The following is a 56,753-nucleotide window of genomic DNA, read 5'->3' on the forward strand; positions in this document are numbered from 1 at the left end:
GTGAACCGAGGTCTCCGGTGGCGACAAACTCGATATATCCCCATCTGCCATCCTTGCGCTCGAAAATGCCGCGGAGCCATTCACCACAGGGGCGATTGAGGTAAGCCTTGATGGTGCCGACATTTCCGTAGTCACCATAGACCGTGTCGCCATCTTCGATGAGCCGAAGCTGGCCATAGGTCGTATCCCAGCTTCCTGTCCAGTATGGATCACAGGACTTGTCCTGCGCGCTTGCAAAGCCACCGCTCAGGATGGTCAGCAACATAGCGATGCTCAGACATCCGGGTTTTATTGGCATGTTTCTCTCCCGTTGGTTCAATTAACCTACGGCATGGAGGAGAAAAACCGGACAGAAATTTCCCAGTTACCTGACGCCTGCTACGGGCTGATGTGTTCAGCCTAAGGCGTTCCGATATGCGTATCGACGAAGTTGATGATGGCCTTCATGGCATCGACCCGCGCGTTCCGCGTTGACAGGCTATGGTCCTGATCTTTCATGATGATGAGCTCGACGTCCTTGCCTGCGGCCTCAAGCGCGTCACGCATGCGTGTGCTCTGAGCGATCGGAACCGCGACGTCATCGCGGCCATGAATCAGGAGGACAGGCGCTGTGAACGCGTCCGCCTGATAGGCAGGCGAAACCGCTTCGAGGGCGCTTCGATCTGTCTTACGATTTCCGATCTGGCGTTCCCAGTAGGACATCACCCAGCTTTCCTCGCCAGCGGCCCATCTTTCATCAAACAGCATTTTGGGCAGGTCGCTCACGCCGGCAATGGACACAACACATTGATAGCTGTCAGGCGTTTTCGCGCCGCCTGACAGTGCTGAAAATCCGCCATAGCTCCAGCCGACAATGCAGACCCGTTCCGGATCGGCCCAGCCAATCTGTGCCAGCGCGTTCATGCCGTCGGTCACGTCATCCTGCATGGCTTTTCCCCATTCCCCGTATCCAGCTTCGAGGAATGACAGGCCGAAACCGGTGGAGCCGCGAAAGTTTGGCTGCAGCACCATATAGCCGCGGCTGGCAAAAAACTGTGCCATCCAGTCAAACCCAATCTGGTCATGACTTTCCGGGCCACCATGCGGCATAACAATCATGGGCAGATTGACCTGCTCTTCCTGTGTGGTGCCGAGTGGAAAGGTCACCAGTGCGGGTATCATCAGCCCGTCGCGGGCCGGGTATTCAATTGAGATAACTTCGGCTGTTTCAGCGCTGGAAATACCGGGGCGACTGCGCGCGACCAGCTCCGTTTTGCCGGTGGTCCGATCCAGTATCGCAAAGTGTCCTGAATACGGGGCGCCTGTCAGATGGAAAAGCAGTTTGGAATAATCGTCACTCCAGGAGGTGAGTTCGACATTGACCGAAGGCAGGGACTCCAGAAAAGCCTGAACATCCGCATTCAGTGCCTCATCCAGCAAAAAATAGCCAGGTGTCACTCCAGCCAGTCTCACCCCGATGACGACGCGGTTTCGGTCCAGCAGGATGCCTTCCATGTCGCTTTCGACAGGGAAGAGGGCCGGTCCGATATCTCCTGTTTCAAGATTGATCGGATAGAGGCCAGCCGGATTGCTTTCATGTTTACCGTCTTCCGAGACAATGACGGATTTTCCGTCGGCTGTGAGCCCGACCAGACTTTTCGTGCTGATTTCAACCTGTTCCTCGATGACGGTTTTCCACCCTCGACCGTCACGAATATCGAGTGTGTAGAGATCCTTCTCATCGTCCATGCTTTCCCGCGCGAGGACGTCCCCGGAAGGCGCAATGATCCAGTCTTTCGTGTTTGATGTGCCGCGCATGATCTGGCGACCCGATCCGGAGTTCGTCCGGACTTCGTAAATGTCATATGTAAAGGTGCGGCCACGCTGTGTGAAAGCCGGCATGAACACTTTGTCACCGTCTTCATGGACGCCGATCACCCGCCCCAGACCTTGCGGCATGACATCGTCGAGCCTTTGTGGAAGCTGCTCAATCGCTCCGGTTGCTAGATCAACCGAGAACGCAGCGGTGAACTCAAACTCATTGATGAAATAGTCCGTTTCAAGTGTCCGGGCTGATGTGCGCAGGATGACGTGATCCTTGCCGGCAAAGTACAGGCTTCGTGGTTTGAGGTCGGTGACCTCTGCATAGCAGGTCTGAGCCTTCAGACTGAGGTCATATGAGCAGAGCAGTTCACGCTCACTATCTGAACGGATCCAGGCGATTTTCGTGCCGTCACCGGACAGGGATGCGTTTCGGATTTCCGGAGGAGCCGCATAGTCCTCGAGGCTTGGCGCGGCGTGCAGAGATGATGTCGCGCTCAGGGCAGCCAGTGTCGGAAGCAACAGATTTCGAACGATTTCCAACATGTCCCAAACTCCCGGTTTCAACGTTCCGAGAAGAGCTCAAGCATGAGGGAATGCAACTATAAATAACTGAAAACTGCGGAAAAAATGAATGTGATTAAAAGAAAACCGGCAGCCTCGCGGCTGCCGGTTCGGGCGGTCTTCCCTAAGAAACTGTGGCGATGCGTCTTATGACGTCTGTTCCACGATTGGCGTCAGTGTGATTTCGACGCGGCGGTTCGCACCCGATTCCGGAGCGACACCTGGCAGAAGCTGGGTTTCACCCATGCCATACGCCTGAATACGAACCGGGCGGACGCCCTGCGTACCCAGATAGTTCAGGACAGAGTTTGCACGGCGCTCGGAAAGCTGCTGGTTATAGTCTGCAGGACCATCCGCGCTGGCGTGACCAACAATATCAACGGCCGTGGACGGGAATTCCTTCAGGGTCATCGCAACGTCGTTGAGGACAGGGTAAAAGCTTGGTGAGATATCTGCGCTGTTCAGCGCAAATGTGATGTCGGATGGTGCAACCAGCTGAATCTGATCACCCTGGCGAACCACTTCGATACCTGTGCCGGCAGTACGTTGTTTCAGAGCGCGCTCCTGGCGGTCCATATAGTCACCAACGGCAGCGCCTGCGAGTGCGCCAACGGCTGCGCCAATCGCAGCATTGCGGCCGTCATTACCGCCTGCGAGTGTGCCAAGGCCAGCGCCTGTTGCAGCGCCAATGCCTGCACCTGTCCATACCCGGCGGCTTGGGCCTTCAGTCGCGCAAGCCGAAACCAAAAGGGCTGCAGCGGACAGGCCAATAAGACTTTTTTTCATTGAGAACTCCTCTCCCAGTTACAGCGTCTAAACGCCATGGCGCTGCATGTGTTCCAGAATTACGGCGATTTTAGGAATGACAAGCACGCTTGACAGACAAGTAAGCTTGTCATAATGTCGTGCTTACAAGACAAAAAGGAAATGTCGCATGTCTAAGTTCACGTTCGAGCAAGCCAAAAGTCGCTATCGACGCCTCTTTTTTCCGGCCATGGTCGTCTACACGGCGGCCTGTATTGGTGGCGCTCTGGTGCTCGCGCCTATGGAAAATCCGCCGCTCTGGTTGCCGGTTCTGATTGCCATCCTGACGATCGCGCCGATCCTGATCGCGTTTTGGCTGATCTGGCGTTATGTGCAGGAAACGGATGAATATGAGCGGATGCGTCAGCTGGAATCGCTTGCGATAGCAGGGATCGTCACGGCATCAGCGGCAGGCGCGATTGGCTTTCTGCAGCTCTATGAAGCGCTTCCGAACTTTCCGGTGTTTCTGCTTCTGCCATTTTTCTTCCTGACCTACGGCATTGCAAAATGGGTTCGTCAGGGGAGTTGTGCCTGATGGAAAATCGATTGCGCGTCCTACGTGCCGAACGAAAATGGAGTCAGGCGTATCTGGCTGAACAGTTGGGCGTATCGCGTCAGTCTGTGAATGCGATCGAGACCGGAAAGTATGATCCATCCCTGCCGCTCGCCTTTGCGATCGCCAGATTGTTCGATGCTCCGATCGAAGCCATCTTCATGGATGATCAGGCGCCGTCTCAGCAGGCGGCCGAGTGATCGGTCTCAGTCCACCGCCAGATTGGCAATCTGTTCGGATAAAACGCCATCGACAGCGGGGGCGATCTGATCAAGCTTCTGGAATGACGCCCCGGTGACGGAATATTGGAAGGAAACCACACTCTCTTCTGGTGTGGTTTCATCTGTGTCAGGTGTGATGGTGACGGTCAGCACAGCGCTGACGCCCATAGCCTGCAGTGGGCCGAGCGGAGCCTCAAACCTCAGCATATGCTCTTCGCCATTGATGGTCCGCGCAATGACGCGACCATGTTCAACCCGGCCATCCGACCAGTCTTCCAGCCAAACCCCGCCCGGATCCAGCTTGGTGATGTAGAGATTTTCAGCCGCACCGGAATAGGTGTGAGGCGCAGACCACCACTCACTGATCTCACCAACGCGGTCGTAAAGCTCCGCCGGTGCCAGAAGCGAGGTCCTCTCGAGTTTCAGTTCAAAGCCATCCGGCGCAGAGGCGGTGATCTCTGCCTTCGCGGCAGCCATAGACATCAGCGCAAGCGCCAGAAGGCCTGTCAGTTTGTATTTCATCGCTGATCCCCGGGTTAAAACCGGAAAGCAGTCTGTCTTTAATTTTTGAAATAGGGAAGGGCGAACAGAGCTCGGACTTACGCCGCAGCTGTATCGCTTTTCTGGGCTGCAGCCTGACGGGCTTTTTTGTGCTTGGCGATTGTGAACGCAATCGTTTCAAACAGGGCGCGGATCTCGATCGGCTTGATCAGAAATTCGTCCGCACCATTGTCGAGACACTCACCGCGCAGATCCATCGCCGTGTCAGCCGTAACAACAATAATAGGAACGTGACGTTTTTCGTCCGTGCGTTTCCGAATGCGACGAATGGCTTCCATGCCATCCATGCCAGGCATGCGCAGGTCCATGAGGATCATGTCAAAATCATCCTCATCGATCATTCTCAGACCGGTCAGTGCGTCTTCGGCTTCATGCATATCAATATGGGCCGCAGACAGCATCTCGCCGACTACGCGTCTGTTCATTGCATCATCTTCTACGAACAGGATTTTCATTCCAAGCCTAAAACGTAAACACCGACGACCATACTGTTAATAACATACCATTTCCATCCGATTAATACAGTTGGAAACTATACACCTAAATAGTGAGTTAATTCGTCGGTTTCTCGAGAATTGGGCGCAACCGAACGTTTAATATGCAGCCTTAACGCATCAAGGATCGCTTCAGGTGTGAAATCAGCGGCAATACACGAGTGTGTTTCTGCACTTTTTTCTGTGGCGTCCGATGGAGCTTTGAAGAGGAAATAATGGCTCTTCCCGGCGAGTTCTGTATTGGTGAAATCTGTGACCAGGGCGTCAGCATATTCAGCAATGGCGAAATCGAAACGTGAACTTTCGACGGCGTCTTTCAGCACCGCAGTTGAATCGACGATTTCAACGTCAGCGACCTCATCCGCGAAAAAGGCCTTGAAGATCATGCCTTCCATAAAGTCAGGCTGCAGGATCACGATCCGTGCCTGGGTGATCTCAGTCACCTGGCCCCGACCTTCAGCGCTGCTGTCCTCTGTCTGAGCGCCTGGCTCTGCAGGCTTCAGAATGTGCAGCGGGATGGTGACGACAAAGTGTGAGCCTTTGTCGATTTCACTTTCCACCTTAATGCTGCCGCCCATGGCCTCGGCAAAGCTCTGGCAGATGGAGAGGCCCAGACCCGTGCCTGCGTACTGACGTGTCTTCGCGCCATCGACCTGGTGGAAAGGTTTGAAAATGTTTTCAAGCTCGGTCGGGGGAATGCCTATGCCTGTGTCACGTACGTCCAGCTGAAGCAGGTCGCCCTCTGGGGTCGAGCGCGTCTCAGCCTTCAGATAGACTTCACCTGATGAGGTAAATTTGACCGCATTTGAGAGCAGGTTGAACGCAATTTGCCGGATACGTTGACCGTCGGCCTCAACACGCGTTGCGCAGTTTTCATAATCACAATTGAAGGTCAGGCCTTTTTCGTCGGCCGTTTCCGTCCAGAGCAGGCACACATCTTCGAAGACTTTGTGGAGGTCCGTCTCGCTGGTTTCAATCGTCACGCGGCCGGTTTCGATTTTTCCGACGTCGAGCAGGTCGTCGACAATCGCCTTCATGGAATTACCGGCCGACAATACGACACGCAGTTTGTCTTTCAGCGTGTCTGAAAGCGTCTGATCCTGCAGAATAACCTGAGACATGCCCAGAATACCGTTCAATGGCGTCCGGATTTCGTGGCTGGTCGTCGCAAGAAATTCTGATTTTGCCCGGTTGGCACGTTCCAGCTGCGTGTTTGTCTCATGCAGCTTGTCGTTCACAGAGCGGATTGTGTCGCGGCTGCGGCGAACCGAGATATATCCGGCGGTCATGAAGCCGAAGACGATCAGGCCGCCGCCAATGATGAAACCGAAAATCAGATTGCGCTGACGGCTTTTGACATTGGCAATCTCAATGGTTCGCTCCGCCTCATCGCGGCGTAACTGTTCGATACGAAGTCTTTGCGTTGCGAAATCAAATTGCGATGCCATGAGGGCGAGGTTCGCGGAACTGGCAATACTCAGAGACTCATCTTCCAGGCGCTTGAAAGCAGCCAGATGCTGGAGCGCCAGGTCATACCGCTCGAGGCGCCGGTAAATGTCATAGGCGGTTTCATGCATGTCGCGAAATGGCATGCTCGTTTGTTCGAGATCCTGACCGGCAAATGTACGCGAGATCAGCGCTTCCGCCTGTTCAACATCGCCGCGTGCCAGCGCGACCTGCGCCTTCACCCCCCAGAGAAAGGGCGCCCACTCGTTGTTGGAACTTTCCGGCAATTGCGCGAGGCCGCGATCCGCCGCATCGAGGGCGGCGTCCAGATCGCCATTCTGAAATTTCGTCTGGGCCAGATTGTTCAGGATGCGTGCGTTCAAGAGAGGTGAGTTGAACTGCTTCGCAATCTCCAGCGCATCATTATAGTGTTCAATGGCTTCATCAAATCGCTTCAGGCCACGCAGGGCGTTCGCGCGATTGTTATGTGTGACCATGCTGAAGCTCGGGTCTTCATCATAGGTCGATAATGCTTCGTCATAATAGGAAATGGCGCGTTCATTATCACGCGCATCATTATAGATGCCGCCAATTTCCTGGAGCGTGATTGCCTGATAACGGGCGGAGCCGACTTCACGGAAGACGGCGTGTGCGGCCTGATAGTTTTCCAGCGCGCCCTGTACGTTTCCGAGGGTCTGGTCAATACGACCTGCGGCGAGCAGAAGATCTCCGAGGATCTTTTCGTTGGTTTCCACGGTTTCAAGCGCAAGCAGGGCGGCTTCGACAATCGGTTTGGCCTTGTCGGCATGATTGGTGCGGTTCAGCGCCTCGGACTGAAGCCAGAGCGCGGTCGCGTAGGCGATTGTTTTCTCGCGGGATTCGGGCAGGTCCTGGATCAGCGCTTCGGCTTGCTCAGCCTGAGCGAGTGCGTCTGAAGGCGATCCCATCATGGCGGCTTTTGAGGCCGCGAAGGCAGCATCAATCTCGCGCATGGCCGGGTCGGATACTTGCGAAGTATCCGAGGTCGCGTCTTGCGCGAAAACCTCGCCTGATATGGCGGGGCTTAGACCCATGATGACGGCAAAGATCAGCGATCTTGAGGGCAATCGCATCCTGCCTCCTTTCCGGCTTGACTGCCAAGAATACAAGAACAGGTCTAAGAAATCCTTTAGATGATTGATTTGTATTGGGACGAATGACTAACAAAAGATAACGGCCGCTCCAGAAAGAGCGGCCGTTTACTATTTCTAGCTTTGTCGGTTCAGAAGAAAACTTCTGGCTGGTTAGTATCGAATACGGATCTGAGCGCCGAAAGAGAATTCATTCTCATCTGTGAAGCGCTGATCTGCAATCGTGGAACCGGAGCGCGTGAAGGCTGTGAAATCACCCATGCCGTCGAACATTGGGACAGCATAAATCGCTTCCAGCATCAGATTGCGATCCGACTGATCAACCGCCCAGACCTGTGTTACCTGGCCCAGTTCACCCGTCTCGCGATCAACGACTTCGAGGGCCGTGAATTCCAGAGCACCATTCTCCAGCTGCAGAGGCTGTGCGATCGAGAAGCGGATCTGATCTGACTTCGAGAACAGACCGGATTTGTGCAGGCCGATCGCAAATGCGGAAGACTGCAGTCCCTCTTCAGAGATGGCGAGGAAATCGCCATCAAAGCGCGTTGCCCGCGTTTTGCCGAGCGTTGCCGAACCAGCCAGTGTGAAGCGGGCAGGCAGGTCAAACTCTGTTCCGAACGTGACCGCATCGGTGACCGAACCACCTTCCATCGCAAGAAGGCCCGTGCCCTGATCGCCGAGCAGGCTGTCTGCTTCCTGGAGCTGGGTGTAGTCCAGATTGAAGCGTAGCTTTTCGTTCGCCTGATAGTTCAGGGAAACACTCGCAGCCTGCGCTGAGTAATCCGCCATGTCACGGCCATCATCAATCCGAAGCTGTGTCAGCGGATCCAGATATGTGTGGTCATAGCTGGTTTCAGAAATCGAAGCAGACAGAGACAGGTTTTCACGAAGCGGCATACGCGCTGAGGCATATGATCCACCGGAGGCCAGGCCCAGCAGCGGGTTCACACCGCCCGATTCAATGTCGAAGTCGGAATAGAAGCCAAAGACATTGCTGCTGACGAGGCGTGATGCACCGTCGCCATAGCCCATACGCAGTTCCGTACCTGTGGCGGGTTCAGCCAGCACAACGTCGGTCTGGAATGGCAGATCACCGTCCCGGATGTCTGTACCCGGTGCGTACTGACGCGCGGTCATGGACATGGTCCAGTCACCGTTCAGACCAAGCGGAGCCGAGAAGCCCTGCGTGTCGCCGAACGAGCTTCCACCGGTCGCCCAATCCACAAAACGCTGATGAAGGTGACGCTGGAAGCGGCGTTCACGCGCCAGACCATCGGCATCATTCGTCGCGCCGTAAAGCTGGGTCGACAGTGGAATACGGAAGTCACGATATGTGCCGCCGACCCGCTCAATCGCAACAATATAGGCGCCGCGGTTTTCCATGCTCAGAACATTGGAACGCATGTAAGCATTCTGGATCCAGCGCGATGACTTGCCATTTGACAGGCGACCGTCTTCTGTTCGCGCGTGGTAGAAACGCAGATTATCCCAGGAGAGCGGAGAGAGCGCGCCTTCGACATTCAGCATGCCCCAGCCATACACGTCGTCCACGCCTTCTTCGCCGAGGTCCGTCGCAGACTGAAGGATCACATCGACGGTTTCTTCGCCATGCTGTTTCCACCAAGGCCATGCGCCATGGATCAGGGCAGCTGTGCCTGAGACAAGCGGCGCTGCGAAGCTCGTGCCGGACACGCGTGTCACACCACCTTCGCCGTCAGCAACGAGCATGAATTCGCCTGGTGCCACGAGGAAGTAATTCTTCAGCTTGTTTGCATCATCACAAACGCCGCCAATCACTGCACAGGCTTCGCCCGGTGTGTTCGACCAGCTGGCAATTTCGCCGTCCAGGCCCGTCGCGCCGACAAGGATGAGGCGCTCAAGCGCAGCTTCGTCATCCCAGTTGATATTGTTCAGCTGGACAACGCCGTCATTGCCTGCGGCTTTGACGAAAATCGTGCCTTCACTGCTTGGGTCATTGACCACGTCGCTGAGAATGGACGACCAGTCTTCCGTCAGAACGTTTTCCGGAACACCGAGCGACATGTTGATGATGCGGGCGCCATTGTCGATGAGTTCGTAAATGCCGGTCTCAACATCTTCGAAGCCAGCAGATTTCGTTTCATCGAATGGATTGTAGGCCGCCACGCTTGCATTCGGTGCAATGCCCATCAGGCCCTTGCCATCATGCGGCGCGATCATCAGTGAAATAACCGCTGAGCCGTGGAAATCGCCAGCCTCTGTCTCATAGCCACCTGTATAGATGATGTCCTGAGACAACAGCGTTTCGTCGGTGATGCCGAAGTCGAGCAGACCGATAACAGCTTCTGTGTTGTAGTCGTGATCCTGTGTCAGAGCAGGAGACCAGCTGACATCATTCATCCAGTGATCGACACGATCGACACCGGAGAATTGCATCAGGCCGTCATACCAGTCGACAAAGAACTTGGCGCGATCCACGGAATCCAGATCGGCCAGCGATGACGGGTCTGATGGGTCGATGCCGTATTTGTCGAAGACGTCCTTGGCGAACCCTTGCCAGAAATCCTGGCCGGTCAGCATCGCAACAGGCACGCCAAACTTTTCCTGGCTCAGATTGTAGAACGTGCCGAGGTCAGAAAGAACCTGCTCATATTCTGCTTCTGTTGTCGGACCGAACGTATCGAGGTCACCCCAGAACGTATCCAGATCACCCCAGAAGGTATCGAGGTCACCCCAGAATGTATCGAGATCGCCCCAGAAGGTATCCAGGTCGCCCCAGAAAACCTGGAAATTGCCCCAGAATGTGTCGAGGTCGCCCCAGGAGCTGTCCAGATTACCGTTAAAGGTATCGAGATCGCCCCAGAAGGTGTCGAGATCGCCGTAAGAGGCGTCGAGCGGTCCCTGAAATGTGTCGAGGTCACCCCAGAAGGTATCCAGGTCACCCCACAGGATGAACAGGCTGCCCATGAAGGTATCGAGGTCGCCCCATTGAGCATCGATATTGTTCTCGAACGTGTCGAGGTCGCCCCAGAATGTGTCAAGGTCCCCCCAGAACGTATCCAGGTCTCCCCAGAAGGTGTCGAGATCACCCCAGAATGTATCAAGGTCGCCCCACTGGGCGCTGGTGCCGCCTTCGAATGTGTCCAGATCGCCCCAGAACGTGTCGAGGTCGCCCCAGCGCGCATAGGAACCCGTGCCGCTGAATGTGTCGAGATCTCCCCAGAATGTATCCAGGTCGCCCCAGAAGGCGCTATTCATACCTTCGAATGTATCGAGATCGCCCCAGAAGGTATCCAGGTCGCCCCAGAATGTGTCGAGATCACCCCAGGAGGCACCATTCTGCCCTTCGAATGTGTCGAGGTCTCCCCAGAAGGTGTCCAGATCACCCCAGAATGTATCGAGGTCACCCCATTGTGCCTGGAGTTCGCCTCGCTGAACGGTCAGCGCGCGCTCGGCCTGAACAGGCAGCGCGGATTCGCGACGTTCAAACATCTGGTTTGCTGAGTCTGCAAATGCAGACTGTCCAAATGCCAGACCCGCAATAATAGCCGCAGAAGTTAGCAGTTTGGTTTTCATAACCCTCACCCTTTGCGTCCGGAATTGACGCGAATAATCCGCTGATGCTCGCAAACCGAGTGAATGCAATTTATCGGCGAACCTGTGACATAGTAAACAAAATTTTAATGTGAAGGATAAGTAACCCAGAAAAAACGTGTGGAAAAGTACATCTGTGCTCAAAACTACGCGTATTTGGCGAAAAGTGGCGAAAATGATTGATTTTTTTATCTCGTTTAACGCGTTTTAAGTATACTAAACACGTTAATGGGAAAGAGTTAATATTAACACTTGCCAAGTTAACTTTTTAATTTCGGTAATTTCAAAGGAAAGCGGGCTTTCAAACAGCTTCCCGAAAGGCGTTAACGAGTACGTATTTTAAGAGATGCTCAAGTAACGCGCTTGCGCGGGTCTGGTTTGACAAGCAGAGCAACAGGCTGGAAACAGACGGACGAAGGACATTGAAGAGGTTTTTATGCGCGTTCTGATTGTTGTGCCGGCCCGATACGGTTCGACCCGATTTCCTGGCAAGCCACTTCAACTCATCGCTGGCCGTAGCATGGTCTCCCGCGTTGCGGACGTCGCCAGAGACGCCGCCCGACAGATGAACGGGGCTGACTATGTGGTAGCGACCGATGATGAGCGCATTCTGACCCATTGTGAGCAGGAAGGTCTGAAGGCGGTTCTGACGCCGGAAAATGTTGCCACAGGCACAGACCGTGCACTCGCCGCCGTTCAGGCCTTAAACGTTCGTCCGGACGTTGTAATCAATCTGCAAGGTGATGCGCCCTTTACGCCCGCGGCTATGGTCGCAGCGATCGGGAAGGCGGCGGCTGAAGGAGATGAAGACGTTGCCACGCCAGTTGTGCAGCTGAGCTGGGAGGCGCTCGACGATATGCGCGAGCATAAGAAGCTGGCACCCTTCAGCGGCACCACATGTATCCGCGCTAAAAATGGTCGCGCGCTCTGGTTCTCCAAGAACATTCTCCCGGCGATGCGCAAAGAGGACAAATTGCGACAGTCAGACGCGCTGTCACCCGTTCTGCGCCATATTGGACTATATGCCTATCGGCTTGAGGCCCTGGAGCAATTCGCCCGACTGCCCGAAGCGCATTATGAGGCGCTCGAGGGATTGGAGCAGCTTCGTATGCTGGAAAACGGCATGACCATTCGCGCCGTCCTGGTGGATGAGCCTGAGATCAGTATTGGGGGCGTCGATACGCCCGAAGACCTGGCCCTGGCAGAGCGGCTCCTGAAGGCACGCGGCCTGGCCTAGTGCCTCTTCGAAACCTTGTTCAGGAGCAGAACTGGAATGAGCCCGATCACCACAAGGGCGAGCGCTGCGGTTGACGCTTCAGCCAGGCGTTCATCCGATGCCAGGCGATAGACACGCGTGGCCAGTGTTTCGAAATTGAAGGGACGCAACAGCAATGTGGCGGGCAGTTCGCGCATGGTATCGATAAAGACCAGCAGAGCGGCTGAATAAAGGGCAGGCCTCAATCCCGGAAAATGCACTTTCGAAACAATGCGCCAGGTTCGCGAGCCCAGCGTGCGGGCTGCTTCGTCCATGGATGTGGGGATTGCGCCAACAGCTGGCTCGACGGTGTTATAGGCGACCGTGAGAAAGCGGATCACATAGGCATAGATCAGGGCAAACACCGAGCCCGTCAGAATGAGGCCAAGCCCCAGTCCGAACTGGTTTTCCACCCAGCTCGACAGGATTTTGTCGAAACTCGTGAGCGGCAGCAAAAGACCAACCGCCAGCAGCGTGCCGGGCAGGGCATAGCCCAGTGTTGCAAGGCGCGTCGCGGCGACGCTGACAGGCAGTCTGTCTGCGCGTGTCCGGCTGCGTTGGGCATAGGCCAGAAACAGAGCGAGCAGCAGCGCGATCAGCGCCGTTCCGATGGAAAGGCTGAAGCTGTTTCGCGCAAAGATGACGAACTGCGATACGGACCGTACGCCATCTGCTTCAAGCGCGAGCCAGATCAGTCGCAAAACCGGGATGAGAAAGCCGAACAAAATCGGGATGGCGCAGCCAATCATGGCGCCGATGCTCAACACCGGGCCCAGCTTCATGGGCGGGCTGAGACTGTCTCGGGCAATGGCGGGCGCGTCACTGTCATTGCGCGCGGCGCGTTCGATCATCAGCAGAATGGCGACAATCACCAGAAGCAGGCCTGCGAGCCGAAGGGAGGAGACCGGATCACCCAGTCCATACCAGGCACGATAAATGCCTGTCGAAAATGTGGTGACGCCAAAATAGTCCGCGACGCCAAAATCCGCGGCTGTTTCCATCATTGCCAGCGCCATACCGCCGAGGATCGCAGCCTTGGCTGAGGGCAGAGCCACACGCCAGAACGCGCGCAAGGGAGATGCACCAAGGCTTCGGGCGGCCGCAAATCGCGTGCGTGACTGGTTCAGAAAAGATGATCGCGCCAGCAGATAGACATAAGGGTAAAGCACGAGTGCGAGCATCACCCCGGCCCCGGGGAGAGATCTTATGGGTGGAAACCAGTAATCTGAAGCGCCCCAGCCGGTAACGTCGCGGATCCATGTCTGAACCGGACCTGCAAATTCCAGAAGGTCGGTATAGACATAGGCGATGATGTAGGCGGGCGCTGCAACCGGAAGCACCAGCAGCCACTCAAAAATCCTGCGGCCCGGAAAATCGGTCACCGCAACCAGCCAGGCAGCGCCTGTGCCCATCGTGCTCGTCAGAACAGCCACGATCAGCAGCAGCCCGAGCGTGTTCAGCACATAATCCCAGAGTACGGTTGAGACGAGGTGATCCCAGCTGCCTTCGCTCGGGGCCATCGATCCGAACAGAATGCCAAGAATTGGAATAATCAGGAAAATACAGAGTGCAATAATACCAATAGCGTGCCATTCGACGCGCAAAGGTCTTGGCGTTTCGCTTTCAGCTCTTGTAGGGAGGGCATTCAACACACTCATGAGCATGCTCTAGACCTAAGGGCGTGTTCAGTCAAAGTATTGCTTATGACACTCATTCTCGAGAATCTGACTCACGCTTACGGACAAACAAAAACCCTTCAGGGTGTCAGCCTGAATGTGGAAAAGGGAGAGGTTGTCTCACTTCTTGGTCCGTCGGGATGCGGGAAAACGACGCTGCTCCGTCTGGTGGCAGGCCTTGAGCATTTGAAAAGTGGTCGGATCGAGCTGGATGGCCAGCTTCTGGCGACGGAAGGCCATCACCCACCGCCTGAAACGCGCCCCGTTGGGCTGGTCTTTCAGGAGCATGCGCTCTTTCCCGGCATGAATGTTGCCGAAAACATCATGTTCGGTCTGAAAAAGCTGCCCGCAGCGAAACGTCAGGAACGATGCCGCGAACTTCTGAATATGGTTGGCCTGGCGGGATTTGAACGTCGAAAGCCTGGTGCCTTGTCTGGTGGCCAGCAGCAAAGGGTGGCTCTGGCACGCGCGCTCGCGCCAGCGCCATCGGTCATGTTGCTTGACGAACCTTATGCCAGCGTCGATGTGATGCTGAAGCGTGAAATGCGCGAAGCTGCGCGTCTCTTGCTGAAACAGGCTGGCAGCGCGTCCATTCTGGTGACGCATGATCCGGAAGAAGCGCTGGAAATGTCAGACCGGATCGCCATCATGTCGGATGGCAGGATTTTGCAGGTTGGCACCCCGGAAGACATTATCGAGCAGCCGCTTGCGCCAGAAGTTGCGCACCTGTTCGGTGAGGCGCAGATGCTCGATGGTGAGATTGATGGCGATTTCCTGAACACGCCCATCGGTCGTTTCCGGATCCCCGGCGGTTCGTCAGAGTCGATGAAGGGCAAGCTTTATGACCTTGTGGTGCGGCCGACCGGGCTGTCCTATCACGCCGATCCGGACGGTGAATGGATTGTCCGCGACCTGCGCTACAGCAGCACTGGGCGTATTCTCTATCTGACAGGCGCCAACACAGACTCGCTATCCGTTGTGCGTGTCAGCACGGGGTTCGGCGCACCACCGGTTGTTGGCGAACGTGGGCATATCGATCTGCTGGATCGTCATGCCTTCCTTTTTGCAAAAAAGTCGCACTAGCACGCCTTGTCGTGAGGGGAGTGCGGGGCTAGGTAAGAATAGTTCTCAAGAAGGATTGTTCATGACCCGCTTTACGACATTCGCTATTGCCGCCAGTGTTTTACTCGCTTCCTGTGGGGGAGAGAGCTCGCCTCCTGCTGAAACGTCAGCCGAAGCGCCAGCGTCCTCGGGCAGCACATCTGCTGCGACCGAAGCGAAAAAACAGAATGCGGGCGTGGTGAATGTTTATTCGGCTCGCCACTATGACAGTGACCTGGCCCTCTACAAGCAGTTTACCGAAGAGACGGGCATCAAGGTGAACCTGCTTGAAGGTGAGAGTGACCAGCTCATTCAGCGCATGGTCAATGAAGCTGAGTTTTCACCGGCTGACGTTCTGATCACAGTCGATGCCGGACGGCTCTGGCGCGGTGTGGATCGGGGCGTCTTCCAGCCGCTCGAGGATCAGAGCATTCTGAACCGCATTCCGGAGCATTTCAAAAATCCTGACAATTACTGGGTGGCGCTGACCAAGCGTGCACGCGTGATCGTCTATAACAAGGAAGATGGCGCACCTGAGGGCCTGACTGAATATGCTGACCTCGCAGATCCTGCCTATGAAGGTGAGATCTGCATGCGCACATCCACCAACATTTATAACCTGTCGCTGATCGCCTCTTTTGTCTCCCGGCAAGGCGAAGAGGGCGCTGAAGAATGGGCGCGCGGTGTGGTGTCCAACTTTGCCCGGTCTCCGCAGGGCAATGATATTTCCATTCTGAAATCCATTGCGGCTGGTGAGTGCGGCCTGACCGTCGCCAATACATATTATATCGCGCGTCTCGGCGTTTCGGAAAATGAAGCCGACCGCGAGGTCTATAACAAGCTTGGCATTATCTTCCCGAACCAGGAAACGACCGGTACGCATGTGAACGTGTCCGGTATTGGTCTGGCGAAATACACCAAGAACAAGGAAAATGCGCTTGCGCTGATTGAATTCCTGACACGCCCGGACATCCAGCACGAATTCTCTTCAGGCAATAACGAATATCCGGCGGTAGCAGACGCAGAGACGGCTCCGCAGGTTATCGCGCTTGGTGACTTTGTCGCGGATGATCTGAATGTCAGCGAACTCGGTCGCAATCAGGCTGCAGCTGTCCGGGTGCTCGACCGCGCTGGCTGGAACTAAAGGACAAGGCGTTCGACGCGACTATTTTAGCATTTGTGCAAAAAAGTCGCGTTGACGCATAGGCCCAGCTCCGCCACATGGCTGGCATGACCAAAGTTTCTCCGATCTCAGCAGGCCTGCAGGGGCGCTGCCCAACCTGTGGCCAGGGCCGCGTCTGGCGCGGTTATCTGAAATTCAAGCCAGCCTGTGAGGCATGTGGGCAGGATTTCACCCAGGCCGATACCGCCGATGGCCCAGCCTTTTTTGTCGGTTTTTTCGTGCTGATCATTCTCGCACCCTTCGGCTTCATCATTCCAATGGCCGATCAGCCGATCTGGTGGAAAATTCTGCTGATGGTGATTCTTGCGATTATTACGATTGTGGTCAGCCTGATCCTTCTGCCGATTGCGAAATCGCTTCTGATGGCGCTTCAGATCGCCAACAAGGCGGAACAGGCGCGTTTCGAGGACTAGGCTTTAGTCCTCGAGGCGAAAGGCGCGATCCGTCAACTGCCACGCACCGGTAATATGCGTCGTGGCTTTGCCATCTGGCCGGTAGATATGCGTGTCGATGATGGCACTGCGTGACGCGCGATCAATCAGCCGGGACTCAATGCGATAAGTCTCACCGGACGGCACCGGACGCAGGAAGCGTGTGTGAAAGTCGACCGTAGAGAACCCGGCAGGCCGATCCAGCAGGCTTGTAAAAACATGCGCCTGCACAAAGTCGCCCAGCACATTCAGAGCGCCGCCCATGATGATGCCGTCAAAGGCATTCAGGCGCGCATCCGCCGTCCAGTCGAGGATCAGCTCTCCATATTCCGCTTTGACCAGTTTCAGCGTGGCATCGATATCGGTTGTCTGGATGCAGGCGAGTGGGCTGCGAACCCCTTCCGTGCCCAGCGCTTTGCGGACCGCTTTGAGCCCCCAATTGTCGCCCTGTTTGTCCGCAATGATTTTCGATTGCCCGTCTGCTGGCATTCTGCCCTCCTATAAAAACAACCAAAAGTAGTATTTGGTATTTCATCCAGCGAAGCAAGTGCCTGCGGGGATTTTTCTGGTTATATGGCGAAATACAACAACAGGGGAGGAAATCATGAATGCAGAACTTATCGGTGCGGTGAAACCGGCACTTCTGCCTGTCTTTGCGCTGATCGTCTGGACCTTTGTCATGTGGTTCTGGATGTTCATCACGCGCGTGCCAGCCATGCAGAAGGCGCAGATTGATCCAAACACCATCAAGGGCGGAGAGGATCTTCGCAGCAGGCTGCCAGCCAGCGTGATGAATGTCAGCGACAACTACAATCATCTGCATGAACAGCCGACGATTTTTTACGCGCTGGCATTTTATCTGGCTCTGGCAGGCGGCGCGGACAATGTGAATGTTATGCTGCTCTGGGTTTATGTCGTGCTGCGTGTCGTGCACTCGGTTATCCAGGCAACGTTCAACAATGTGACGATCCGCTTTCTCGTGTTCGCGCTGTCGTCTTTTGCATTGCTCATCATCATTGTCCGCGAAATCCTGCGGCTCTTCGTCTGAGATCAGGGCGTTGCAAGCTTCATGAGCAGCAGGCCGCCGCCAATCATCAGTGCGGCGGCGATGCGCAGCGCATTGGCAGGCTCATTCAGAAAAAGAATGCCAATCAGAAACGCCCCAAGCGCTCCAATACCGGTCCACACCGCATAAGCAGTCCCGAGCGGCAGAGATTTCATCGCGAGTGAGAGAAGGCCGAAGCTGCCAATCATGGCGATCAGCGTGGTGGTCGAGGCAATGGGCCGCGTGAAACCTTCGGATTGCTTCATGGAAAAAGCCCAGACGATTTCGAGCGCGCCTGCAAATGTCAGATAGAGCCAGGCCATGCTGGTGTCTCCATTCCTGTTCTATCAGGCCGTTCCTGATGTCTTTTCCCGGAATGGGGGAGGTCGTCCTCCTGCCTGGGTTTCCTATCCCGGCTCGCACCTCGTCGCAAGTGTGGTGGTAAGCAGGGTGGGGCGACGTGAATTTCCGCTGGGATATGCTTTCTTTGGCCTGCGCCGCTTTTCGTTTTCGTCATTTGCCACTATGTCAGCGGGCTGAGGAGTATTCTACGACATGGCCACGATTCCGCATCACCGACTCGAGCAGGTAATTGATCGTTTTGACGAGGTCGAAGCGCGCATGGGAGCGGCGACCGATCCTGACGAAATCGTTTCCTTGTCGAAAGAGCACTCAGAGCTTCGCCCGGTGGCCGAAAAGGCAAGCGCGCTCGCTCAGATGCGCGCAGATCTGGAAGAAGCTGAAGAGATGATGGAATCGGGTGATGCCGAAATGGCAGAGCTCGCACGTGACGAATATTACCGCATCAAGGACGAAATTCCCGAGCTTGAAAACGAAGTCCAGATCCTGCTTCTGCCGAAAGATGAGGACGACAAGGCGAACGTCGTTCTGGAAGTCCGTGCCGGTACGGGCGGCGATGAAGCGGCGCTGTTCGCGGGCGATCTCTTCCGCATGTATCAGCGTTATGCGTCGCTCCAGGGCTGGAAACTCAACGTGATCTCAGCGTCTGAGGGAGATGCCGGCGGCTATAAGGAAATCATCGCGGAAATCGAAGGCGATGGCGTGTTCGGTAAGCTGAAATTCGAAAGCGGCGTCCACCGTGTTCAGCGCGTTCCGAAAACAGAAAGCGGCGGTCGCATTCACACTTCTGCTGCAACGGTTGCGGTTCTGCCTGCGCCTGAAAATGTTGATATCGAAGTCCGCCAGGAAGACATCCGCATTGATACCATGCGTGCCTCCGGCGCGGGTGGTCAGCACGTTAACACGACGGACTCCGCGGTACGCATCACGCACTTGCCAACCGGTATTGTCGTCACGTCTTCAGAAAAATCCCAGCACGCAAACCGTGCCAAGGCGATGGAAGTCCTGAAAGTGCGCCTTTACGAAAAAGAGCGTGAAGAGAAAGACGCTGCGCGGGCTGAAGAGCGTAAGTCCAAGGTCGGGTCCGGTGACCGTTCGGAGAAAATCCGCACCTATAACTTCCCGGAAAACCGCGTCTCTGATCACCGGATCAAGCTGACCCTCCACAAGATGGACAGCGTGCTTGCAGGCGATGATCTCCATGATGTCATCAACGCGCTTCTGACCGAAGATCAGGCGGCCCGTCTCGCTGATATGGAGCAGGATTGACCATGGCTCTGGGGCAGATTGCAGCCCTTTATCGCTATCCTGTGAAAGGCTTCTCGCCTGAGGAGATTGATCAGGCAGAGCTGACAGCTGGCGCCTTTTTTCCGTGTGATCGGCTCTTCGCCATTGAAAACGGACCATCCGGCTTTGATCCGGCAGCGCCGGGCCATATTTCCAAGCAGAAATTCACCGTTCTGGCACGCGCTGCAGAGCTGGCGCGCGCGCGAACCCGGTTCGATGATGAAAGCGGTGATTTTGAAATAGAACTCGACGGTGTGACGTCGATTTTTTCGCTCGCGGATATGGATGGCCGTGAGCAGTTTGCTTCTTTTCTATCGGCTCAGTTTGGCGATCAGTTCGCGGGACCTCTGAAAGTCCTGGAAGGGCCTGACGGGCACCGCTTCACCGATCATCACTCCGGGCAAGTCTCTTTGCTCAATCTGGCAAGCGTCGAAGCGTTCTCTGATGCGCTGGGCCAGCCTGTTGAAGCATCCCGCTTTCGCATGAATGTGCATTTGAGTGGCATGGCGCCATGGGCCGAAGATGACTGGCAGCCAGGCAACCGGCTGAAACTGGGCGGCGCTGTGCTGGAGGTACTGAAGCCAACAAAGCGCTGCAAGGCGACGCACGCAAACCCGCAGACCGGCATATATGATCTGAACCTCGTGCCGGAACTGTTTCGACTGTTTCAGCGAAACACTCTGGGTGTCTATGCTCTGGTGTCCGAAGGCGGGCACATACGCCCCGGTGATCGTCTGGAGCGCGCGTAATGGGAGTGACCTTTGCAGATTTGCTGCGTCAGGGCGCTGCCAGGCTCTTTGAGGACGGTCTGGACAATGCGCGCGGGGACGCAAAGCTCCTTCTGCTCGCGGCTGCGGGCTTTTCTGGCAGCGATTTTATTCTCCGTGAACATGACATGGTGTCAGACGATGTTCGGGCATCCTATGAGGCTATGATTACCCGCCGGGCGGAGCGTGAACCGGTATCGAAGATCCTGGGCGTGGTTGAATTCTTTGGTCGCACCTTTCGCACGGACAGCCGCGCTCTGGCGCCCCGCCAGGACAGTGAGCGTCTGGTCGAGGCGGCCCTTGAAGCCTCTGCCGGACAAAGCGCCGGGCGGGTCATTGATTTGGGCACCGGGTCTGGCTGTCTCTTGCTGTCTTTTCTGCAGGAGCGCCCCGCCTGGCAGGGTTTGGGGGTCGATATCAGCCCGGATGCCTTGTCGCTTGCGCGAGAAAACGCTGACCATATGTCTCTGCAGGACCGCGTGCGCTTTCTGGAGGGAAGCTGGGCCGTGGCGCAGGACCAGCTAGCGGAGATTGATCTCGTCATTTCCAATCCGCCTTACATCCCGACAGGCGATCTGGACGGTCTTGATCCGGAGGTGCGACGTCATGACCCGGCACTGGCGCTCGATGGCGGATCGGACGGCCTCAACGCGTATCGGGACTTGCTGATATTGCTGTCTGAGAGGCTTCGGTCCGGTGTTCCCGTGCTTTTCGAGATTGGGTTCGATCAGGCTGAACTGCTGAAAAGTCTTGCGGAAGGGCATGGATTTGCTGAATTTACCGTTCGCAAGGACTTTTCTGGGCACAATCGTGTGGTTGGAATGGTCCAACAGTAAAAAAGGGCTTGGCGGAATCGTTTGAAGACGCTAGGCAAGGGCAAACGAACTAAGCGCAGTTTGTTTTTCCCGGCATCTTTCTCGCTAGAGGCTAGTTCCGAACTAGGCGAATGGGGTGCCGACTGAGCTTTAACGCTATCAGCAGACGCAGGATGGATCTATGAAACGCCAACGCGGGCGTGGGCGCAAGCCGAGCAATCCGGGTAATCGTTCCTATGAAAGTAACGGGCCTGACGTGAAAATTCGCGGCAACGCCAACCAGATTTACGACAAATATCTTCAGTACGCCCGGGACGCCCAGACAGCTGGCGACCGTATTGCGGCTGAAGCTTTCTACCAGCACGCTGAGCATTACTTCCGCATTATGGCGATGTATCAGCCGAAGGATCGTCCACCGCAGAATCAGGATGACTCTCAGGAGTCACGCAACGAATCTGACAATGACGATGATGATGATTCCCGTGACAATGACGAGGAGACGTCTTCTCGCAATCATGAGAAGTCCAAATCCTCTTCCAAATCATCCGACGATGTTCAGGTTGATGGGCTTCAGGTTGTCGACGGTGAGGGCGAAGGCCCTGACGAGATCGCGGCATCCTCCAATTCCAAGAGCAGCGCTCCGCGCCGTCGTCGTTCGCCGCGCCGCTCAACCAAGTCTGAGAACTCGGATAACGGGTCGTCAGACGGTGAAGCCGCTTCAAAAGAAGAGCCTGCAGATGATGCGGGTCTGAAAGCGGTTCTGGCGCGCTCAGCAGCTCCGGCTGATGATGCGGGTGACCAGAAAAAAGAAGGCAGCAAGGAAGCTGTCGAGAGCGCCGAAGGCTAGGCGCTCTTCTGAAATCAGGCGACGGCCCGGCGGTCTAATTCGCGTTGGTCGACCTTTGTCGCTGCCGCCTGAATCATCTCGGCAAAATCGCTGAGATAGACCGAACCCTTGACGGTTCGTTGTACCAGAACATTGCGTAGATCATCCGGATCCTTTTTCCGTCTCACAAGGTCGAGACGGGAAAGGGTGTCCAGCGCCCGCGTTACGGCGGGCTTTGTGATGTTCAGATCTGCGGCAAGTCCGCGGACCGTATGCGGTGCAGGCTTCATATAGATGTTGAGCAGGATCGCCTGCTGTCGAAGGGTCAGGTCCGGGCGGTCAGCCCTGACTTCATCAGATATGACAGTGCGCCACAGTTCGAGCGAATCCATGCTGTTCAGAAACGTCATTGGCGGCCTCGGGGGTTATGCGTCCATCAAAAAGACTCGACGTATTCGTCGAATCACGCAAGCCGCGAGTTAATAAAGTCTTAACAGACCTGTGGAAATTTTTTGTAAATTGCTCAGACTTTACTGGCTGGCCCACAGAATACGGGCCATCCAGGCGATCATGTTGCGCGGCGTCTGGCGCACCGGATAGTCTGGATTGGCTGAAATCAGTTCCACTTGCGTGTCGGTCATTCGCCCCAGCGTCTTGGCCAGAACTTCACCTTCCAGTGTTTTGACAATCACCCGGTCCCCGCGCCGGATCTGTGCGCCTGGCGCCACGATCACGCGGTCTCCTTCGCGGTAAACCGGCTCCATCGAATTGCCTGAAATTTCCAGAGCATAGACCGCCTCATCGCGCAGGCCCGGGAAACGCACCGAATCCCAGCCTTCGCCAACCGGAAAACCGGCGTCATCGAAAAAGCCATCATAGCCTGCCTGCGCAAGACCGATCAGCGGGACTGAGCGGCCGGGGCGACCTTCTACCAGATCGGCAAACTCTTCGAACGTGCCACCGACAGCTTCCAATGCCTTGGAGACACTTTCCGTTGAAGGCCAGCGGGGCTTTCCATCTCTTGATTGTCGTTTGGAGCGGTTGAAGGATGTGGAATCAAGGCCGGCCGCGCGGGCAAGGCCGGAGGCCGAGAGGCCGTGACGTTCCGCGAGCAAGTCAATCCCGCGCCACATATCCGCATGCCTCATCATCCCCTCCTTGGGTATTTATTCATGTAGATACCACAAGATATAGGAATATCAACCTATCATGCATGACCCGCGTCCGCTTTGCGCCGTCGGGTAAACGCGCTATCTCTTCGCCATCACGCAAAACGGGGAAGATGAATGGCGCTTATGAAGCTTGGTCAGTCGCTGATGACGCGAATGGATCCGGAAACGGCGCATGGTCTGACCATCAAGGCGCTGAAGTCTGGCCTAGTGCCTGCAAACGCCAGTGCGCCGGACGCACGTATCTGCATGACGCTTCGACATTCCGGGCTGGTGCTGCGGTCTCCGGTCGGGCTGGCTGCGGGTTTTGACAAGAATGCGGAAGTCCCCGGCCCGATGTCGCGCTTTGGGTTCGGCTTTGTCGAGTGCGGTACGGTTACACCAGAACCGCAGCCTGGAAATCCGAAGCCACGCCTGTTTCGCCTGCGCGAAGACCGGGCGGTGATCAATCGCATGGGCTTCAACAATGATGGGCTTGAACCCTTCATCGGCAATCTTCAGCGCTATTCCGGTCATGTGCCGGTCGGCGCCAATGTCGGTGCGAACAAGCTGACCGAAGACAAGATCGCCGATTACGAGCTTGGTATTCGCGCGGTTTATCCCGTCTGCAACTACATCACCATCAACATATCCTCGCCCAACACGCCGGGGCTGCGCGGTCTGCAGGACAAGGACTCCCTTCGCGCTTTGCTGACACGGTGTGGCAGCGCGCTGGAGCGTGTCCGGACAGAACATGCCGGCATTGCGGACCGTCCGGTCTTCCTGAAACTGGCGCCGGATCTGGATGAAGAGGCTGTGCGCGACATTTCCGCTGTCGTTCGGGGTGAGGGCGCATGGCTGTCAGGTCTGATCGTTTCCAACACAACGCTGGAGCGCCCGGATACGCTGCAAAGCCCGCATAAGGGCGAAATGGGCGGCCTGTCCGGAGCGCCGCTTTTTGACCTTTCCACGCGGGTCCTGGCCATGTTCGCGCGCGAACTGGGTGAGCGGTTTGACCTGATTGGGGCGGGCGGCATTGCAAATGCGCATCAGGCCTATGCAAAAATTCGGGCTGGTGCACAGGCCGTCCAACTCTATTCTGCTCTCGTATATGAAGGCATTGAGCTGCCCCAGCAGATCAATGAAGGCCTGATCCAGTGTCTGGAGCAGGATGGATTGTCTTCCCTGGAGGAGGCTGTCGGGGCGGATCTTTAAAAGATCAGAACCAAACGAAGGAGCCTGTCTCCATGTTGTCGGTTGTCCAGCATCCCGATTACGACGCACAAACTGTTTCAGACGATCACCGGTTTCCGATGCGGAAATACGCAGAGACGGCACGTCTTCTGAAAGAGCGCGGCATTGTTTCCGGTACCAATCCATTCATCACGCCAGAGCCTGCCAGCTATGACGAAATCGCCAGCGCGCATTCGCATGACTATGTCCGCGGCGCGTTCGATCTGACGCTCGATCGCAAGAAGGTTCGCGAGATCGGTTTTGAGCTGCATGAAGATGTGGTGCGTCGCTCGCGCCTCTCCTGTGCCGGATCCATTCTGGCGGGTCGTATCGCGATGGACGAAGGGATTGCCTGCAATGCGGCCGGTGGCAGTCATCATGCCAGACGCGATGGCGGTGCCGGTTTCTGCGTTTTCAACGATGTCGGCGTTGCCGTGAAAACCCTGAAGGCAGAGGGCGTGATCGGCCGGGCGATGGTCATTGATTGCGATGTCCATCAGGGCGATGGGACGGCCGACATTTTTGCCGACGATCCGGATGTCTACACCGTGTCTGTTCACTGCGAGACCAATTGGCCGACCCGCAAAGTGCCAAGCAATCTCGATTTCGGACTGGAGGCCGGGCTGCGAGACGAGGCCTATCTGAACGCGCTGGAACGCGCGCTCGATCAGGCATTCGCCGAGTTCGTTCCCGATCTTGTCTATTACAATGCAGGGGTCGATCCGCATGAGGAAGACCGGCTGGGCAAGCTCGCACTCAGCGAGGCTGGCATCGCGGCGCGTGACCGCTATGTGCTGAAACGCGTGCGGGAGAAAGGCTATCCCGTTGTGGGCGTGATGGGCGGTGGCTATAACACAGACATCGATCTTCTGGCCCGGTTGCACAGCAAGATGTTCGAAGCCGCCAGTCTGGTTAAGTAGACAATCGAAAGTCGAATTATAAAAAGATTCGACCAAAAGTAAATATTTCGTTAATCTTCATCCTGAGGGATGGGGGTAAACGGGTATGCAGTCACGGCATCGGGCGCGTCTGGTGCGCAAAGCCAGGCGTCGTCAGCCTGCAAAATGCTTCTTCGTTCCAGCAAGCGAGGCGGCGAGGCGCATTGAGCATGCTGAGCTCTTTCTCTCCAGACATCATTCGGCTGCGAGTTGCATGCATGGTCTGAATGCGTTTCAGAAAGGTTTGCTGAAACGGCTCGGCATGGTGCTGGGTTTAATCTTGCTGCTTAAGCCAGGGCTGCTTTTTCTGATTGGATGTGTGCTTGCCTTCGCAGCCTTTCTGGCGGTTATGTCCTTTCGCATCGTCATCGCCATTGCGGGTTTTGTGGTGCGGCCTGCCTTGCAGGTCATCGAGCATTTTACCGGAAGACGCGAGACGAATTGGCCACCATACACCGTGCTGGTTCCGGTATACCGCGAACTCGCCGTTATTGAGGGGCTCGTGAGCGCACTCATGGCGATCGACTATCCAAAGCATCTGCTCGACATACAGATTTTGATCGAAGCGGATGATGTCGCCATGCGTGAATTGCTCGAGCAGATGTCGCTGCCGTCGCAGTTCCGGATCATTGTCATCCCGAAAGGGCGTATTCAGACAAAGCCGCGGGCTCTGAATTACGGATTGTCGCTCGCGCGTGGTGACTATGTGGCGATTTATGACGCCGAAGATCACATGTCGCCTGATCAGCTGAAGGCAGCCGTTAGGACATTTCGTGCAGCGCGCGCCAATGGCAGGAAGCGCCAGCTTGCCTGCGTTCAGGCGCCTTTGATACCGGACAATGGAGATGAAGCCTGGATCGCACGACAGTTCGAGCTGGAATACTTTGTACATTTCGGCCTGATTGTGCCGGGACTGACGGCATTTGACATGCCGGTCATGCTGGGCGGTACCAGCAATCATCTTGACCGGAACGTGCTCGAAGCCATTGGCGGTTGGGACCCGTATAATGTGACGGAGGATGCAGATCTCGGCCTGAGACTGGCGGCGCACGGATACCGTGTCGGGGCGATCTGGTCACCGACCTATGAAGAAGCGCCCGTGCGATTGAAGCAATGGGTCAATCAGAGATCGCGCTGGATCAAAGGCTTCATGCAGACCTTCGGTGTGTTTTCGCGCCATCCCTTTGAACATATGCGCGCATTGGGTGTCGTCCGCTGGATCTCGGCCTATCTGCTGCTGGGTGGTTCGGTATTGTCCGCCGTCTTTCACGGGCCGATTGCCATCGTGTTTCTGTTAATCCTTCTGGTCCCTGGGTGGCGCCCGCCTGACTATGCGCTGCTCTTCTATCTGACAGGCTTGTCCGTCCATGCGGTGACGACGCTCGCAACCTTGCGCAGCTTCACGCTTTTCCGGCTTCTGGCGCTCGCAACGGCGCCGTTATACTGGCCGCTACAGACCGCTGCCGCCATCAAGGCGCTTGTCGAGCTCTGGCGTGCGCCATTCTTCTGGGACAAGACGGAACATGGGCTCTCGCCGAATGTGCAGCGGCGCGTCAGACTTCGCCAGCTTGCCATGCAGGCGCGGCGTGAAGCCTAGGCCGGATCAGGCGGTGATTTTTTCTTAGCCTCGTCGCGATCTTCCGGGAAGTCGATCTGTTCCGACATGGATGGATGCTTCTCTCCGCCGCCATTCTGGTCGCCATTGGCGAAGGATTCGAGGATTTTGCTGTCGTCGATCTGCAACTGCCCACGACGACGTGGAAGCGCGCCTGGATATTCCTTTTGCAGCCAGCTGATCATTTTCTCGCGGACTTCGCAGCGCAAATCCCATGCGACGGGGCTCGAACGCGCGCTCATCAGGGCGCGGATTTCCATCGTCTCTTCGCTTGTATTGATGACTTGAAGCACTTTGACTTCGCCATCCCACAGCTCTGACTCGTCGAGGATTTCGCTCAGCCGATCACGCATTTTGGAAACCGGCGCGGTATAATCGAGATGCCAGATGGCACTGCCGATAATGTTGGAGGTTTCGCGCGTCCAGTTCTGAAATGGCTTTTCGATGATCTGTGTCAGCGGCACGATCAGCCGCCGCCAGTCCCAGATCTTTACAACCACATAGGTGGCGGTGATTTCTTCAATCCAGCCCCATTCGCCTTCCATGATGACGGCGTCGCCGATCCGTATCGGCTGGGTGAGGGCGATCTGAATTCCGGCCAGCAAATTGGCGAGCACGGGGCGGGCGGCAAAGCCAATGACAATGCCTGCGACACCGGCTGATGCAAACAGTGAGACACCAACCGTGCGAACGCTTGGAAAGATCATCAGCATGGCCGCAATCGTGACCAGCATGATCAGCATGGTCATCATCTGGCGCAGCACCTTCATCCGGGTGGAGACTTTGCGCGCTTCCAGATTGTCTTCGGCGTCCATATCGTACTTGTTGAGCCGCGCTTCGGTCAGCGCGCGTACGATCTGATTGACAAGCCAGCCTGTCGTGCCGATCAGCATGATCAACACCAAGCGATCAAGACCGACACGCCAGTCGCCCGGAACTGAGATCAACGGCATGACCAGTTCTATCGCGACAATGATGGCGATGATCCGCGTCACAAACTTCATGCGTTTGAAAACGCGCGCCAGCAGGCTTTCAGAATCCGTGCGGGTGGCCCGGCTGAGCAGTTTGAAGACAAGCCAGTGGATGAACAGGCCAACGGCGATCGCGCCGATCAGGACTAGTGCGGAGATCAGATGATCGAAAGCCAGAGATCCGATCAGTTCGTCCCATTTCTCGCTGAGTGATGGCAAAAAGCTTCCCCAAAGGTCCGTGGTTTTTGCAGGTTGCGTCTGATCTTTCCTACTCTGCCATTTCGCAACTGCGGAATCTGCACTTGAAGGTAATGAAGCAAGTGACAATCTGGTTCCGATAAATGTTTGGGCAGTTGGCGATGGCGCTTGCGGCAGTTTTTTGCTGAAAAGACATGCGTTGTCCCGGGGAAATTGAGAGTGCGATGTTTGGCTATTCGCTTGAATTGATCATAACGCTGGTGGGGCTCGTCTTCGGGGTTGGCCTGTTTTTCCTTTCGTCGCACCGTGCAGGTTTGCCGCGCGATGACATGCGCCCGCGTGTTTTGCCCTGGCGTTTGTTCATCGTGCTCTCTGCCTTCTGGACCTTGTTGATGCTGGTCCACCTGGTCAATATTTTCGGAATTGAAACCGGACCGGATAAAAGTCCTTTCATGCGCTTTTAAATACCGGTCATCAGCGCGCTTTCGACGCAAATTTTATCTTGGCTTCCCCATGCGGCAGCTTGCTATGCTAAACTATTGAGATAGTTTACTACTGTGAAATCACAGAGTGCATGCTCAGAAAGAATAATGTCATCAGGGAGGCTTTTGACATGGCAGATGGAATGGACACCGGACTCGAGCAGTTTCGAGCCGAAACACGCGCCTGGCTGGAAGAAAATTGCCCGCCATCCATGCGTACACCCATGCCCGAAGACGAGATCGTCTGGGGTGGCCGCGGCGAAAAATTCAAGAACCCGGAATCGAAGGTCTGGCTGGAACGTATGGCCGAAAAAGGCTGGACAGCGCCGACCTGGCCCAAGGAATATGGCGGCGGTGGTCTCTCTCAGGCCGAAGCCCGCGTGCTCGCAGAAGAGCTGAAACGTATCAAGGCGCGCACGCCGCTCAACTCTTTTGGTCTCTGGATGTTCGGCCCTGTGCTCATTGAGTACGGCAATGAAGAACAGAAAAAGCGCTTCCTGCCAGACATTGTTCACGGCAAAATCCGCTGGTGTCAGGGCTATTCCGAACCGGGTGCCGGTTCCGACCTCGCCGGTCTCCAGACAAAGTGTGAAGACAAGGGCGATCACTGGCTGATCAACGGTCAGAAAGTCTGGACGTCATATGCGAATGAAGCCGACTGGATCTTCTGCCTCGTGCGCACCGACACGAGTGTGAAGCATGAAGGCATTTCCTTCATTCTGTTCGATATGGAGAGCGAAGGCGTCGAGACGCGTCCGATCAAGCTGATCTCCGGTTCATCTCCTTTCTGCGAAACCTTCTTCACCGATGTGAAAGTGCCGAAAGAGCAGATGGTGGGTCGCCTGAATGGTGGCTGGGAAATTGCCAAACGCCTGCTTCAGTATGAGCGCACGAACATTTCAGCGGGCGGTTTCGGTTCCGCGCCGGGTGCTATGCCGCTTTATGAGATCGCGAAGCATTATGTTGGCGAGGAAAACGGCAAGCTGGATGATGATGATCTGCGTCTGCGTCTCGCTGACCACATGATGGCGGACAAAGCCTTCAACCTCACGGTCCGTCGCATGGGCGAACAGTCCAAAACCGGCGAAGTCAGCCATACGGCCTCCATCGTGAAATATGCAGCAGCAAAGCTCAACCAGTCCAAGACCGAGCTGATGGTCGAGGCGATGGGCTTCCAGGGGCTTGGCTGGGAAGGCGAAGGCTTCTCGGAGAAAGAGCTGACTGCGCCGAAGGCCATGTTGCGTGCAAAAGCGAACTCGATCGAGGGCGGCACGTCAGAGGTGAACCTCAACGTCGTGGCCAAGCGCGTGCTCGGCTTGCAGGATCACAAGGGCTAATCGTGAGTCAGTTTGGCGCGGACATCGCTCTGATAGCATTTTTTGCAATTTCGCTAGTCGGCGGATTGCTGGCTGGACGAGCAAAGACAGCGCCACTGATTCTATGCGGGCTCGCGTTCAGCCTTTCTGCGCCCATCGTGTTTGCATGGTTGGTGTGGAATGTCGGGCTGGCCGCGGATCGGCTGCCATTAATGTTTACGATTTCGGTTCTTACCGCCGGGATTACGTTCGCTGCAGTTAGATGGTTCAGTTCCGTCCAAGCGAATAAAGAAATTGAGGATACTTTCTCATGACATTCGTACTTACCGAAGAACAAAACATGCTGCGTGATGCAGCGATGGACTTTTCAAAAGAGCAATTGTCGCTCACGCATTTCCGTCAGCAACGCGATGCTGGCGCGAATGGCAAGGATGCCGATAGCTGGTCCAGCATGTCGGAAATGGGCTGGGCAGGGGTGCTCGTTCCAGAAGAATTTGGCGGATCAGATTTCGGCTATGTCGGTCTGGGACAGGTGCTGGAAGCGCAGGGGCGCACACTTGCGTCGACACCGCTGCTGCAAACCGCTCTGATCGGCGTTTCGGCGCTCATGCTTGGCGGGTCGGCTGCGCAACGCGAAAAGCTTCTGCCAAAGATTGCCGAGGGCGCGATCACCACCGCGCTCGCAGTTGATGAGAAAACCCATCACGCGCCGCTGAAAACGGCCATGAAGGCCGAGAAATCAGGCTCCGGCTTTACGCTGACCGGCAAGAAAACCTTCGTGGATGATGGTCATTCGGCAGATCTTCTCATCGTGGCCGCGCGGACAAGCGGTGCGCCAGGTGACAAAGCCGGCATCACATTGTTCCTCGTCCCGCGCGATGCGTCCGGCATTTCTGTTCAGGAACTCAAGACACTGGATTACCACGGCGCTGCCAATATCAGCTTTGATGGCGTCGAGGTCAGCGCGGATGATGTGCTCGGCCCTGTAGACGGCGGCTGGGATATTCTGGAAGGCATTCTGGATCGGGCGTGCATCGGCATGGCGTCTGAGATGCTCGGAACCGCCATCGCAGCGTTTGAGATGACGCATGAATACCTGCAGACCCGCAAGCAGTTCGGTCAGCTGATCGGCTCGTTCCAGTCTTTGCAGCACCGCGCAGCCATCATGTTCTCGGAGCTGGAACAGACCCGGTCATGTGTCGCCGCGGCCTTGTCTGCGCTGGATGAGAACGCAAACAACATCTCGCAAATGGCATCTCTGGCCAAGGCGCGGGCGTGTGATACGCTTCACCTGGTGTCGAACGAAACCATCCAGATGCATGGCGGTATCGGCATGACGGATGCGCACGACTCCGGTTTCTACATCAAGCGCGCCCGCGTGCAGGAAGCGCTCTATGGCGGCGCTGGCTATCACAAGGACCGTTATGCGACCTCGCTCGGGTTCTAAACGCGTCTGATCTTATCGAATCGATTGTGAGCGGGGCCTGGAAACAGGCCCCGTTTTCTTTGACTGCCGTAAAGTTAGGTGAAGTGTTCGCTCAGGCGAAGCAAAAGTCTTCTGTGGTTTGTGCCAAAATAAACCGTTTCAATTCAGGCGGGGATGCCTGAATGCCGTTCAGGTCTTACAGCTTCTTGTGGGCAAGGCGTGAGGGTGATTGCTTTCTCAATGAAATTTCGGTTACTTTTTTGTTAATGGCCGCTCTTGGGCGTGGTACGAAGCTTGCAGCGTTCCCATCAGAGTAAACAACCATTTCTTTTGGCCAAGGGGACAAAATGAAAGTCATTACCATAGGTAGTTTTAAGGGTGGGACCGGAAAAACGACTTTGGCGGCTGTACTTTCAACTGCGCTGACTCTGCGCGGTTTCAAAACGCTCGTGATCGAGTTGGAAACAAGTACGAAGCCATTGGCACGCTTTGAAGCCTGTCGCGATTTTGCCGATCTCAGTCATCCGAATGTTCAGGATCTTCTGTGCTCGGGCGGTCAGCCTGACGTGAAGGACTGGCAGATCATGTTCCGTCAGGAAATGACCGAGGCTGAACGCCGCGGTTATGACGTGATGATCGTCGACACTGCCTCCGTTTGGAAGCCGGAAGTGATCGCCGCGCACCTGATGGCGGACCTTGTGATCACGACCGTGACAGAAAGCCCGATCGACCTCTATCAGATCATGCCGACCAGCGGGCCGAGCATGCAGGCGTCTCGCCCATATGCGCAGCTGATAGATCTCGTGCGTCGACATGCCGCTCAGAACAATCGCCATGATTTTGGTTGGTTCATGTGTATCAACCGTCGCTCTCATCTCCGCACAAAAGTCGGCGACAGCGTTCGTGAACAGCTGGAGAGCTTTACCGAAAACACGAATGTCGACCTGATTTACGGCCTCGTGGACCGCGTCGGCTATCGCAATATGATGGCGACCGGCATTACGCCGCTGGATGATGTCGAGGGAGAGCCGGTTCAGAAAAGCCTTCTGGCGGCGCGTACCGAATCCAACCGCCTTGTCGGCAAGGTCATGCTCAGCCTAGGTCTGCGCGCAAAGACGCTCGAGTCAGCAGCCGCCTGACACGGGTTTGCTGTTTTCCTGAATAAGCGAACGAAAAAGCCCGGGCAGTACCCGGGCTTTGAGTGTTTATGCGGTCATCCGTCTTGTCTTACGAAAGCGGTCCGACTTCCAGCACATCCTCAACGGTGCGAAGGCCTGGCTTCGGCGAGTTGACCAGAACGGCCATATTGCCTGGCAGGTGGCGGTTATCGAGCATTTTCTCGTGTGCCTCAGGAATGTCAGCCCACGCAAAGACTTCCGACATGCAAGGGTCAATCCGGCGGTCAATGACCAGCTGGTTTGCCTGCGATGCCTGTTTCAGGTTCGCAAAGTGAGAGCCCTGGACACGTTTCTGGCGCATCCAGAGGAAGCGCGCATCCATGGTCAGGTTGAAGCCGGTCGTACCGGCACAGATCACAACCATACCGCCGCGTTTCACAACAAGCACGGAGACCGGCATGGTTGATTCACCCGGGTGCTCAAAGACCATGTCGACGTCTTTGCCGCCGGTGATTTCCCAGATCGCCTTACCGAATTTACGGGACTCTTTCATGTATTCCTTGAAGCCTGGACCGTTCACTTTCGGCAGCTGGCCCCAGCAGTCGAAATCCTTGCGGTTCAGAACCGCTTTCGCGCCCATGCTCATGACGAAGTCGCGCTTGGACTCGTCGGAGACAACGCCAATGGCGTGCGCACCTGTTACCGCGCAAAGCTGCGTTGCGAAGGAGCCAAGGCCGCCGGAAGCGCCCCAGACAAGCACGTTTTCACCAGGACGCAGCACGTGCGGGCGGTGGCCGAACAGCATGCGATAAGCGGTCGCCAGCGTCAGCGTATAGCAGGCGCTTTCTTCCCAGGTCAGATGCTTTGGACGCGGCATGCACTGGCGCGCCTGCACACGGCAGAACTGGCCGAATGATCCGTCTGGTGTCTCATAGCCCCAGATGCGCTGGCTTGGCGAAAACATCGGATCGCCGCCATTGCACTCTTCGTCGTCACCATCATCCTGATTACAGTGGATGACCACCTCATCGCCGGGTTTGACGCGTGTCACCTTACGGCCAACAGCCCAGACAATGCCGGATGCGTCAGAACCTGCGACGTGGAAATCCGCCTTGTGAACATCAAACGGAGAAATCGGCTCACCAAGGCCAGCCCAGACGCCGTTATAGTTCACGCCTGCCGCCATCACGAGAACAAGCACTTCGTCGGAATCGATTTCCGGTACAGGCACTTGTTCCAGCTGCATGGCTTGGTTCGGGCGGCCATGGCGTTCACGGCGGATCGCCCAGGCATGCATGAATTTCGGAACGTGGAACTCGGGCGGAATCTCGCCCATAGCGTAGAGGTCTTTTTTCTCGCGCGATTGAGTCGCAGCAGTCATAGCGTTCTCCCCAAGAACAGAACATCAATATACCCGGTGCGACCTTGTTTGTCTGCTACCGGACCATGGCGAGGTAAACTGACGAATGTGACGCCGGTGTCAACCGAAAATGCTGCGCCGCAAAAACAGCTTGGGGCAAATTATTCGAACATTTTTGGGATTTGACGAGTAGAAAGTCCTGCGATCACGGCGGGTTTGGGGTGATCCTTCACGAGAAATTCGCGTAGAAAAAATTTTTGCGTGCGCGAATAGGGATGGACGCGCGCAAGCCATCGTTACGATGGAATCAGCGACGGTGTTCGCGAGAGGCGATAGACTGGTTTCTGTTCTTCCCAAGCAGGGACTATGTTCGGATTTCAGATCGCCGAGCATTTATTCCATTCGCCCCTTCACGAATGAAAGTCTTAAAACTCTATATAAAACAGTTGATAGTGCGACGTCTTCGAGTGGACATCTCCTGCGGGCCTGCTCGCTCTCTTGCAGAAATTCATCTGAGAGCGCCAATCGTCAGGCGTGCTGATCAGGGTGTGAAACTTCATTTCGTCTGATGCGTTAAGTGAGGTTAAGCTGATCCCACACAGCAAAAGAATGCAGTTTGTGAAACTAAAATACCGCAGAATGAAACGCCAGCTTCCTGACTTCAGGATTGACCGGCCTGTGTGTATTCTGGAGGAGGCTGTTTCCCAAGGGGAAGGGCAAAATCATCTAAACAATAATGCTATCTGGCTCACTTTATGTTGCATTGCACATTTTCGTCGGGTTATCTGATGGTCGGGAGAAAACAAAAATGACTGAGACGCCATATCAACACGCGCCGGATCGGCCGTGGATTTTCCGGACCTATGCTGGCCACTCAACGGCTGCAGAATCCAACGCGCTTTATCGCCGGAACCTTGCCAAGGGACAGACTGGCCTTTCCATCGCTTTCGACCTGCCAACGCAAACGGCCTATGACGCGGACCATGTCCTCTCACGCGGTGAAGTCGGCAAAGTTGGTGTGCCGATTGGCCATCTCGGCGACATGCGCACCCTGTTTGACGAAATTCCGGTCGCGGAGATGAACACCTCCATGACCATCAACGCGCCGGCCGCCTGGCTGTTGTCGCTTTACGTGGCGCTGGCTGAAGAGCAGGGCGCAGATCGCAAGGCGCTGCGTGGCACCACGCAGAATGACATCATCAAGGAATATCTGTCGCGCGGGACCTATGTGTTTCCGCCAAAGCCGAGCATGCGGCTGATCGCGGATATGGTGAGCTGGTGCTATGTCGAAACGCCGAAATGGAACCCGCTGAACGTCTGCTCCTACCACCTTCAGGAAGCTGGCGCGACACCAGAGCAGGAGCTTGCCTATGCGCTGGCAACGGCCTGCGCCGTTCTGGATGCGACCAAGGAAAGCGGGCAGGTGCCGGATGAGGATTTCGCGACCGTTTTCGGTCGTATTTCCTTTTTCGTGAACGCAGGCGTGAAGTTTGTGACCGAGCTTTGCAAGATGCGCAGCTTTGTCGACCTGTGGGAAGAAATCGGTCGGGATCGTTATGGCGTGACCGATGAGAAAGCCCTGCGCTTCCGCTATGGCGTACAGGTGAATTCGCTTGGCCTGACCGAGCAGCAGCCTGAAAACAACGTCTATCGTATTCTCATCGAAGCGCTCGCTGTTACCTTGTCAAAACGTGCGCGCTGCCGGGCCCTGCAATTGCCTGCCTGGAACGAAGCCATGGGTCTGCCGCGTCCGTTCGACCAGCAATGGTCTCTGCGCATGCAGCAAATCCTCGCCTATGAGACAGACCTGCTCGAATATGAGGATCTCTTTGACGGCAGCCATGTCGTGGAAGCGAAAACGAATGAGCTGAGCCAGAAGGCGCTCGCAGAACTCGCTAAAATTGATGAAATGGGCGGCGCGGTCGAAGCCGTGCCATACATGAAGGAACAGCTGGTCGAAAGCCAGCGCCAGCGCGTGGCGGGCATTGAAAACGGCGACCATATGGTGGTCGGTGTGAACGCCTATAAAGAGACCGAAGACAGCCCGCTCTCTGCGGGTGAGAAATCCATTCAGAAAGTTGACCCGCTTCTGGAAGCGGACACCGTTGCCAAGCTGAAGCAGTGGCGTTCAGACCGCGATGCCAAGGCAGTCGACACAGCTCTGGAAAATCTGCGCTCTGCGGCTGTTGAAGGTCGCAACATGATGGAGCCCAGCATTGCAGCGGCCAAGGCCGGTGTCACGACGGGCGAATGGGGCGGTGTCCTGCGCGAAGTCTTTGACCAGTATCGCGGACCAACCGGCGTTTCGCTTGTTCTGTCTGCTGACCCGGAAACGAAAGAGGCTGAAATCAAGGCCGAAGTCGAGCGCGTATCGGAAATGCTCGGACGGACGATCACATATGTGCTCGGTAAGCCGGGCCTCGATGGTCACTCCAACGGCGCCGAACAGATTGCCACCAAGGCGCGCAAGGTTGGCATGAATGTGCGCTATGACGGTATCCGTTTCACGCCGGAAGAAATCGTCAAACAGGCTGTTGAGGAAAAGGCGCATGTGGTCGGCCTTTCCATCCTGTCCGGCAGCCATGTGGACCTCGTTCGTGATGTTGCGGCCAAGATGCGGGATGCCGGTATCGGACATATTCCACTCGTTGTTGGCGGCATCATCCCGCCGGAAGATGAGCTGGTCCTGAAACAGGTGGGTGTCTCACGCGTCTACACGCCGAAAGACTACAAGCTGAACGAGATCATGAGCGATGTGGTCAGCCTGGTCGAAAAAAGCGCCAGCGAGCTGGTCTGATCGGATCAAAAGCAAGCATTTGAAAGAAGGCCCGCAAACGTGCGGGCCTTTTTCGTTAGCTGTTCACCGCATCAAAAGCTTGCTCATAGCGACCCTCAGCTTCCGCAAAACGTTGGAAGTGGACGCGTTGAACGAGAATTTCATCGGGCACTGTTTCGCCAGACATGATCTCGACGACTTCTTCTGTGAAGGCCGCCAAGGGCATCGCCATTTCGCGCTCTGACTGGCCGGGTGTCAGTTCTGTTGCGACCATGGGAGGTGCCAGTTCGTGAACACGAACATGGGTGTTTCGCAGCTGGTAACGCCAGGACTGACTCAGCGAATGAATGGCTGCCTTTGTTGCCGAATAGACCGGATGCGAGGCCTTGGGAACAAACGCCAATCCTGAGGACACCGTCACAAGCGCGGCTTCGGGGCGCGATTGCAAGTGCGGAAGGAAAGCCGCAGCAAGGTCGATGACAGCGCTCAGGTTTGTGGTGATTGTGCGCCTGGCACTGTCGAGAGAGACTGGATCAGCGGTGTAATCTTCATCTTCCATAATGCCCGCATTCAGAATGACCGCATCAAGATCTGGATGGTCGTTCAGAACGCTCTCAATGAGCGCATTCAGTGACTTTTGATCCGTCACATCGAGACTGTAGCCATGCATCTCCGGATTGCGGTCGAGTGTGCTTTTCAGCGACTCTGGCTTGCGTCCGGTAATCAGCAATTGATTGCCTTTGGCTTGAAGAGCTTCGGCAAGCGCCTCGCCAATACCCGAATTGCCGCCAGTCATCAGAATTTTTTTGTTGGTGAAGATCATGAGTGACACCTTTTCGATAGCTCTGGCGACACATGATATCCTTGGTATAATTTCGAAAGTAGGCACCCAAAAGAATTATACTTACCCAAAAGAGAGTATGCTGAATTGTCTAAGGAAAAACTTCGCTCAGAATTGAGGGCAATTCCGGATCCGGACCCTGAGCTGGATCGGCTGGTCACGGAAATCATCGGCCGCGTCGCCGACAAATGGACGATGCTGCTGATCGAGATCCTGACGGAAAAAGGTGAATGCAGGTTCGGTGAACTCGGCCGTGCCTGTGAGGGGATCAGTCAGAAAATGCTGACACAGACGCTTCGGGCAATGGAGCGTGACGGCTTGGTGACGCGGACAGTCTTTCCCGTTGTTCCGCCCAAAGTGGTTTATGAACTCACCGAACTCGGACTTGGGCTCAGTAAAGCGTTTTGCAGTGTCTGGATCTGGGCAGAAGAGAACCGGGAGGCCATCACGCGCGCCCGTACAGCTTACGAGACGCGCGAGACCTGAAACGCTACGCCTTGTCCGGCGCATCCTCGCCAGCAGAGAAGAGCTTCCCCTTCTCGGTGAACAAGACGATGATCAGCGTCAGCAGTCCGAGCCCGACATAGCCGGTGACAACTGGCGTCAGCGTGCCGTTGAACTGATGCGCGATAAATCCGCCAATCGCCGCCGCCATTGTGGTGGTCGCAAAGCCCAGAAGGCCGGATGCGACCCCCGCGATCCGTCCCAGTGGTTCCATGGCCATGGAATTGAAGTTCGGGCCGATAAAGCCGAAATTCATGAAGATCAGGGCGAACAGCGCCATGAAGACAACGAGGTTCGGGCCAAAGAAGTGCACCACAGTCAGCAGCACCAGGCTGAAAAACGAAAAGCCGATCACAGCGGCATGCGAAATCCGGCGCTGGCCCAGTTTTTCGACAATGCGGGAGTTGGTGAAGTTCGCAATGCTGAGCGCTGCTGCCGGAATGGCAAAGCAGTAAACGAAGATATCCGGACGCTTGAAGACGTCATTGAAGATCTGCTCTGAGGACGAAACAAAGGCAAAAAGCGCGCCGAAAATGATCCCGCTGCCGAGCACATAGCCGAGGGCTTCGCGGGTTTCGAACACGGTCTTGTAGGCTTTCAGAACCGAGGCCGGGTCAATCGGTGTGCAGTCTTCCGGCGGGCGCGTTTCCGGCAGGCGGAAGAATGACCAGATCAGCATGGCGAAACCACCGGCTGCGAGCAGACCGAATGTGCTCTGCCAGACATGGAAGACATACAGAATCTGCTGGCCGAGCATGGGCGCGAGGATCGGTACCACCATGAAGACGGTCATGACCAACGACATGATCCGGGCCATGCCGCGTCCGACATACAGGTCGCGCACGACACTGGTCGCGATCACACGTGTCCCGCCAGACGCAATGCCGAGGCAGAAGCGCCAGATCAGCAGGGATGTGAAGTCCTGCGCCAGCGTGCAGCCCAGGCTGAACAGCACATAAGCGATCAGCACGCCCGTCAGGACGCGCTTGCGGCCAAACCGGTCGGTGACCGGTCCCCAGACAAGCTGAGAGAAGCCGAAACCGAACATGTAGACGACGACGATGAACTGAGCATCATTCGGATTGGAAACGTTCAGCGCACGTCCGATCTCGGACATTGCGGGCAGCATGACGTCGATTGCCAGCGCATTCAGCGCCATCAGGCAGGCCGTCATGGCGACGAATTCAGGGGTGGAAATGTTCGGGGAAGCCGACGATTGAGGAGTGGCAGACATGCGTGGTCGGATACTCCCTTTTTATGTTATTGCAAGACAAGAATGAGACGATAGGCAAGATTTCCGGTTTGCAGGTTTTCAATCCTTGAGAGTTCGTCAGGCGATATTTCAAATCGCACTGTATCAATTTGTAATCGCCCGCCATTCGCTTATCTGTCGTCTTGAAGTTTCCCCTCAACCTGCTGTATGTCGCGCTATGACCCAATACACTGTTGCCGCTCTTTATAAGTTCACGCCTTTTGCTGATTTCGAATCCTGGCAGGAACCGATCCGCGAAAAAGCGCATGCGCTGGATGTCTGCGGCAGTCTCCTGATCGCCAGTGAAGGCATTAACGGCACCATCGCTTGTCCGAGCGATGCCGGTATGGGCGAGATGATCGCCTATCTGCAGGCCATTCCGGCCATTGGTGAGCTGGAAGTGAAATACTCTCACGCCGAAACGCAGCCTTTCAAACGGATGAAAGTTCGTCTGAAGGAAGAGATTGTTCGCATGGGCGTGCCCGGTATTGATCCGAACAGGACGGTCGGCACCTATGTCGAGCCTGAAGACTGGAATGCGCTGATTTCAGATCCGGAAGCGCTGATCATCGACACGCGCAATGATTTCGAGTTCGCCATGGGCACGTTCCAGGGCGCTGTTGATCCGGAAACGCGGACCTTCCGTGAGTTTCCGAAATGGGCAGACGAGCACATTGGCCCGCCCGGTACGCGCAATGCCAAGAAGATTGCCATGTTCTGCACGGGCGGCATTCGCTGCGAGAAGGCGACCGCCTATCTGAAAGAGCAGGGCCATGACGACATTTACCACCTCAAGGGCGGCATTCTGAAATATCTGGAAACCGTGCCGAAAGAGCAGAGCCTCTGGCAGGGTGAATGCTTCGTCTTCGATGAGCGTGTGGGCATCAAGCACGGTCTGGAGCTCGGTGAGTATATCAGCTGCCATGCCTGCGGGCGGGGTGTCAGCCCGGAAGGCCAGAAATCGGCCAACTATGTGCCCGGTGTGTCGTGTGACTATTGCATTGATGAATACACCGAGAATGACCGCGAACGTTTCCGTCAACGCCAGCTTCAGCTGAAGCTCGCAAAGGAGCGCGGTGAAGTTGGCATGGGCCCCGATGCCCGCCCGGAGACACGACGCAAGACACGCGACGCCGAAGAGGCCTGATGACCCGCCCCATTCTCTACAGTTTCCGCCGCTGCCCTTATGCCATGCGGGCGCGGTTGGCCATCTTGTCGAGTGGGATCGTCTGCACGCATCGTGAAATCCTGCTGCGCGACAAACCACAGGCCATGCTGGAGGCATCGCCCAAGGGGACGGTGCCTGTGCTGGTGCTGCCAGACGGCACGGTTCTGGAAGAAAGTCTGGATGTTGCATTCTGGGCGCTCAACGCCTCAGACCCGCAGGACTGGCTGGCGCCCTGGCGTGCAGACAAATCGGCTGCTGATGCGCTGATCACGCGCAATGACGGCCCATTCAAGCATCATCTCGACCGGTATAAATACGCCACGCGCTATGATGATGTGGATGAGCTGGAGCATCGCAGCGCAGGTCTGGACATTCTCAGCGATCTCAATGCGCGCCTGTCAGGCACAGGCTATCTGTTCGAAGACCGGTTCACCTTTCTGGATGCCGGCATCGCGCCGTTCGTGCGCCAGTTCCGCATTCCGGACAAGGAATGGTTCGACGGGCTGGATCTGCCGCATCTTCATGCGTGGCTTCAGAATTTTCTGAAATCTGATCGCCTCTCGGTTGTCATGCACAAATATAACCTTTGGAATGGAGTCGAGGATAACGACACTTTTCCAAAGGGGAGCGCATGACCTCAGACAGTGCGGACGGCACAGAGTGGCAGACATATTGGCTGGGCAGGCGCGAAGCAGGTGACGAGCAGGTCTATGAACTGCCCGGCGTGGAATCCGATCTTGAATTAGGGACCTTCTGGGAAGACCGGATTTCGGGCGTTTCAGCAGATGCGCGTGTCCTGGAACTCGCATGTGGGGCAGGGGGCGTGATCCAGCATGCCTACCGCATGGGGTATCGAAATCTGACGGGTCTCGATATTTCAGATGCCGCAATCGACATACTGAAAGGCCGGTTTCCGGAAGTTCGGGGCGTTGTCAGCTCTGTCGAAGCCGCGCCGCTGGAACCGGAAAGCTTTGATCTGATTGTCAGTCAGTTCGGCTTTGAATACGCAGGCCCGCACGAATCCGCGCCAAAAGTTGCCAGCCTGCTCGCCCCCGGTGGTCGATTTACCGCCATTGTTCATATGAGCGAGGGCGTAATTGCCGAAGAGTGTCGCACCGCCCTTCAGGCCTGTGAGGCGTTTTCGGCGACCGGTTTCATCCCTGCATCCATGCGGGTCTTTCGCGCCCAGCATGCCGCAGAACGCTCCTCTCTCCCTGATGTTCAGGAAGAACTGAAAGCCGCACTAGCGGGCTTGAATGCGCCGCGCGCAGCGATTGATGAACTCTCCAAAACCGGGCATGCGCTGGCGACCCACACGCTCACCGGCACCATGCTGATGTTTCAGCGCCGTCAGTATTATACGCTGGAGGATATGCTCGACTGGCTGCAGAAAGTGCATGATGAAAACCTTGCCCATGCCGACCGGATGCAGGGCATGCTGGCCTGTGCACTCACGGCGCAGGATGTTCGCGCCGCATTGACGCGCCTTGCCGATGAAGGCCTGAAAACCTTTCCGATCCAGGCGATGATGCAGGGCGACCCGGTCAAATCCGTTGCCTGGATATTCGACGCGATTAAGCCTGAAAGTTGAAACCCATCCACACGCAAAAGGTAGTGGACTACCCCTGCGGTATGCGTGTTCAATCCCTGAAAGAATAAGGGAGGAACATATGGACGTTTCACAACTCATGTATCGCGACGGCCTGATGTCGGATGAGCGCATTCTGATCACAGGTGGTGGCACCGGGCTTGGCAAGGAGATGGCCGAAGGCTTTCTCAAGCTTGGCGCTGAAGTGCATATCTGCGGTCGTCGCGGCTCAGTATGTGAGGAAACCGCGAAAGAGCTGATGGACAAGCATGGTGGCAAGGTCGTTCCGCACGCCTGTGACATCCGCGTCGCTGAAGCCATTCATGACATGAACAACCGCATCTGGTCCGAACATGGCCCGCTGACTGGCCTCGTGAACAATGCGGCGGGTAATTTCATCTCGCGCACGGAAGACCTTTCCACGCGCGGCTTTGATGCGATTTCCAACATTGTGTTCCGTGGCTCATTCTACATGACACACGATATCGGCAAGCGCTGGATCGAGGAAAAGCGCCGCGGCAATGTGATCTCCATCCTGACGACCTGGGTCTGGAATGGTGGTCCGTTTGTGGTTCCGTCCGCCATGTCCAAGGCCGCCGTCAACACCATGACGCAATCGCTCGCTGTGGAGTGGGGCCGTCACAATATCCGCTTCAATGCCATTGCGCCGGGCCCATTCCCAACCGAGGGCATGTCCAATCGCCTGTCGCCGGATACAGGCGGTGAGCGTCGCGATTCGTCATTTGCCAATCCGATGGGCCGTGTGGGTGAAATGCACGAACTGGTCAATCTGGCGGTCCTGCTCATGGGGCCGGGCGCCGAATACATCAACGGTCAGACAATCGCGATTGACGGTGCCATGTACAATGCGAGCGGCGGCAACTTCTCCGGCCTTGCCGCCTGGGGTGATGAACAATGGCAGGCTGCGCGCGATGCCATCGAAAAGCAGAACGCCAAGGACAAGGCCAAGCGCACGGTCTGATGCTCATAACGAAACAGCGAAGCCTTCTGGCTTCGCTGTAACGGTTCTTACCCGATTTTCTGACAGCTCGTTTCCGTGGTCTGCCCGCTCTGCGGGTTATAGAAAACATTGTTCAGATAGTTCGGATCATTGGTCGGACGCGCATACACGGAAAAGACGGCGTGATTTTGCGGCTGTAACTGGAACTGAAACAGCCATTCATTCGAATCCTGATCCGGCGGCAGCGCGCCCCAGCGACCCGGGCCAGACACATTGTAGGTCTGCCAAGTGCCGGAATAGACAATCGTCCCCTGACCTGCGAGCTGACCGCCCGGGCCAACCTGATACTGCATATCAATCGAGGCGAGGGGTGAATTGGCCACACAGCGCCAATAGCCGGGGGCGGGTGCCGGGCTGCCTCCCATTTGCGCGGTCGCCGGTAGTGCCGATAGGCAGGCGAGCGCCGCCCCTGTAAGCCATTGTCTGAACATCTCTTCCCTCCATGATGATGGTCTCATTCATGGAAGGCGTGAAATGTCTGGAAAACGGGTCAGCGGAGGCTAGCCTTCGACAAAGCCTTTCCAGCCGCTCATATACGTCACGAACGCCTCACCAAGCCCCTCGGCGCGCAAATGATCTGCTGTAACAGGCAGCTCAGGAGCGGTGTAATCCGGATCGGCTGCCATACGGTTTGCCATGTCATGATGCAGAATGGCAGCGCGGCCGATCAGCACGAAATCACATCCCTGCTCGAGCGCATCACGTACGTCCTGCGCATCCCGGATTTTGCCTGCCGCGCCAAGGCGTGTGCCATTGCGTGGCAGATCGGTGAAGTGTGACAACAGACTGGCCGCGCCATCCTCGCTATCTTGCGGTGTCTTGCGGAAGTCCCACAGCGAGAGGTCCATATAGTCCAGCTTGCCAGATGCCATGATCTCTTCGGTCACCGTCACGATCTCTGGCAAGCGCAGACCAAACCGTTCAGGTGAGAGGCGCAGGCCCAGCTGGAAATCCGGACGGCACTCAGCCCGGATGCCGTCGATGATCTCGACGATAAGCCGGAACCGATTCTCGAGACTGCCGCCATACTGGTCTTCGCGCTTGTTGATGTCAGGGGACAGAAACTGCGCCAGAATATAACCGTGTGCGCCATGGACTTCCACGCCGTCAAAGCCTGCGGTTTCTGCACGTTTCGCCGCCGCGATGAAGTCGTCACGTAATTGCTCAACTTCTGCTGTGGTCAGCCCGCGTGCACCCGTTGCGTCATCGTCCGACGGGCAAACCGGGGCGGAGATGATGTCCTTGTCGGCGCGATTTCCGGCATGGTGCAGCTGAACCGAAGAGACGGCGCCATTCTCACGCAGCGCATTGGCAAGCCGCGTCAGACCCGGCAGATGATCATCGCTCCAGATGCCGAGCTGGCCGGGAAAGCCCTGACCGACTTTCTGCACATGGGCGGCGCAGGTCATCACCATTGCGAAACCGCCTTCTGCGCGTTTGACCAGCCAGTTGAACTCATCGTCGGACAAGGTGCCGTCGTCATGGCTCTGCGTATTCGTCAGCGGTGCGAGGGTCAGGCGGTTCTTCCAGGCCGGACCACGGGTGAGTTCAAGCGGTGAGAAAACCGTATCTGTTGTCAAAGAGACCTCCCATGTCTGAGGGGCTACCTAGCGTGTTGATACGGTTTCCAAAAGTCACGATTTCGAGACGTCAGCGCGGCGGGGGACGATCTCCATTTTCGCGTCAGCAGCGCCTCGGTTTTACAGGGGCAGAAAACAAAAAACCCGCCGGTTAGGGCGGGCTTTTCAAAGCATTATCCGAGATCAGTCTAGGCGACGCGTTCGACCATCATTTTCTTGATCTCGCCGATCGCCTTGGCCGGGTTCAGGCCTTTCGGGCAAACCTGCGCACAGTTCATGATGGTGTGGCAGCGATACAGCTTGAATGGATCTTCCAGATCATCCAGACGCTCGCCACGCGCTTCGTCACGGCTATCGATCAGCCAGCGATACGCGTGGAGCAGGGCTGCAGGGCCGAGATACTTGTCGCCATTCCACCAGTAAGACGGGCAGGATGTCGAGCAGCAGGCACACATGATGCACTCGTAAAGGCCGTCGAGCTTGTCGCGGTCTTCCGGCGTTTGCAGCCATTCTTTTTCCGGCTCTGGTGTGTCGGTTTTCAGGAAGGGCTGCACATAAGCGTGCTGTGCGTAGAAATTGGTGAGGTCCGGCACGAGGTCCTTGACGACCGGCATGTGCGGAAGCGGTGCGATCGTGATGGAAGAGCCGGCGAATTCGTCCCAGCCTTTGGTGCAGGCGATGGTGTTCCGGCCGCCGATCATCATGGCGCAGGAGCCGCAAATACCTTCCCGGCAGGACCGGCGGAAGGTGAGCGTCGCATCAACATTGTTCTTGATATAGATCAGGACGTCGAGCACCATCGGACCGCATTTGTCCATGTCGACGAAATATGTGTCCCAGCGTGGAGATTCGCCGCCTTCCGGATCATAACGGTAGATCTTGAACTTCTTCAGGTTTTGCGCGCCTTCTGGCTTCGGCCAGGTCTTGCCGGTTTTAACCTTAGAGTTCGCAGGAAGCGTCAACTGAACCATTTTTGCTCCGTCCTTCAGATCGTGTCTTCTGGCTTATAACCACGTATAACCCAAATGATAAGTCTCCAGATCAATTAGGCGAGTTTTATTTACCTGGCGAGCTTTGTCGGGCGATTTTTTGCGTCTATCGCCCGAAAATCACGAGGTTTTGCAGGGCGAAAGCCTATTCGAAGACAACCGCCGTCTCATCGACCCGGCCGCTCCAGCGTGGATCGGTCAGAGCGACCTTGGAGGTGACGCCGAGGAAACCGTAATGCATGAAGGCCGTGACAGCGACCTGCGCGATGACCAGCATCAATATGCCAATCAGCAAGACGGGATTCATCATCATCTCGATTAGCTCTGAAGGGTCGTCTATCGTCTCGAGCTGCTCGATGTTTGACATCATCCCGCCCATGATAATGAACATGAAAACGGTCTGCACAGCCATCTGGACCAGATAGACAATCACATAGATCAGAAGGAAAGCGCCAAACATTGGCCAGAACCGGCCTTTTGTCGCCCCCCATGCTTTCAGGAAAGAGACTTTGCGGTCGCGCATGGTGACAGCACTGGCTGCGGAAAAGCGAATGCCCAGAAAGACCATGAGACAGATCAATGCAATGATCAGAAAGAAGGCCAGTATACCGCCTCCAATGGCCGCGCCGGCATTGTCGCCGCCACCGCTGATCAGTCCGATGGGAATAAAGATCGCCAGCATAGCGATCATCATCGCTAAGTAGGCGAGAATGCTGAATACGAACCAGAGCAGATAAACGCCAACAATACGCCATTCATCGCCGCCGAGTCCGATGGAAAAGCCTTCCTTGCGGATGTACCGGCGCAGGGCGGAGGCTTCGAGCATGGCATAAATGATCAGGAAGACCGGCGCAGCCAGCAAGGCGATGCCCAGAAACACGCCGATCTGGGACATCATCTGAGCCGGGTCCGGCTCGCCGCCGTCAATGACGGTGCCAACGAAAGGCAGGTAGGATGACAGGAACAAGCCGCCAAAAACCGTATAGTAGATGCCCATCAGCACCATATAGGTCAGGAAAAATTTCCAGACGAAGCCTTTCGGTCCCTCTGTTCTGTGAAAATGGTTGAAGGCTGCGTCGAAACTGAACTTTTCCATCATGATCCCCCAAAAGGCTCCCGCTCCGTTTACGAGCTTAGCAACAGGTGCGTGACGGTTGCAAAGAAAAAAGCCGGCCCCAGAGAGGCCGGCTTTCATTTTGTTATTTCACCAGAAAACCTAGTAAACGCGGGCTTTCGGTTTGATGTACTCAATGTCGTTCGACATGGTGTATGCGTGAACCGGACGGTAGTCGATCTTGACGTTACCAAGCTCATCACACCATGCGAGCGTGTGCTTCATCCAGTTCTCGTCATCACGATCGGGATAGTCTTCACGGGCGTGCGCGCCACGGCTTTCGGTACGGTTCACCGCGCCGTTCACGGTCACAGCTGCCTGAGCGATCAGGTTGTCGAACTCAAGTGTTTCCATGAGGTCGGTGTTCCAGATCATGCCGCGGTCAGAAACGCCGATGTCCGGAATGCCGGAATAGACGTCTTTGATCGCGTCCACACCTTCTTGGAGGATCTCACCGGTCCGGAAGACCGCACAGTTTGACTGCATGCCTTTTTGCATTTGCAGGCGCAGCTCAGCCGTTGGCGTGCCACCAGACGCGTTGCGGAACTTGTCGAGACGCGTGAGCGTGTTCTCGCCCGTGCTGGCATTGAACTCTGGCTGGCTTGCGCCGGCTTCGGTTGTGGCGCCAAGGCGCAGACCGGTCGCGCGGCCAAAGACCACGAGGTCGATGAGTGAGTTGGAGCCGAGACGGTTTGCACCGTGAACCGACACACAGGCCGCTTCACCAACAGCATAGAGGCCCTGAACGATGGCATCCGGGTCACCATCGCGAAGCGTGAGCACTTCACCGTGATAGTTCGTCGGAATGCCGCCCATATTGTAGTGCACGGTTGGCAGAACCGGGATCGGCTCTTTCGTGACGTCCACGCCAGCAAAGATCTTCGCAGATTCAGAAATACCTGGCAGGCGCTGATGCAGAACCGCAGGATCGAGGTGATCCAGGTGCAGGAAGATGTGGTCAGAATGCTCGCCGACACCGCGACCTTCGCGGATTTCCATCGCCATGCAGCGTGAAACCACGTCGCGGGACGCAAGGTCTTTCGCATTCGGCGCATAACGCTCCATGAAGCGTTCGCCTTCGGAGTTCCGCAGGATACCGCCTTCACCGCGTGCGCCCTCTGTGATCAGACAGCCTGCGCCGTAAATGCCGGTTGGGTGGAACTGAACGAACTCCATGTCCTGCAGAGGCAGGCCAGCACGCAGAACCATCGCATTGCCGTCACCCGTACAGGTGTGAGCAGACGTACAGGAGAAGAAGGCACGGCCATAACCGCCTGTTGCCAGAACAACTTTCTGCGCACGGAAACGGTGCAGCGTGCCATCGTCGAGTTTCAGCGCGGTGATACCGCGGCAAACGCCTTCCTCATCCATGATGAGGTCGAGCGCGAAATACTCGATGAAGAATTCGGTGTCTTGCTTGACGCACTGGCCATACAGCGTGTGCAGGATCGCGTGACCGGTCCGGTCAGCCGCAGCACAGGTCCGCTGGACCGGTGGGCCTTCACCGAAATTCTGCATGTGACCGCCGAATGGGCGCTGATAAATCTTGCCTTCTTCGGTACGGGAGAAGGGCACGCCATAGTGGTCGAGCTCGTAAACGGCAGCCGGTGCTTCGCGGACGAGATATTCAATCGCGTCCTGGTCGCCCAGCCAGTCTGACCCTTTTACGGTGTCATACATGTGCCAGCGCCAGTCATCCGGGCCCATATTCTTCAGGGATGCAGCAATGCCGCCCTGAGCCGCAACAGTGTGCGAACGGGTTGGGAAAACCTTGGTGATACAAGCCGTTTTCAGGCCAGCTTCTGCGCTACCGAGTGCGGCGCGCAGGCCTGAGCCACCAGCGCCGACGACGACAACATCATATGTGTGATCGATCCAGGTATAAGTCATCTGTTCAGCCTCTTTAGGTGTGTTCTGCTTAAGCGCCCAGCCCGATACGGACGACGGCGTAGGCGGCTGCTGCGAACAAGGCGATGGATACGAATGTGTTCAGCATCAGCAGAACGACGCGTGTTGTGTGCTTGCCGATATAGTCTTCAATCACGACCTGCAGGCCGAGGCGCATGTGAAGGAATGCTGCGCCAGCAAACAGGATGATGAGGACGCCATTGATCGGATTGCCGACAAAGGCGGCTGCCGTGTCATATCCGCCCTGAGTGGCAGTGATCAGGCAGTACATCATGTACGGAACAAGGAAGATCAGGGCGATGGCGGTAACGCGCTGCTTGATGAAGTGGCCGGCGCCTTCCTTGGCAGACCCAAGGCCACGAACATTGTTGAGCGGTGTGCGGATAGATTTCTGAGACATGTTTGAGAACTCCCGCCTTACGCTGCCAGAATGATCGCCCAGAGAGCGACCGCACCAACAATACCGACGATAATCGTCACCCAGGCTGTCATGGTTGCCGTTTCAGGCTTGTAGCCAGTGCCGGCGTCCCAGAACAGGTGACGGATACCATTTGCGAGGTGATAGAAGATTGCGACAGTGAAACCGAACAGGATGAGAAGCCCGAGGGGAGATCCCATGACAGCTGAGTATCCAGCATAGGCTTCCGGACCACTTGCGATGGCGAGCAGCCATCCGACCAGTGCAAACGCGCCCACATAGAGTGCGATGCCTGTTGCGCGGTGCAGGATAGAGGTGGCCATTGTGATGTGCCACTTCCAATTCATGATGTGCGGTGACAACGGTCTTGTGTCGTTCCAGTCGCTTCCAGCCAAGACGGCCCCCTTGAAATCCGTTGTAGTTATGGGTCAGGTTCTAGAATTCAAATTCATATAGTCAATCCTAGGATCGTCTTATCATGCGCCAATTTGCCATTAACCTCCTTTGTGTTGGGGTTTCTTCTCTCCTGACGATCACCGCAGCAGCAGACCCGGCACTGGATGAGGCGATTGACGCATATGATGCTTACCGGCTCTGGGCGAGCCCGTTTGCCGAAGCAGATGCAAACGACACACTGCCGGACCACTGGCCGGACATTTCCCCAGCGGCGACAGAGGCCGCGGTCGAAAAACTCGAAGCGATTGATGCCCGGCTGGATGCCATTGAAGAAGATGGACTGACAGAAGACGAGCGTCTGAATCTCGAAATCCTTTCGACCATTGTCGATGGCGATCTGGCGCTGATGGCATTCGATGAAGAACGCCTGCCATTCACGGGCGATTGGGGCTTTCACGCTTCCGTGACTTTTCAATTGTCGAGCACACGCATCACCGATGCGGCGGACGCTGAAGCCACTCTGAAACTGCTTGCGGGCGTTCCGGCCTTCCTTGATGCCAACATCGAAAACATGGAGCGCGGTCTCGAAACCGGCTTTGTTTCCTATAAGGACCCGCTCGAGACGGTGATCGTCCAGATCGACGAGATCATTGAGACACCGATCACCGAGACGGGCTTTTATCAGCCTTTCCGTTCTCTGCCGGATCATATGTCATACGAAGAAAAGGCGGAGTATCAGGCGCAGGCGCGCACGCTGATTTCAGGCGTGATCAAAAAACTCAAAGCGGTGAATTATTTTTTCAAGAACACCTACGCCCCGCAGACACGTGAGACGGCCGGTGTGGTGAGCTTTCCGGAAGCCAAGGCCTATTATCAGGCCGTATTGAGCCATCATACGACACGCCCGGACCTGACGCCGGAAGACGTTCACGAGATCGGCAAGTCAGAAGTCGCCCGCATCCGCGCAGAGATGGATGCCATCATCGAGGAAGTTGGCTTTGAAGGCAGCTTCGCAGAGTTTCTGGATTTCCTGCGGACCGATCCGCAATTCTATGCGCAGACCCCTGAAGAACTGATGGCGACAGCGGCCCGGATCGCCAAGGATATCGACTATCAGATGCCGAAATTCTTCTACACCCTGCCGCGTCTTTCTTATGGCGTTGAGCCGGTGCCCGCCGCGATTGCGCCAGGCTATACGACGGGGCGCTATGTCGGCGGATCGCTGAAAGAAGGCAAGGCAGGTGCTTACTGGGTAAACACCTACGCGCTGGACCAGCGCGCGCTTTACGAGCTGCCATCTCTGACCGCGCATGAGGCGGTGCCGGGCCATCACCACCAGATCGCGCTGGCGCAGGAGCTGGAAGACGTTCCGGAGTTTCGCCGTGACTATTACGCGACCGCCTTTGGCGAAGGCTGGGGGCTTTATTCAGAATCGCTTGCTACGGAAATGGGGATTTACGACACGCCGTATAAGCGCTTCGGCAAGCTCTCTTACGAGATGTGGCGTGCCTGCCGGCTGGTCGCAGACACCGGGCTGCACTGGTATGGCTGGACGCGCGAAGAGGCCGAAAAATGCTTCATCGAGAATTCGGCGCTGTCACCTCTGAACATCAAGACCGAAGTCACGCGCTATATTGGCTGGCCGGGGCAGGCGACGGCTTACAAGATCGGTGAGCTGACCATCAAGGCGCTGCGCGAAGAAGCCGAGACCGCGCTCGGTGCGGACTTCGACATCCGCGAATTCCATGATGTCGTGCTGGAGAAAGGCTCCATGCCACTCGCCGTGCTCGAAGAACGCGTCCGCACATGGATTGCCAGCAAGGACGTCGAATAGTCGCTTATTGCCCTGTCCTGTGCACGCGCGCAAAGACAGGGCGGTCATCTCATCCTGCGATACGCCCTGCCGACAATGCAGTAGGGCTATGACGAGATTGATTTGAAAACCGACCAATGACATCGTTTTCTCATCGAAACGATGAGGCCAGTTCGTCATGACCCCTTTCAGCTTCTCGACTCTTTTTGGGCCCGTTCTGCGCAGCGTCGCTTTCACTGCGCTGGCTTTGACCGGCTGCGCATCCCTTTCTTCGGGTGGACTGTCTGACGCGATGCGGGAAAAGGTCGAGCTGGTCAGCGAAACGAAAATACCTTGCAGACGTGCGCCGCGCCCACGCGCCAGCCTGCTGGCTGAGAATGGCAAATACCTGATGGTTGCTGTCGATTGCGCGAAAGATGGTAACTCCGACGAGATCGGAATTTTCGATACGCAGACGGGCAAGACGGTCCGCGTTTGGGATTTGCCTCGGGAAGGGAGGAGGCTTCAGGCTTCCGTAGTATTCCTGAGGTCTGGCAACTTTCTGTATGCAATCTCAATCCAGCCGATATCCCCCGGCTCATTCGTTCACGACGATGGAATATGCGTTGACCGCTTCGACGCGGTTTCGCAGACGTTCGAACACATGCCATGCTTCGGAGAGCAGGCGATTGGTTCTGTCAACGGAGTGGCTTTAGACTCGGTGAATCAAGCGCTGGTACTTTGGCATTCTTTTTTCAACGGCGAGCGACGTGACAATCAGATATTTCTGGCCGATCTGACGTCAGAAAATTCGAACGACGCGACGTTATTGTCTTTCTCTGATGATGCAGAAAGCCAGCTCGAATTGTCTGCCTATCGCTTCGAAACGGTCGACTTTAGCGAAGATGGCCGCGTTCTGATTTTCTTTCGACATGATGGCCCGTCGGGATCTCCCCAACGGCGTAAGTGGTTGGCCGCATCCTTCGACATTGTTGGAGACACTTTGCAACTCGCAGAAATTCTGGGGCGCGGTGACGATGTGGTGTGCAAGGGCTGGCTGGGTCAAAATCAGATATTGGCATCTCCCTGGCACACAGCTCCGCCTCCAGATCCCTGCGTCATTCCGGTGGTTACGGCTGATGTGGACGCGGCCTTTGATGCACACCTATTTGCGGAAGGATTCGAACATCCGGTGCGGGGGCGTTTCATCGGTGGCTGGAGATACGTTGAAGCGAGTAGAAGTTCAAACTCCGTCGTACTGTATTCTGATCTTGTGGATCGTCTCGAAATCTTCGACCTGAGCGATCCGTCGCGATCCAGCCTCATTGAATGCTACGGCTTGAAGGGGACTGTATGCGGAGACGTTTTCTCGCTGAACGCGAAAGGCGAATTCGCACATGTCGTAGGAAATCGACTTTATCGGTACAGACTGAAACAGTCGGCACCATGACGCTATAGGCGTCCGTCACTTTGGTGCTTCAAAACCATATTTTCATAGACAACAAAAACCTTTCAGGCTGTGGAGCGCGCCGGTGAGGGCGTTATGATCGCTTTCTCCGGGACATCGGGGGGGCATTACAGATGACCGCCTCACTTTCCCGGATGACAGGGCGGCAGGCTTTGGGCGCTTGGTTGTGTGCCTTTGGGGCGGATATCTCGAAACGGCGCTGGTTTTGCGTGCCTCTCGAAAGCATCATCAGCTTGTGACCTCCGGCGTGGTTGTCATGGCCTTTGCAGGCGCCATGTTACAGGCCTTGCGAGGAAAGGCGAACTGAGGCTTTTCCATCGAACGCGACGCTGACGAGAGGAGCCAATCTGTCATGAGTCTGAAGCTGACGATCATCGAAACCGGACTGCCGCCGCTCGCCATCCGCGACAAATATCCGAAAGGCTATCCGGCCATGTTCGAGGCGCTGTTCAGGCGTGTGGACCCGGACATGACGTTCGAAACGGTAGCCCTGGAAAGCGGTGACGCTCTGCCGGACCCGGAAACACTGGAAGCGATCCTGATCACCGGGTCTGCCTATGGCGTTTATGATGACGTGCCCTGGATGCGCACGCTGGAAGAATGGATTGGCTTTGCCGCCGAACAGCGTGTTCCCATGCTCGGCATTTGTTTTGGCCATCAGGTCATTGCATCCGCGCTGGGCGGTGATGTGCGCAAAGCCGTCGAGAAAGGCTGGGGCGTCGGGCGCCACACCTATCAGGTCGCCAGCCATCCAGACTGGATGATGCCGCAGGCTGAGACCTTTGCTGTTGGCGTCAGCCATCAGGATCAGGTGTTATCGACACCGATTGGCGCAGAGGTGCTGGCCGGAAACGACTTTGCACCACATGCCGCGCTGGTGTACTCGCGAGCGCCTATTCTGAGCTTTCAGGGACACCCCGAATTCAGTGATGAATTCCTGATGGATCTTTATGAAGCCCGAAAAGGCAATCCGCTGACGCAGGAGCAGGTGGATCAGGCGCGCGAAAGTTTCAGCCAGCCAGACGACAACACCCTCATGGCCAAATGGATGGTGGATTTCCTGAAAGCGAACCTTCGGAAATCCTGACCATCCAATGCCTTGCCTTAGCTCACCAGCCTCATGGCCAGCCCTTTGACCTGTTCGGTCGATTGCTGGATCTGAAGGTTAGTGGCCGCAAGGCTGTCCACGCCATGGGAAATATTGCTGATGGCACTCGTCGCGCCGCTCATATTGCGGGAAATATCCTGTGTGACACTGGCCTGTTCTTCGACCGCGCCAGAGATCGACATGGAGATATCGCTGACCTGAGAAATGACATTCGCAATCTCGGCAATGGCATTCACCGCCTGATCGGTCGCGAACTGCACCGCATTGATCTGTTTGGAGATGTCATCAGTCGCTTTCGCAGACTGGTTCGCCAGCGCTTTCACTTCACCCGCCACGACGGCAAAGCCTTTACCCGCTTCACCAGCGCGCGCCGCTTCAATGGTCGCGTTCAGGGCGAGAAGGTTTGTCTGCGCCGCAATGTCAGAGATCAGGCTGATGATCGCACCGATCTGATTGGCCGATTCTGCCAGGCTTGAAATCGAGGAATTGGCAGACTGGACTTTCTCGACCGCATCCTGAGACACGCGTGAGGCAATCGTGACCTGCTCTGAAATTTCGTGCACGGAGTTTGCCAGTTGCGTGCTGCCTGCAGCAACATTCTCGACATTCTCAGAGGTCTCGCGTGCCGAGGCCGACGCTGTCGAGAGCTGTGACGTCGCATCTGTCACGCCTTCGAGGATACGCGTCAGGTCTTCATTCAGCTGATTGAACACAGCGTCGCGCTCTCTGCGCCTGGTCACCTGTTCCGTGATATCGGTTGCGAATTTGACCACTTTGAATGGCTTGCCATTGTGATCGAAGATCGGGTTGTAGGTCGCCTGAATAAAGACTTCCTTGCCGCCTTTGCCGATGCGGCGATACTCGGCCGATTGAAACTCACCGCGGCGCAGCGCCTGCCAGAAGGCGTCGTACTCAACGCCCTTGTCCTCCGGCGCCACGAACATGGAGTGGTGCTTCCCGCGGATTTCATTGATGTCATATCCGATGGTTGCGAGGAAATTGTCATTCGCCGTCAGAATGGTGCCATCCATCTTGAACTCAATCGTCGCCTGGGCGCGATCAATGGCGGTCATCTTGCCCTGGTCATCGGCAGACTGACGCTTCTGTTCGGTGATGTCAGACGCGATCTTCAGGACAGAAATGACCTGACCCTTGCGATTGACGATTGGGTTATAGGAAGCCTGAATCCAGATTTCCTCACCGGTTTTGGAGATGCGGGGATAGGCAGCTGACTGAAACTTGCCTGCGCCAAGGTCGGCCCAGAATTGCTTATAGCTCTGACTTTCGCGCTCTTCCGGGCGCACAAACATCGCGTGGTGCCTGCCCTGAATTTCCGAAAGGGAATAGCCAAGTGTCTGCAGAAAGTTTTCATTCGCATCCAGGATCGTGCCATCCGGTGTAAATTCGATGATGGCTTGCGACCGGTTCAGGGCTTGCATTTGCAGGCCGTGAACATTTCCGTCTCCAAAGTTCAGTATCATGTCCAATAACCCTATCCCAGCCCCGTCGATTGTTATGTGGGTGTTAATCGGGGCCGGACTTCAGGGTCGTCTGAATGCGTTAAGTTGCACTTTCGCCAATAGGTGAAAAGTTTTGGTAATTTTCGTATTAACTAAAATACGCGCCTGTTCAGGGGAGACTGACGCGCACGTCATAAACCGAAGGTCTTATGAAATGCGCGTATTGGTTGTAAATAATCTTGACGCCAGGTCAGTGTCTAGGACGCAATAGAGGCCGATAATGCCTTAACTTTCTGCGTCGAGCCCTGAACTTCACGTGTTGCTTCGGCAATCGTGTTAATTCCGTCGCTGATATTCCCGACCGCATTGGTCGCTTCCATCATGTTGGACGAAATGTCGCGGGTCACAGCGGCCTGTTCCTCGACAGCGCCGGAAATCGACATGGAAATCGCGTTCACATCGGTGATGATCTTCTCGATGCCCTCAATCGCAGAGACCACAAGGCGTGTTGCATCCTGAACGGCGCTGATCTGTTTCGAGATGTCACCGCTTGCCTTGGCTGATTGCGTGGCCAGCTGTTTCACTTCACTCGCAACCACCGCGAACCCTTTGCCAGCTTCACCGGCACGCGCTGCCTCAATCGTTGCGTTCAGCGCCAGCAGATTGGTCTGCTCAGCAATATCCGAGATCAGGCTGATGATCGCGCCGATCTGATCTGCCGACTGGGACAGTTTCAGGATATGGCCATTCGTCGCCCGCGCTTCGTCAACGGCCTTTTCAGAAATCTGATACGCCTTGGACGCCTGCTGTGAAATCTCGTCGACCGAGTTTGCGAGTTGTGAACTGCCAGAGGCGACATTCTCGACGCTGGAAGATGTTTCAGCGGACGCCCGGGCGACTTCTTCTGCGCGCTGTGCGGCGCGGCGGATAATTTCCTCCACGCTTGTCAGGTCACGGTCGATTTCCGCTGTGACCTGCTGGCGTTCATTGCGCGCGAGCACACGATCTGTGATGTCGGTGGCGAACTTGATCACCTTATAGGCCTTGCCGCGGAAGTTCAGGATCGGCGTGTATGTCGCCTGAATATAGATCGGCTTGCCGTGCTTGTTGATGCGCTTGAATTCGCCTGATTGGGCTTTGCCTTCGCTCAGCGCGCGCCAGAAAGCCTCATATTTCGGCCCACGTTCTTCTTCAGGCACGAAGATCGCATGGCGTTTGCCGACAATCTCGTCGCTCTCATAGCCAACCGTCTTGCAGAAGTTCTCATTCGCTTCCTGGATTGTGCCATCCATAGCGAAGTGGATCACCGCCTGGGACTGGTTGATCGCCGTAATCACGCCCGCAGCCGTGCTTGATTTTGATTTTTTGGCGCTGATATCGGTCGCCAGCTTCACAATCCCGGTCACCTGACCATGGTCATTCATGATCGGATTGTACGTCGCCTGTATCCAGACGGATTTGCCGGACTTCGTGACCCGGCGGTATTCATCGGTCCGGAATTCACCCGAGCGAAGCGCGTCCCAGAATGCGGCATAGTCAGCCTTGGCGCTTTCTTCCGGATCGACGAACATGCGGTGGTGCTTTCCCACCACTTCGTCTTCGCGATAGCCCATCAGATTCAGAAAATTCTTGTTGGCGCTTTCAATGACACCATCTGGCGAAAACTTGATGAT

General features: G+C 56.0%; 52 protein-coding genes (2 of these 52 running past the window's edge). 27 read left to right on the forward strand and 25 right to left on the reverse strand.

Annotated features, from left to right (window positions below):
- From ACFQDM_RS12920 to ACFQDM_RS12930, 3 genes are all read right to left on the reverse strand, one after another.
- A protein-coding gene (locus ACFQDM_RS12920; RefSeq protein ID WP_377379685.1) for a lipase family protein crosses the window boundary here: on the reverse strand, positions 1 to 298 show its beginning. It extends 1,271 nt beyond the left edge of the window; 298 of the gene's 1,569 nt are visible here — the first part of the coding sequence; it begins with the start codon at positions 296 to 298; its stop codon lies off the left edge, out of view.
- A 101-nt stretch (positions 299 to 399) separates the two neighbouring features.
- Positions 400 to 2,346 (reverse strand): alpha/beta hydrolase family protein, encoded by a 1,947-nt coding sequence (locus tag ACFQDM_RS12925; protein WP_377379687.1) that lies wholly within the window; start codon positions 2,344 to 2,346, stop codon positions 400 to 402.
- A gap of 165 nt (positions 2,347 to 2,511) precedes the next feature.
- A complete protein-coding gene (locus tag ACFQDM_RS12930; protein ID WP_377379689.1) occupies positions 2,512 to 3,150 on the reverse strand; it encodes an OmpA family protein in 639 nt (212 codons plus the stop codon).
- Positions 3,151 to 3,298: 148 nt separating this feature from the next.
- On the opposite strand from ACFQDM_RS12930, the gene ACFQDM_RS12935 reads away from it, so the two are divergent.
- Positions 3,299 to 3,703: a hypothetical protein gene (locus ACFQDM_RS12935; RefSeq protein WP_377379691.1), complete on the forward strand. Its 405-nt coding sequence runs from the start codon at positions 3,299 to 3,301 to the stop codon at positions 3,701 to 3,703.
- Positions 3,703 to 3,921, forward strand: coding sequence for a helix-turn-helix transcriptional regulator (locus ACFQDM_RS12940; protein WP_377379693.1), 219 nt, complete (start codon positions 3,703 to 3,705; stop codon positions 3,919 to 3,921). The genes ACFQDM_RS12935 and ACFQDM_RS12940 overlap by 1 nt, the downstream gene beginning before the upstream one ends.
- 6 nt (positions 3,922 to 3,927) lie before the next feature.
- Here ACFQDM_RS12940 and ACFQDM_RS12945 read toward each other — a convergent pair whose 3' ends face one another.
- The 4 genes from ACFQDM_RS12945 to ACFQDM_RS12960 form a co-directional block, all read right to left on the reverse strand.
- Positions 3,928 to 4,464 (reverse strand): hypothetical protein, encoded by a 537-nt coding sequence (locus tag ACFQDM_RS12945; RefSeq protein ID WP_377379695.1) that lies wholly within the window; start codon positions 4,462 to 4,464, stop codon positions 3,928 to 3,930.
- Positions 4,465 to 4,541: 77 nt separating this feature from the next.
- A complete protein-coding gene (locus tag ACFQDM_RS12950; protein WP_377379696.1) occupies positions 4,542 to 4,958 on the reverse strand; it encodes a response regulator in 417 nt (138 codons plus the stop codon).
- Between the two features lie 77 nt (positions 4,959 to 5,035).
- On the reverse strand, positions 5,036 to 7,555 hold the full coding sequence (locus tag ACFQDM_RS12955; RefSeq protein WP_377379698.1) for an ATP-binding protein: 2,520 nt from the start codon (positions 7,553 to 7,555) through the stop codon (positions 5,036 to 5,038).
- A gap of 171 nt (positions 7,556 to 7,726) precedes the next feature.
- Complete coding sequence (locus ACFQDM_RS12960) at positions 7,727 to 11,128, reverse strand: S8 family peptidase (RefSeq protein ID WP_377379700.1); 3,402 nt, start codon at positions 11,126 to 11,128, stop codon at positions 7,727 to 7,729.
- 454 nt (positions 11,129 to 11,582) lie between these two features.
- Between ACFQDM_RS12960 and kdsB the strand changes: the two genes are divergently transcribed.
- Positions 11,583 to 12,383 carry a 3-deoxy-manno-octulosonate cytidylyltransferase gene (gene kdsB, locus ACFQDM_RS12965; protein ID WP_377379702.1) on the forward strand — a complete coding sequence of 267 codons (801 nt, stop codon included), beginning with the start codon at positions 11,583 to 11,585 and terminating at the stop codon, positions 12,381 to 12,383.
- On the opposite strand, the gene ACFQDM_RS12970 is transcribed toward kdsB, so the two are convergent.
- Complete coding sequence (locus ACFQDM_RS12970) at positions 12,380 to 14,059, reverse strand: ABC transporter permease (RefSeq protein WP_377379704.1); 1,680 nt, start codon at positions 14,057 to 14,059, stop codon at positions 12,380 to 12,382. The two genes, kdsB and ACFQDM_RS12970, sit on opposite strands and share 4 nt — an antisense overlap.
- 45 nt (positions 14,060 to 14,104) lie before the next feature.
- Here ACFQDM_RS12970 and ACFQDM_RS12975 point away from each other — a divergent pair, with 45 nt between their 5' ends.
- The 3 genes from ACFQDM_RS12975 to ACFQDM_RS12985 all read left to right on the forward strand — a co-directional run bounded on the left by ACFQDM_RS12975 (position 14,105) and on the right by ACFQDM_RS12985 (position 16,774).
- The gene (locus ACFQDM_RS12975; RefSeq protein WP_377379706.1) at positions 14,105 to 15,160 is read left to right on the forward strand and encodes an ABC transporter ATP-binding protein; all 1,056 of its coding nucleotides are present in this window, start codon (positions 14,105 to 14,107) and stop codon (positions 15,158 to 15,160) included.
- Positions 15,161 to 15,221: 61 nt separating this feature from the next.
- Entirely contained in the window at positions 15,222 to 16,322 is a 1,101-nt protein-coding gene (locus tag ACFQDM_RS12980; protein WP_377379708.1) for a Fe(3+) ABC transporter substrate-binding protein, read from the forward strand.
- A gap of 86 nt (positions 16,323 to 16,408) precedes the next feature.
- On the forward strand, positions 16,409 to 16,774 hold the full coding sequence (locus tag ACFQDM_RS12985; protein ID WP_377379710.1) for a DUF983 domain-containing protein: 366 nt from the start codon (positions 16,409 to 16,411) through the stop codon (positions 16,772 to 16,774).
- A 3-nt stretch (positions 16,775 to 16,777) separates the two neighbouring features.
- Here ACFQDM_RS12985 and ACFQDM_RS12990 read toward each other — a convergent pair whose 3' ends face one another.
- Entirely contained in the window at positions 16,778 to 17,281 is a 504-nt protein-coding gene (locus ACFQDM_RS12990; protein ID WP_377379712.1) for a PaaI family thioesterase, read from the reverse strand.
- 115 nt (positions 17,282 to 17,396) lie between these two features.
- On the opposite strand from ACFQDM_RS12990, the gene ACFQDM_RS12995 reads away from it, so the two are divergent.
- The gene (locus ACFQDM_RS12995; RefSeq protein ID WP_377379714.1) at positions 17,397 to 17,840 is read left to right on the forward strand and encodes an MAPEG family protein; all 444 of its coding nucleotides are present in this window, start codon (positions 17,397 to 17,399) and stop codon (positions 17,838 to 17,840) included.
- 2 nt (positions 17,841 to 17,842) lie between these two features.
- Here ACFQDM_RS12995 and ACFQDM_RS13000 read toward each other — a convergent pair whose 3' ends face one another.
- Positions 17,843 to 18,160, reverse strand: a complete 318-nt coding sequence (locus tag ACFQDM_RS13000) for a DMT family transporter (protein WP_377379716.1) — start codon at positions 18,158 to 18,160, stop codon at positions 17,843 to 17,845.
- 232 nt (positions 18,161 to 18,392) lie between these two features.
- On the opposite strand from ACFQDM_RS13000, the gene prfA reads away from it, so the two are divergent.
- The 4 genes from prfA to ACFQDM_RS13020 all read left to right on the forward strand — a co-directional run bounded on the left by prfA (position 18,393) and on the right by ACFQDM_RS13020 (position 21,913).
- Positions 18,393 to 19,466 (forward strand): peptide chain release factor 1, encoded by a 1,074-nt coding sequence (gene prfA, locus ACFQDM_RS13005; RefSeq protein ID WP_377379718.1) that lies wholly within the window; start codon positions 18,393 to 18,395, stop codon positions 19,464 to 19,466.
- 2 nt (positions 19,467 to 19,468) lie between these two features.
- Entirely contained in the window at positions 19,469 to 20,233 is a 765-nt protein-coding gene (locus ACFQDM_RS13010; RefSeq protein WP_377379820.1) for an MOSC domain-containing protein, read from the forward strand.
- On the forward strand, positions 20,233 to 21,087 hold the full coding sequence (prmC, locus tag ACFQDM_RS13015) for a peptide chain release factor N(5)-glutamine methyltransferase (protein ID WP_377379720.1): 855 nt from the start codon (positions 20,233 to 20,235) through the stop codon (positions 21,085 to 21,087). Before ACFQDM_RS13010 ends, prmC begins: the two co-directional genes overlap by 1 nt.
- Positions 21,088 to 21,247: 160 nt before the next feature.
- Positions 21,248 to 21,913, forward strand: a complete 666-nt coding sequence (locus ACFQDM_RS13020) for a DUF4167 domain-containing protein (protein ID WP_377379722.1) — start codon at positions 21,248 to 21,250, stop codon at positions 21,911 to 21,913.
- 14 nt (positions 21,914 to 21,927) lie between these two features.
- Here ACFQDM_RS13020 and ACFQDM_RS13025 read toward each other — a convergent pair whose 3' ends face one another.
- The gene (locus ACFQDM_RS13025; RefSeq protein ID WP_377379724.1) at positions 21,928 to 22,302 is read right to left on the reverse strand and encodes a MarR family transcriptional regulator; all 375 of its coding nucleotides are present in this window, start codon (positions 22,300 to 22,302) and stop codon (positions 21,928 to 21,930) included.
- Positions 22,303 to 22,422: 120 nt separating this feature from the next.
- Positions 22,423 to 23,043 carry a S24 family peptidase gene (locus ACFQDM_RS13030; protein ID WP_377379726.1) on the reverse strand — a complete coding sequence of 207 codons (621 nt, stop codon included), beginning with the start codon at positions 23,041 to 23,043 and terminating at the stop codon, positions 22,423 to 22,425.
- Between the two features lie 135 nt (positions 23,044 to 23,178).
- Between ACFQDM_RS13030 and ACFQDM_RS13035 the strand changes: the two genes are divergently transcribed.
- The 3 genes from ACFQDM_RS13035 (at position 23,179) to ACFQDM_RS13045 (ending at position 26,808) form a co-directional block, all read left to right on the forward strand.
- On the forward strand, positions 23,179 to 24,255 hold the full coding sequence (locus tag ACFQDM_RS13035; RefSeq protein ID WP_377379728.1) for a quinone-dependent dihydroorotate dehydrogenase: 1,077 nt from the start codon (positions 23,179 to 23,181) through the stop codon (positions 24,253 to 24,255).
- 32 nt (positions 24,256 to 24,287) lie between these two features.
- The gene (locus ACFQDM_RS13040; protein WP_377379730.1) at positions 24,288 to 25,193 is read left to right on the forward strand and encodes a histone deacetylase family protein; all 906 of its coding nucleotides are present in this window, start codon (positions 24,288 to 24,290) and stop codon (positions 25,191 to 25,193) included.
- An 85-nt stretch (positions 25,194 to 25,278) separates the two neighbouring features.
- On the forward strand, positions 25,279 to 26,808 hold the full coding sequence (locus tag ACFQDM_RS13045) for a glycosyltransferase family 2 protein (RefSeq protein ID WP_377379732.1): 1,530 nt from the start codon (positions 25,279 to 25,281) through the stop codon (positions 26,806 to 26,808).
- Here the strand turns inward: ACFQDM_RS13045 and ACFQDM_RS13050 are convergent.
- Complete coding sequence (locus ACFQDM_RS13050) at positions 26,805 to 28,016, reverse strand: mechanosensitive ion channel family protein (protein ID WP_377379734.1); 1,212 nt, start codon at positions 28,014 to 28,016, stop codon at positions 26,805 to 26,807. The genes ACFQDM_RS13045 and ACFQDM_RS13050 overlap by 4 nt on opposite strands.
- A gap of 203 nt (positions 28,017 to 28,219) precedes the next feature.
- On the opposite strand from ACFQDM_RS13050, the gene ACFQDM_RS13055 reads away from it, so the two are divergent.
- The 4 genes from ACFQDM_RS13055 (at position 28,220) to ACFQDM_RS13070 (ending at position 32,358) form a co-directional block, all read left to right on the forward strand.
- Positions 28,220 to 28,459: a hypothetical protein gene (locus tag ACFQDM_RS13055; RefSeq protein WP_377379736.1), complete on the forward strand. Its 240-nt coding sequence runs from the start codon at positions 28,220 to 28,222 to the stop codon at positions 28,457 to 28,459.
- A 149-nt stretch (positions 28,460 to 28,608) separates the two neighbouring features.
- A complete protein-coding gene (locus tag ACFQDM_RS13060) occupies positions 28,609 to 29,814 on the forward strand; it encodes an acyl-CoA dehydrogenase family protein (protein ID WP_377379738.1) in 1,206 nt (401 codons plus the stop codon).
- Between the two features lie 289 nt (positions 29,815 to 30,103).
- Complete coding sequence (locus ACFQDM_RS13065; protein ID WP_377379740.1) at positions 30,104 to 31,240, forward strand: acyl-CoA dehydrogenase family protein; 1,137 nt, start codon at positions 30,104 to 30,106, stop codon at positions 31,238 to 31,240.
- Between the two features lie 326 nt (positions 31,241 to 31,566).
- Positions 31,567 to 32,358, forward strand: coding sequence for a division plane positioning ATPase MipZ (locus ACFQDM_RS13070; protein ID WP_377379742.1), 792 nt, complete (start codon positions 31,567 to 31,569; stop codon positions 32,356 to 32,358).
- 88 nt (positions 32,359 to 32,446) lie between these two features.
- On the opposite strand, the gene ccrA is transcribed toward ACFQDM_RS13070, so the two are convergent.
- Complete coding sequence (gene ccrA / locus ACFQDM_RS13075) at positions 32,447 to 33,718, reverse strand: crotonyl-CoA carboxylase/reductase (protein WP_377379744.1); 1,272 nt, start codon at positions 33,716 to 33,718, stop codon at positions 32,447 to 32,449.
- Positions 33,719 to 34,505: 787 nt separating this feature from the next.
- On the opposite strand from ccrA, the gene ACFQDM_RS13080 reads away from it, so the two are divergent.
- Positions 34,506 to 36,494, forward strand: a complete 1,989-nt coding sequence (locus ACFQDM_RS13080; RefSeq protein ID WP_377379745.1) for a methylmalonyl-CoA mutase family protein — start codon at positions 34,506 to 34,508, stop codon at positions 36,492 to 36,494.
- A 55-nt stretch (positions 36,495 to 36,549) separates the two neighbouring features.
- Here ACFQDM_RS13080 and ACFQDM_RS13085 read toward each other — a convergent pair whose 3' ends face one another.
- Positions 36,550 to 37,296, reverse strand: a complete 747-nt coding sequence (locus tag ACFQDM_RS13085; protein ID WP_377379747.1) for an SDR family oxidoreductase — start codon at positions 37,294 to 37,296, stop codon at positions 36,550 to 36,552.
- Positions 37,297 to 37,401: 105 nt separating this feature from the next.
- On the opposite strand from ACFQDM_RS13085, the gene ACFQDM_RS13090 reads away from it, so the two are divergent.
- Positions 37,402 to 37,800: a winged helix-turn-helix transcriptional regulator gene (locus ACFQDM_RS13090; RefSeq protein WP_377379749.1), complete on the forward strand. Its 399-nt coding sequence runs from the start codon at positions 37,402 to 37,404 to the stop codon at positions 37,798 to 37,800.
- A 4-nt stretch (positions 37,801 to 37,804) separates the two neighbouring features.
- On the opposite strand, the gene ACFQDM_RS13095 is transcribed toward ACFQDM_RS13090, so the two are convergent.
- Positions 37,805 to 39,052, reverse strand: a complete 1,248-nt coding sequence (locus ACFQDM_RS13095; RefSeq protein ID WP_377379750.1) for a multidrug effflux MFS transporter — start codon at positions 39,050 to 39,052, stop codon at positions 37,805 to 37,807.
- Between the two features lie 196 nt (positions 39,053 to 39,248).
- Between ACFQDM_RS13095 and trhO the strand changes: the two genes are divergently transcribed.
- The 4 genes from trhO to ACFQDM_RS13115 all read left to right on the forward strand — a co-directional run bounded on the left by trhO (position 39,249) and on the right by ACFQDM_RS13115 (position 42,808).
- Entirely contained in the window at positions 39,249 to 40,217 is a 969-nt protein-coding gene (gene trhO, locus ACFQDM_RS13100; protein WP_377379751.1) for an oxygen-dependent tRNA uridine(34) hydroxylase TrhO, read from the forward strand.
- Positions 40,217 to 40,873: a glutathione S-transferase gene (locus ACFQDM_RS13105; protein WP_377379752.1), complete on the forward strand. Its 657-nt coding sequence runs from the start codon at positions 40,217 to 40,219 to the stop codon at positions 40,871 to 40,873. Before trhO ends, ACFQDM_RS13105 begins: the two co-directional genes overlap by 1 nt.
- Positions 40,870 to 41,829 (forward strand): class I SAM-dependent methyltransferase, encoded by a 960-nt coding sequence (locus tag ACFQDM_RS13110; RefSeq protein ID WP_377379753.1) that lies wholly within the window; start codon positions 40,870 to 40,872, stop codon positions 41,827 to 41,829. Before ACFQDM_RS13105 ends, ACFQDM_RS13110 begins: the two co-directional genes overlap by 4 nt.
- A 79-nt stretch (positions 41,830 to 41,908) precedes the next feature.
- Positions 41,909 to 42,808: an SDR family oxidoreductase gene (locus ACFQDM_RS13115; protein ID WP_377379754.1), complete on the forward strand. Its 900-nt coding sequence runs from the start codon at positions 41,909 to 41,911 to the stop codon at positions 42,806 to 42,808.
- Between the two features lie 47 nt (positions 42,809 to 42,855).
- On the opposite strand, the gene ACFQDM_RS13120 is transcribed toward ACFQDM_RS13115, so the two are convergent.
- From ACFQDM_RS13120 to sdhC, 7 genes are all read right to left on the reverse strand, one after another.
- Positions 42,856 to 43,278: a hypothetical protein gene (locus ACFQDM_RS13120; protein WP_377379755.1), complete on the reverse strand. Its 423-nt coding sequence runs from the start codon at positions 43,276 to 43,278 to the stop codon at positions 42,856 to 42,858.
- A 69-nt stretch (positions 43,279 to 43,347) separates the two neighbouring features.
- A complete protein-coding gene (locus ACFQDM_RS13125; protein WP_377379757.1) occupies positions 43,348 to 44,427 on the reverse strand; it encodes an NADH:flavin oxidoreductase in 1,080 nt (359 codons plus the stop codon).
- Positions 44,428 to 44,615: 188 nt separating this feature from the next.
- On the reverse strand, positions 44,616 to 45,398 hold the full coding sequence (locus ACFQDM_RS13130; protein WP_377379759.1) for a succinate dehydrogenase iron-sulfur subunit: 783 nt from the start codon (positions 45,396 to 45,398) through the stop codon (positions 44,616 to 44,618).
- Between the two features lie 163 nt (positions 45,399 to 45,561).
- A complete protein-coding gene (locus ACFQDM_RS13135; protein ID WP_377379761.1) occupies positions 45,562 to 46,512 on the reverse strand; it encodes a hypothetical protein in 951 nt (316 codons plus the stop codon).
- Positions 46,513 to 46,632: 120 nt separating this feature from the next.
- Entirely contained in the window at positions 46,633 to 48,420 is a 1,788-nt protein-coding gene (sdhA, locus tag ACFQDM_RS13140) for a succinate dehydrogenase flavoprotein subunit (RefSeq protein WP_377379763.1), read from the reverse strand.
- 28 nt (positions 48,421 to 48,448) lie between these two features.
- Entirely contained in the window at positions 48,449 to 48,838 is a 390-nt protein-coding gene (gene sdhD, locus ACFQDM_RS13145; protein ID WP_377379765.1) for a succinate dehydrogenase, hydrophobic membrane anchor protein, read from the reverse strand.
- 17 nt (positions 48,839 to 48,855) lie between these two features.
- Positions 48,856 to 49,251, reverse strand: coding sequence for a succinate dehydrogenase, cytochrome b556 subunit (gene sdhC, locus ACFQDM_RS13150; RefSeq protein ID WP_377379767.1), 396 nt, complete (start codon positions 49,249 to 49,251; stop codon positions 48,856 to 48,858).
- Between the two features lie 83 nt (positions 49,252 to 49,334).
- Between sdhC and ACFQDM_RS13155 the strand changes: the two genes are divergently transcribed.
- From ACFQDM_RS13155 to ACFQDM_RS13165, 3 genes are all read left to right on the forward strand, one after another.
- Positions 49,335 to 51,086, forward strand: a complete 1,752-nt coding sequence (locus ACFQDM_RS13155) for a DUF885 domain-containing protein (protein WP_377379769.1) — start codon at positions 49,335 to 49,337, stop codon at positions 51,084 to 51,086.
- Positions 51,087 to 51,357: 271 nt separating this feature from the next.
- Entirely contained in the window at positions 51,358 to 52,494 is a 1,137-nt protein-coding gene (locus ACFQDM_RS13160) for a hypothetical protein (protein WP_377379771.1), read from the forward strand.
- A 370-nt stretch (positions 52,495 to 52,864) separates the two neighbouring features.
- Positions 52,865 to 53,599, forward strand: coding sequence for a homoserine O-acetyltransferase/O-succinyltransferase family protein (locus ACFQDM_RS13165; RefSeq protein ID WP_377379773.1), 735 nt, complete (start codon positions 52,865 to 52,867; stop codon positions 53,597 to 53,599).
- A 17-nt stretch (positions 53,600 to 53,616) separates the two neighbouring features.
- Here ACFQDM_RS13165 and ACFQDM_RS13170 read toward each other — a convergent pair whose 3' ends face one another.
- Positions 53,617 to 55,101 carry a methyl-accepting chemotaxis protein gene (locus ACFQDM_RS13170; RefSeq protein WP_377379774.1) on the reverse strand — a complete coding sequence of 495 codons (1,485 nt, stop codon included), beginning with the start codon at positions 55,099 to 55,101 and terminating at the stop codon, positions 53,617 to 53,619.
- A 236-nt stretch (positions 55,102 to 55,337) separates the two neighbouring features.
- A protein-coding gene (locus ACFQDM_RS13175) for a methyl-accepting chemotaxis protein (protein WP_377379776.1) crosses the window boundary here: on the reverse strand, positions 55,338 to 56,753 show its 3' portion. 75 nt of this gene lie beyond the right edge of the window; only the last 1,416 of its 1,491 coding nucleotides appear in the window; its start codon lies beyond the right edge, outside the window; it ends in the stop codon at positions 55,338 to 55,340.

It is taken from the genome of Ponticaulis profundi, from assembly GCF_042659465.1.
Classification (GTDB): Bacteria; Pseudomonadota; Alphaproteobacteria; order Caulobacterales; family Hyphomonadaceae; genus Ponticaulis; species Ponticaulis profundi.

Coding starts and splice junctions, on each gene's coding strand:
- ACFQDM_RS13120 (WP_377379755.1), bottom strand. CDS start 43,278: ATGTTCAGACAATGGCTTACAGGGGCGGCGCTCGCCTGCCTATCGGCA.
- ACFQDM_RS13155 (WP_377379769.1), top strand. CDS start 49,335: ATGCGCCAATTTGCCATTAACCTCCTTTGTGTTGGGGTTTCTTCTCTC.
- ACFQDM_RS13085 (WP_377379747.1), bottom strand. CDS start 37,296: ATGATCTTCACCAACAAAAAAATTCTGATGACTGGCGGCAATTCGGGT.
- ACFQDM_RS13080 (WP_377379745.1), top strand. CDS start 34,506: ATGACTGAGACGCCATATCAACACGCGCCGGATCGGCCGTGGATTTTC.
- ACFQDM_RS13055 (WP_377379736.1), top strand. CDS start 28,220: ATGTTTGGCTATTCGCTTGAATTGATCATAACGCTGGTGGGGCTCGTC.
- ACFQDM_RS13030 (WP_377379726.1), bottom strand. CDS start 23,043: ATGATGAGGCATGCGGATATGTGGCGCGGGATTGACTTGCTCGCGGAA.
- sdhD (WP_377379765.1), bottom strand. CDS start 48,838: ATGTCTCAGAAATCTATCCGCACACCGCTCAACAATGTTCGTGGCCTT.
- ACFQDM_RS12990 (WP_377379712.1), bottom strand. CDS start 17,281: ATGCCAGCAGACGGGCAATCGAAAATCATTGCGGACAAACAGGGCGAC.
- ACFQDM_RS12970 (WP_377379704.1), bottom strand. CDS start 14,059: ATGAGTGTGTTGAATGCCCTCCCTACAAGAGCTGAAAGCGAAACGCCA.
- ACFQDM_RS12960 (WP_377379700.1), bottom strand. CDS start 11,128: ATGAAAACCAAACTGCTAACTTCTGCGGCTATTATTGCGGGTCTGGCA.
- trhO (WP_377379751.1), top strand. CDS start 39,249: ATGACCCAATACACTGTTGCCGCTCTTTATAAGTTCACGCCTTTTGCT.
- ACFQDM_RS13040 (WP_377379730.1), top strand. CDS start 24,288: ATGTTGTCGGTTGTCCAGCATCCCGATTACGACGCACAAACTGTTTCA.
- ACFQDM_RS13045 (WP_377379732.1), top strand. CDS start 25,279: ATGCAGTCACGGCATCGGGCGCGTCTGGTGCGCAAAGCCAGGCGTCGT.
- ACFQDM_RS12985 (WP_377379710.1), top strand. CDS start 16,409: ATGACCAAAGTTTCTCCGATCTCAGCAGGCCTGCAGGGGCGCTGCCCA.
- ACFQDM_RS12940 (WP_377379693.1), top strand. CDS start 3,703: ATGGAAAATCGATTGCGCGTCCTACGTGCCGAACGAAAATGGAGTCAG.
- ACFQDM_RS13010 (WP_377379820.1), top strand. CDS start 19,469: ATGGCTCTGGGGCAGATTGCAGCCCTTTATCGCTATCCTGTGAAAGGC.
- kdsB (WP_377379702.1), top strand. CDS start 11,583: ATGCGCGTTCTGATTGTTGTGCCGGCCCGATACGGTTCGACCCGATTT.
- ACFQDM_RS13035 (WP_377379728.1), top strand. CDS start 23,179: ATGGCGCTTATGAAGCTTGGTCAGTCGCTGATGACGCGAATGGATCCG.
- ACFQDM_RS13135 (WP_377379761.1), bottom strand. CDS start 46,512: ATGGAAAAGTTCAGTTTCGACGCAGCCTTCAACCATTTTCACAGAACA.
- ACFQDM_RS12930 (WP_377379689.1), bottom strand. CDS start 3,150: ATGAAAAAAAGTCTTATTGGCCTGTCCGCTGCAGCCCTTTTGGTTTCG.
- ACFQDM_RS13070 (WP_377379742.1), top strand. CDS start 31,567: ATGAAAGTCATTACCATAGGTAGTTTTAAGGGTGGGACCGGAAAAACG.
- ACFQDM_RS12935 (WP_377379691.1), top strand. CDS start 3,299: ATGTCTAAGTTCACGTTCGAGCAAGCCAAAAGTCGCTATCGACGCCTC.
- ACFQDM_RS13025 (WP_377379724.1), bottom strand. CDS start 22,302: ATGACGTTTCTGAACAGCATGGATTCGCTCGAACTGTGGCGCACTGTC.
- ACFQDM_RS13095 (WP_377379750.1), bottom strand. CDS start 39,052: ATGTCTGCCACTCCTCAATCGTCGGCTTCCCCGAACATTTCCACCCCT.
- ACFQDM_RS12980 (WP_377379708.1), top strand. CDS start 15,222: ATGACCCGCTTTACGACATTCGCTATTGCCGCCAGTGTTTTACTCGCT.
- ACFQDM_RS13165 (WP_377379773.1), top strand. CDS start 52,865: ATGAGTCTGAAGCTGACGATCATCGAAACCGGACTGCCGCCGCTCGCC.
- ccrA (WP_377379744.1), bottom strand. CDS start 33,718: ATGACTGCTGCGACTCAATCGCGCGAGAAAAAAGACCTCTACGCTATG.
- ACFQDM_RS13170 (WP_377379774.1), bottom strand. CDS start 55,101: ATGATACTGAACTTTGGAGACGGAAATGTTCACGGCCTGCAAATGCAA.
- ACFQDM_RS13110 (WP_377379753.1), top strand. CDS start 40,870: ATGACCTCAGACAGTGCGGACGGCACAGAGTGGCAGACATATTGGCTG.
- ACFQDM_RS12945 (WP_377379695.1), bottom strand. CDS start 4,464: ATGAAATACAAACTGACAGGCCTTCTGGCGCTTGCGCTGATGTCTATG.
- ACFQDM_RS13060 (WP_377379738.1), top strand. CDS start 28,609: ATGGCAGATGGAATGGACACCGGACTCGAGCAGTTTCGAGCCGAAACA.
- ACFQDM_RS13065 (WP_377379740.1), top strand. CDS start 30,104: ATGACATTCGTACTTACCGAAGAACAAAACATGCTGCGTGATGCAGCG.
- ACFQDM_RS13020 (WP_377379722.1), top strand. CDS start 21,248: ATGAAACGCCAACGCGGGCGTGGGCGCAAGCCGAGCAATCCGGGTAAT.
- ACFQDM_RS13000 (WP_377379716.1), bottom strand. CDS start 18,160: ATGGCCTGGCTCTATCTGACATTTGCAGGCGCGCTCGAAATCGTCTGG.
- ACFQDM_RS12975 (WP_377379706.1), top strand. CDS start 14,105: ATGACACTCATTCTCGAGAATCTGACTCACGCTTACGGACAAACAAAA.
- ACFQDM_RS12995 (WP_377379714.1), top strand. CDS start 17,397: ATGAATGCAGAACTTATCGGTGCGGTGAAACCGGCACTTCTGCCTGTC.
- ACFQDM_RS12955 (WP_377379698.1), bottom strand. CDS start 7,555: ATGCGATTGCCCTCAAGATCGCTGATCTTTGCCGTCATCATGGGTCTA.
- sdhA (WP_377379763.1), bottom strand. CDS start 48,420: ATGACTTATACCTGGATCGATCACACATATGATGTTGTCGTCGTCGGC.
- prmC (WP_377379720.1), top strand. CDS start 20,233: ATGGGAGTGACCTTTGCAGATTTGCTGCGTCAGGGCGCTGCCAGGCTC.
- prfA (WP_377379718.1), top strand. CDS start 18,393: ATGGCCACGATTCCGCATCACCGACTCGAGCAGGTAATTGATCGTTTT.
- ACFQDM_RS13105 (WP_377379752.1), top strand. CDS start 40,217: ATGACCCGCCCCATTCTCTACAGTTTCCGCCGCTGCCCTTATGCCATG.
- ACFQDM_RS13160 (WP_377379771.1), top strand. CDS start 51,358: ATGCGGGAAAAGGTCGAGCTGGTCAGCGAAACGAAAATACCTTGCAGA.
- ACFQDM_RS13115 (WP_377379754.1), top strand. CDS start 41,909: ATGGACGTTTCACAACTCATGTATCGCGACGGCCTGATGTCGGATGAG.
- ACFQDM_RS12925 (WP_377379687.1), bottom strand. CDS start 2,346: ATGTTGGAAATCGTTCGAAATCTGTTGCTTCCGACACTGGCTGCCCTG.
- ACFQDM_RS13130 (WP_377379759.1), bottom strand. CDS start 45,398: ATGGTTCAGTTGACGCTTCCTGCGAACTCTAAGGTTAAAACCGGCAAG.
- ACFQDM_RS12950 (WP_377379696.1), bottom strand. CDS start 4,958: ATGAAAATCCTGTTCGTAGAAGATGATGCAATGAACAGACGCGTAGTC.